The sequence below is a fragment of the Pseudomonas sp. IT-P74 genome, assembly GCF_949768175.1.
Lineage (GTDB): Bacteria > Pseudomonadota > Gammaproteobacteria > Pseudomonadales > Pseudomonadaceae > Aquipseudomonas.
The window spans coordinates 226,498-283,376 of record NZ_CATKQD010000066.1; the positions used below are offsets into that span (position 1 = coordinate 226,498).

The 56,879-nt window shown below is 59.7% G+C and carries 49 protein-coding genes and 1 pseudogene (2 of these 50 only partly in view); 29 read left to right on the plus strand and 21 right to left on the minus strand.

All coding sequences use genetic code 11. The features are described from left to right. From ACM6J5_RS23430 to ACM6J5_RS23445, 4 genes are all read right to left on the minus strand, one after another. Positions 1-1,142, minus strand: the 5' portion of a protein-coding gene (locus ACM6J5_RS23430; protein WP_414929423.1) for an MFS transporter. It extends 178 nt beyond the left edge of the window; only the first 1,142 of its 1,320 coding nucleotides appear in the window; its start codon is at positions 1,140-1,142; the stop codon falls past the left edge of the window. Between the two features lie 291 nt (positions 1,143-1,433). Continuing rightward, positions 1,434-2,768, minus strand: a complete 1,335-nt coding sequence (locus tag ACM6J5_RS23435; RefSeq protein ID WP_414929424.1) for a sigma-54-dependent transcriptional regulator — start codon at positions 2,766-2,768, stop codon at positions 1,434-1,436. Next, positions 2,762-4,528 (minus strand): sensor histidine kinase, encoded by a 1,767-nt coding sequence (locus ACM6J5_RS23440; RefSeq protein WP_150673671.1) that lies wholly within the window; start codon positions 4,526-4,528, stop codon positions 2,762-2,764. Before ACM6J5_RS23440 ends, ACM6J5_RS23435 begins: the two co-directional genes overlap by 7 nt. A 144-nt stretch (positions 4,529-4,672) precedes the next feature. Beyond that, entirely contained in the window at positions 4,673-6,196 is a 1,524-nt protein-coding gene (locus tag ACM6J5_RS23445; protein WP_056726089.1) for a fumarate hydratase, read from the minus strand. Positions 6,197-6,485: 289 nt separating this feature from the next. Between ACM6J5_RS23445 and ACM6J5_RS23450 the strand changes: the two genes are divergently transcribed. The 3 genes from ACM6J5_RS23450 to ACM6J5_RS23460 are packed head-to-tail and all read left to right on the plus strand — an operon-like array spanning position 6,486 to position 9,299. Next, positions 6,486-7,592, plus strand: coding sequence for a GGDEF domain-containing protein (locus tag ACM6J5_RS23450; RefSeq protein WP_095942808.1), 1,107 nt, complete (start codon positions 6,486-6,488; stop codon positions 7,590-7,592). Further along, a complete protein-coding gene (locus ACM6J5_RS23455) occupies positions 7,585-8,520 on the plus strand; it encodes an iron-sulfur-binding ferredoxin reductase (RefSeq protein WP_414929425.1) in 936 nt (311 codons plus the stop codon). Before ACM6J5_RS23450 ends, ACM6J5_RS23455 begins: the two co-directional genes overlap by 8 nt. Positions 8,521-8,549: 29 nt before the next feature. After that, positions 8,550-9,299: an enoyl-CoA hydratase-related protein gene (locus ACM6J5_RS23460; protein WP_095942806.1), complete on the plus strand. Its 750-nt coding sequence runs from the start codon at positions 8,550-8,552 to the stop codon at positions 9,297-9,299. A 137-nt stretch (positions 9,300-9,436) separates the two neighbouring features. Here the strand turns inward: ACM6J5_RS23460 and pyk are convergent, their stop codons facing one another. Further along, positions 9,437-10,888, minus strand: a complete 1,452-nt coding sequence (gene pyk, locus ACM6J5_RS23465; RefSeq protein WP_008052494.1) for a pyruvate kinase — start codon at positions 10,886-10,888, stop codon at positions 9,437-9,439. A gap of 332 nt (positions 10,889-11,220) precedes the next feature. On the opposite strand from pyk, the gene ACM6J5_RS23470 reads away from it, so the two are divergent. Together ACM6J5_RS23470 and ACM6J5_RS23475 are read left to right on the plus strand one after the other, a co-directional pair. Continuing rightward, positions 11,221-11,604 (plus strand): tetratricopeptide repeat protein, encoded by a 384-nt coding sequence (locus tag ACM6J5_RS23470; RefSeq protein ID WP_095942804.1) that lies wholly within the window; start codon positions 11,221-11,223, stop codon positions 11,602-11,604. A gap of 231 nt (positions 11,605-11,835) precedes the next feature. Beyond that, positions 11,836-12,195, plus strand: a complete 360-nt coding sequence (locus tag ACM6J5_RS23475; RefSeq protein WP_095942803.1) for a PilZ domain-containing protein — start codon at positions 11,836-11,838, stop codon at positions 12,193-12,195. A gap of 37 nt (positions 12,196-12,232) precedes the next feature. Here ACM6J5_RS23475 and ACM6J5_RS23480 read toward each other — a convergent pair whose 3' ends face one another. Together ACM6J5_RS23480 and ACM6J5_RS23485 are read right to left on the minus strand one after the other, a co-directional pair. Continuing rightward, positions 12,233-13,561, minus strand: coding sequence for a DUF58 domain-containing protein (locus tag ACM6J5_RS23480; RefSeq protein ID WP_414929426.1), 1,329 nt, complete (start codon positions 13,559-13,561; stop codon positions 12,233-12,235). Next, positions 13,558-14,559 (minus strand): AAA family ATPase, encoded by a 1,002-nt coding sequence (locus ACM6J5_RS23485; RefSeq protein WP_414929427.1) that lies wholly within the window; start codon positions 14,557-14,559, stop codon positions 13,558-13,560. Before ACM6J5_RS23485 ends, ACM6J5_RS23480 begins: the two co-directional genes overlap by 4 nt. Before the next feature lie 583 nt (positions 14,560-15,142). On the opposite strand from ACM6J5_RS23485, the gene ACM6J5_RS23490 reads away from it, so the two are divergent. Then, positions 15,143-17,653, plus strand: coding sequence for a putative bifunctional diguanylate cyclase/phosphodiesterase (locus ACM6J5_RS23490; protein WP_095942800.1), 2,511 nt, complete (start codon positions 15,143-15,145; stop codon positions 17,651-17,653). 44 nt (positions 17,654-17,697) lie between these two features. Here the strand turns inward: ACM6J5_RS23490 and ACM6J5_RS23495 are convergent, their stop codons facing one another. The 4 genes from ACM6J5_RS23495 to ACM6J5_RS23510 are packed head-to-tail and all read right to left on the minus strand — an operon-like array spanning position 17,698 to position 22,088. Next, on the minus strand, positions 17,698-18,861 hold the full coding sequence (locus ACM6J5_RS23495) for a DUF4350 domain-containing protein (protein WP_095942799.1): 1,164 nt from the start codon (positions 18,859-18,861) through the stop codon (positions 17,698-17,700). Continuing rightward, positions 18,858-20,402, minus strand: coding sequence for a DUF4129 domain-containing protein (locus ACM6J5_RS23500; protein WP_414929428.1), 1,545 nt, complete (start codon positions 20,400-20,402; stop codon positions 18,858-18,860). Before ACM6J5_RS23500 ends, ACM6J5_RS23495 begins: the two co-directional genes overlap by 4 nt. After that, complete coding sequence (locus ACM6J5_RS23505; RefSeq protein ID WP_095942827.1) at positions 20,389-21,366, minus strand: stage II sporulation protein M; 978 nt, start codon at positions 21,364-21,366, stop codon at positions 20,389-20,391. Before ACM6J5_RS23505 ends, ACM6J5_RS23500 begins: the two co-directional genes overlap by 14 nt. Beyond that, entirely contained in the window at positions 21,363-22,088 is a 726-nt protein-coding gene (locus ACM6J5_RS23510; RefSeq protein WP_095942797.1) for an RDD family protein, read from the minus strand. The genes ACM6J5_RS23505 and ACM6J5_RS23510 overlap by 4 nt, the downstream gene beginning before the upstream one ends. Positions 22,089-22,275: 187 nt before the next feature. Between ACM6J5_RS23510 and sbcB the strand changes: the two genes are divergently transcribed. Further along, on the plus strand, positions 22,276-23,706 hold the full coding sequence (gene sbcB / locus ACM6J5_RS23515) for an exodeoxyribonuclease I (protein ID WP_414929429.1): 1,431 nt from the start codon (positions 22,276-22,278) through the stop codon (positions 23,704-23,706). A gap of 99 nt (positions 23,707-23,805) precedes the next feature. Here the strand turns inward: sbcB and mvaT are convergent, their stop codons facing one another. Then, positions 23,806-24,183, minus strand: coding sequence for a histone-like nucleoid-structuring protein MvaT (gene mvaT, locus ACM6J5_RS23520; RefSeq protein ID WP_007933316.1), 378 nt, complete (start codon positions 24,181-24,183; stop codon positions 23,806-23,808). A gap of 338 nt (positions 24,184-24,521) precedes the next feature. Between mvaT and purU the strand changes: the two genes are divergently transcribed. After that, positions 24,522-25,370 carry a formyltetrahydrofolate deformylase gene (purU, locus tag ACM6J5_RS23525; RefSeq protein ID WP_007993692.1) on the plus strand — a complete coding sequence of 283 codons (849 nt, stop codon included), beginning with the start codon at positions 24,522-24,524 and terminating at the stop codon, positions 25,368-25,370. A 277-nt stretch (positions 25,371-25,647) separates the two neighbouring features. On the opposite strand, the pseudogene ACM6J5_RS23530 reads toward purU, so the two are convergent. The 3 genes and pseudogenes from ACM6J5_RS23530 to ACM6J5_RS23540 all read right to left on the minus strand — a co-directional run. After that, positions 25,648-26,421, minus strand: a pseudogene (locus tag ACM6J5_RS23530) (DUF2334 domain-containing protein); the annotation flags it as partial. Then, positions 26,414-27,526: a glycosyltransferase family 4 protein gene (locus tag ACM6J5_RS23535; protein WP_095942794.1), complete on the minus strand. Its 1,113-nt coding sequence runs from the start codon at positions 27,524-27,526 to the stop codon at positions 26,414-26,416. The gene ACM6J5_RS23535 and the pseudogene ACM6J5_RS23530, both read right to left, overlap by 8 nt. 213 nt (positions 27,527-27,739) lie before the next feature. Next, positions 27,740-29,629, minus strand: coding sequence for a methyl-accepting chemotaxis protein (locus ACM6J5_RS23540; protein WP_414929430.1), 1,890 nt, complete (start codon positions 29,627-29,629; stop codon positions 27,740-27,742). 188 nt (positions 29,630-29,817) lie between these two features. On the opposite strand from ACM6J5_RS23540, the gene ACM6J5_RS23545 reads away from it, so the two are divergent. Beyond that, positions 29,818-31,296, plus strand: a complete 1,479-nt coding sequence (locus ACM6J5_RS23545) for a helicase HerA-like domain-containing protein (RefSeq protein WP_095942826.1) — start codon at positions 29,818-29,820, stop codon at positions 31,294-31,296. A 102-nt stretch (positions 31,297-31,398) separates the two neighbouring features. On the opposite strand, the gene ACM6J5_RS23550 is transcribed toward ACM6J5_RS23545, so the two are convergent. Next, a complete protein-coding gene (locus tag ACM6J5_RS23550) occupies positions 31,399-31,857 on the minus strand; it encodes a DUF721 domain-containing protein (RefSeq protein ID WP_095942792.1) in 459 nt (152 codons plus the stop codon). A 307-nt stretch (positions 31,858-32,164) separates the two neighbouring features. Here ACM6J5_RS23550 and secA point away from each other — a divergent pair, with 307 nt between their 5' ends. The 4 genes from secA to ACM6J5_RS23570 all read left to right on the plus strand — a co-directional run bounded on the left by secA (position 32,165) and on the right by ACM6J5_RS23570 (position 37,958). Continuing rightward, positions 32,165-34,900 carry a preprotein translocase subunit SecA gene (gene secA, locus ACM6J5_RS23555; protein ID WP_095942791.1) on the plus strand — a complete coding sequence of 912 codons (2,736 nt, stop codon included), beginning with the start codon at positions 32,165-32,167 and terminating at the stop codon, positions 34,898-34,900. A 120-nt stretch (positions 34,901-35,020) separates the two neighbouring features. Next, complete coding sequence (gene argJ / locus ACM6J5_RS23560) at positions 35,021-36,238, plus strand: bifunctional glutamate N-acetyltransferase/amino-acid acetyltransferase ArgJ (protein ID WP_414929431.1); 1,218 nt, start codon at positions 35,021-35,023, stop codon at positions 36,236-36,238. Between the two features lie 146 nt (positions 36,239-36,384). Beyond that, a complete protein-coding gene (locus ACM6J5_RS23565) occupies positions 36,385-37,017 on the plus strand; it encodes a glutathione S-transferase family protein (protein ID WP_414929432.1) in 633 nt (210 codons plus the stop codon). Next, positions 37,014-37,958, plus strand: a complete 945-nt coding sequence (locus ACM6J5_RS23570; protein ID WP_414929433.1) for a Nudix family hydrolase — start codon at positions 37,014-37,016, stop codon at positions 37,956-37,958. Before ACM6J5_RS23565 ends, ACM6J5_RS23570 begins: the two co-directional genes overlap by 4 nt. A 127-nt stretch (positions 37,959-38,085) precedes the next feature. Here ACM6J5_RS23570 and ACM6J5_RS23575 read toward each other — a convergent pair whose 3' ends face one another. The 3 genes from ACM6J5_RS23575 to ACM6J5_RS23585 are packed head-to-tail and all read right to left on the minus strand — an operon-like array spanning position 38,086 to position 41,669. Continuing rightward, entirely contained in the window at positions 38,086-38,667 is a 582-nt protein-coding gene (locus ACM6J5_RS23575; protein WP_414929434.1) for a cob(I)yrinic acid a,c-diamide adenosyltransferase, read from the minus strand. A 2-nt stretch (positions 38,668-38,669) separates the two neighbouring features. Beyond that, entirely contained in the window at positions 38,670-40,706 is a 2,037-nt protein-coding gene (locus tag ACM6J5_RS23580; RefSeq protein WP_414929435.1) for an ATP-binding protein, read from the minus strand. 45 nt (positions 40,707-40,751) lie between these two features. Continuing rightward, complete coding sequence (locus ACM6J5_RS23585; RefSeq protein WP_150673657.1) at positions 40,752-41,669, minus strand: putative 2-dehydropantoate 2-reductase; 918 nt, start codon at positions 41,667-41,669, stop codon at positions 40,752-40,754. Positions 41,670-41,804: 135 nt separating this feature from the next. On the opposite strand from ACM6J5_RS23585, the gene ACM6J5_RS23590 reads away from it, so the two are divergent. Both ACM6J5_RS23590 and ACM6J5_RS23595 read left to right on the plus strand, forming a co-directional pair. Next, positions 41,805-42,290 carry a YajQ family cyclic di-GMP-binding protein gene (locus ACM6J5_RS23590; RefSeq protein ID WP_053155306.1) on the plus strand — a complete coding sequence of 162 codons (486 nt, stop codon included), beginning with the start codon at positions 41,805-41,807 and terminating at the stop codon, positions 42,288-42,290. Positions 42,291-42,426: 136 nt separating this feature from the next. Next, complete coding sequence (locus ACM6J5_RS23595; protein ID WP_414929436.1) at positions 42,427-43,269, plus strand: mechanosensitive ion channel family protein; 843 nt, start codon at positions 42,427-42,429, stop codon at positions 43,267-43,269. Between the two features lie 132 nt (positions 43,270-43,401). Here ACM6J5_RS23595 and ACM6J5_RS23600 read toward each other — a convergent pair whose 3' ends face one another. Next, positions 43,402-44,730, minus strand: a complete 1,329-nt coding sequence (locus ACM6J5_RS23600) for an OprD family porin (RefSeq protein ID WP_414929437.1) — start codon at positions 44,728-44,730, stop codon at positions 43,402-43,404. 910 nt (positions 44,731-45,640) lie between these two features. Here ACM6J5_RS23600 and ACM6J5_RS23605 point away from each other — a divergent pair. Next, on the plus strand, positions 45,641-46,066 hold the full coding sequence (locus tag ACM6J5_RS23605) for an HIT family protein (RefSeq protein WP_095942782.1): 426 nt from the start codon (positions 45,641-45,643) through the stop codon (positions 46,064-46,066). Positions 46,067-46,069: 3 nt separating this feature from the next. Further along, a complete protein-coding gene (locus ACM6J5_RS23610; protein ID WP_008052459.1) occupies positions 46,070-46,276 on the plus strand; it encodes a SlyX family protein in 207 nt (68 codons plus the stop codon). A gap of 65 nt (positions 46,277-46,341) precedes the next feature. Here the strand turns inward: ACM6J5_RS23610 and ACM6J5_RS23615 are convergent, their stop codons facing one another. Further along, positions 46,342-46,944 (minus strand): cold-shock protein, encoded by a 603-nt coding sequence (locus ACM6J5_RS23615; RefSeq protein WP_095942781.1) that lies wholly within the window; start codon positions 46,942-46,944, stop codon positions 46,342-46,344. Positions 46,945-47,357: 413 nt separating this feature from the next. Between ACM6J5_RS23615 and ACM6J5_RS23620 the strand changes: the two genes are divergently transcribed. The 12 genes from ACM6J5_RS23620 to tolB all read left to right on the plus strand — a co-directional run. After that, entirely contained in the window at positions 47,358-47,705 is a 348-nt protein-coding gene (locus ACM6J5_RS23620; RefSeq protein WP_095942780.1) for a ribbon-helix-helix domain-containing protein, read from the plus strand. A gap of 124 nt (positions 47,706-47,829) precedes the next feature. Next, on the plus strand, positions 47,830-48,051 hold the full coding sequence (locus ACM6J5_RS23625; protein ID WP_032829812.1) for an FmdB family zinc ribbon protein: 222 nt from the start codon (positions 47,830-47,832) through the stop codon (positions 48,049-48,051). Between the two features lie 119 nt (positions 48,052-48,170). Further along, positions 48,171-49,946, plus strand: coding sequence for an aspartate--tRNA ligase (gene aspS, locus ACM6J5_RS23630; protein ID WP_007995642.1), 1,776 nt, complete (start codon positions 48,171-48,173; stop codon positions 49,944-49,946). Between the two features lie 128 nt (positions 49,947-50,074). Next, positions 50,075-50,821: a YebC/PmpR family DNA-binding transcriptional regulator gene (locus ACM6J5_RS23635; protein WP_056726044.1), complete on the plus strand. Its 747-nt coding sequence runs from the start codon at positions 50,075-50,077 to the stop codon at positions 50,819-50,821. Positions 50,822-50,978: 157 nt separating this feature from the next. Further along, positions 50,979-51,503 carry a crossover junction endodeoxyribonuclease RuvC gene (gene ruvC, locus ACM6J5_RS23640; protein WP_008015799.1) on the plus strand — a complete coding sequence of 175 codons (525 nt, stop codon included), beginning with the start codon at positions 50,979-50,981 and terminating at the stop codon, positions 51,501-51,503. Positions 51,504-51,616: 113 nt separating this feature from the next. Next, positions 51,617-52,225, plus strand: a complete 609-nt coding sequence (gene ruvA, locus ACM6J5_RS23645; RefSeq protein ID WP_095942777.1) for a Holliday junction branch migration protein RuvA — start codon at positions 51,617-51,619, stop codon at positions 52,223-52,225. Further along, a complete protein-coding gene (gene ruvB / locus ACM6J5_RS23650; RefSeq protein ID WP_008015800.1) occupies positions 52,226-53,287 on the plus strand; it encodes a Holliday junction branch migration DNA helicase RuvB in 1,062 nt (353 codons plus the stop codon). Between the two features lie 127 nt (positions 53,288-53,414). Beyond that, positions 53,415-53,882 (plus strand): tol-pal system-associated acyl-CoA thioesterase, encoded by a 468-nt coding sequence (ybgC, locus tag ACM6J5_RS23655; protein ID WP_008052449.1) that lies wholly within the window; start codon positions 53,415-53,417, stop codon positions 53,880-53,882. After that, complete coding sequence (tolQ, locus tag ACM6J5_RS23660) at positions 53,872-54,567, plus strand: protein TolQ (protein WP_007897030.1); 696 nt, start codon at positions 53,872-53,874, stop codon at positions 54,565-54,567. Before ybgC ends, tolQ begins: the two co-directional genes overlap by 11 nt. Before the next feature lie 23 nt (positions 54,568-54,590). Then, positions 54,591-55,043 carry a protein TolR gene (tolR, locus tag ACM6J5_RS23665; RefSeq protein WP_160389304.1) on the plus strand — a complete coding sequence of 151 codons (453 nt, stop codon included), beginning with the start codon at positions 54,591-54,593 and terminating at the stop codon, positions 55,041-55,043. Beyond that, positions 55,043-56,122 (plus strand): cell envelope integrity protein TolA, encoded by a 1,080-nt coding sequence (gene tolA / locus ACM6J5_RS23670; RefSeq protein WP_095942775.1) that lies wholly within the window; start codon positions 55,043-55,045, stop codon positions 56,120-56,122. Before tolR ends, tolA begins: the two co-directional genes overlap by 1 nt. Before the next feature lie 17 nt (positions 56,123-56,139). Then, positions 56,140-56,879, plus strand: partial view of a Tol-Pal system beta propeller repeat protein TolB gene (tolB, locus tag ACM6J5_RS23675; RefSeq protein WP_167362903.1) — the 5' portion only. Its footprint extends 541 nt past the window's final position; the window shows 740 of its 1,281 coding nt (coding positions 1-740); it begins with the start codon at positions 56,140-56,142; its stop codon lies off the right edge, out of view.

Here is a 56,879-nt window from a genome sequence, read left to right on the forward strand (position 1 = left end):
GGCAGGCCCACGCCCAGGGCGCGGATTTCGGTCGGGAACAGTTCGGCTTTCACCACGGCGTTGATAGAGGTGTAGCCGCTGACGATGATCAGCGCCGCCATGATCAGGAAGAACGCGCCCCACCAGGTCGTAATGGTGTGCAGGGTGGTGAGGATCGGTACGGTGAACAGCGTGCCCAGAATGCCGAAGGCAATCAGGATCGGCCGACGACCGATTTTATCCGACAGCCCGCCGATGATCGGTTGCAGGCACATGAACAGGAACAACGTGGCGGCGGAAATGGTGGTGGAGTCGGAAATGCTCATGCCGACGGTATTCACCAGGTATTTCTGCATGTAGGTGGTGTAGGTGTAGAATGCCAGCGTACCGCCCATGGTCAGGCCGACCACGGTCATCAGTTCCTTGGGGTGGCGCATCAAGGTGCGCATCGCGCTTTCCTTGGCTTTTTCTTTCTTGGTGAACGACTCGGTTTCTTCCATGCCGCGACGCAGGTACAGCGCAACCACGGCACACAGCGCGCCGATGGCGAACGGGATGCGCCAGCCCCAGGCGTACAGCTGCTCGGTGGTCAGGAAGTTCTGCAGGACAATCAGCACCGCCAAAGCGATGAGCTGGCCGGAGATCAGTGTCACGTACTGGAAGCTGGAGTAGAAGCCGCGACGTTCCTTGGTCGCCATCTCGCTGAGGTAAGTGGCGGAGGTGCCGTATTCGCCACCCACCGACAGGCCTTGCAGCAAGCGCGCGAACACCAGCAGGATCGGCGCGCCGATGCCGATGACTTCATAGCTCGGGCTCAGGGCGATCAGCAGCGAGCCGAAGCACATCAGGTACACCGAGGCCATCAGGGCCTTTTTGCGCCCGACCTTGTCGGCATACAGACCCATCAGCCAGCCACCGATCGGACGCATCAGGAAGCCCACGGCGAAGATCGCGGCGGTGTTGAGCAATTGGGCGGTGGTGTCGCCTTTGGGGAAAAAGGTCTTGGCGAAATACAGGGAGAAGGCGGCGTAGACGTACCAGTCATACCACTCGACCATGTTGCCGACAGAACCGCTGAAAATCGATTTGATGCGACTGGCGGTGGTTCTTTCTTTAGCCGGCGTGGCAGCCGACCCAAGGGGCAGGGCGTTGGAGTTATCCATTGAAGGATCCTTCATTTAATTGTTTTTGTGGAGCGCGATTAAACGCAGCCTGCCAGGGCTATAGCAGGAGCTGTGCCAACGGGGAGAGGGCCGGTTTAGAGGGGTGATGACGTTTCGTTGAGCGGAAATCCGCTTATCTGTGGTTGGTGGTGAGCGGAAAATTGCTCAAGTGTTGCTGTGGTTGTACCGGTCTCATCGCGAGCAGGCTCACTCCTACAATGGATCGGCGTACATCAAACCACTGTAGGAGTGAGCCTGCTCGCGATGAGGCCAGAGCAGACGCCACAAAAATCAGGCCTCGGGCAAAAACATCTCCCGACTCAACCCATGCCGCTGCATCTTTTCATTGAAGGTCCGGCGCGGCAGTTGCAGTTCTTCGAGCACCGCTTTCACATCGCCCTTGTGCCGGGTCAATGCCGCACGCAGGCATTGCGCCTCGAACGCTTCCTGCTGAGCCGCCAGTGACTGGCCGGGCTCGATGCCCAAGGGCTCCGGTTCACCGAGCCCCAATACCTGACGCTCGGCGACGTTCGCCAGTTCGCGCACGTTGCCCGGCCAGTCATGGCTCAGCAGGTGGCTCAACTGCGCACCGCTCAACGGTGGAAATTTGCGTCCCAGGCGTTCGGCGGCGTTTTGCGCAAAGGATTCGAACAGCAGGGGTATGTCTTCACGGCGTTCGCGCAACGGCGGCAAGCGCAACTCGGCAACGTTCAAGCGATAGGCCAGGTCTTCGCGAAAACGTCCGGCCCGCGCTTCGTCGAGCAGGTCCGGTTTGGTCGCGGCAATGATGCGCAGATCCACGCGGATACTCTGGTTCGAGCCCAGTCGTTCAAGCTTTTGCTCCTGCAACACCCGCAGCAGTTTCACTTGCTGGGCCAGCGGCATGCTTTCGATTTCATCGAGAAACAGCGTGCCGCCGTCGGCGTACTCGAGTTTGCCGATGCGCTTGCCGGACGCCCCAGTGAACGCGCCGCTCTCGTGGCCGAACAGCTCGGCCTCGAACAATTGCTCGGGGATGGCCGCGCAGTTGAGCGCGACAAAGGGCTTGTCGGCCCGCGGCCCGAAGTCATGCAGGCAACGCGCGACCAGCTCCTTGCCGCTACCGGTTTCGCCGCGAATCAGCACGTTGACCGGCAGTGCTGCCAGGTCCAGAACTTGCCGACGCAGGGTCTGCAAACCCCGGGACACGCCGAGCAGCGTGGCATCCAGTTTGGCGCGGTTGTCCGCCTGCTCGTGCAGCGCACGGTTTTCCAGCACCAGTCGGCGTTTGTCGAGGGCGCGGCGCAGGCTGCCGAGCAGGGTTTCCGGGGTGAAGGGCTTTTCGAGAAAATCGTAGGCACCGTCGCGCATGGCCTCGACGGCCATCGGTACATCGCCGTGGCCGGTCAGCAGGATCACCGGCAAATCGGCATCCCGGCGTTGCACCTCGGCCAGCAGTTCCAGACCGGTCATGCCGGGCATGCGCACATCGCTGAGAATCACCCCGGCAAAATGCCTGGGCAACTGCGCCAGGCATTCATCGGCGCGGCTGAACAGCTGCACCTCGAAACCCGACAGGCTCAACCATTGCTCGACGGCACTGCGGATGCTGCTTTCGTCGTCGACCACGATCACTGAGTTCAGCATGGTTCATGCACCTCCAGGTCGATGGGCAAGGTCAGGGTAAACACCGCCCCTTTGTCATGATTTTCGGCACTCAAGCGCCCGCCGGACTCGTGAACGATGGCGAATGACACCGCCAGCCCGATGCCCAGGCCTTCGCCCACCGGTTTGGTGGTGAAGAACGGATCGAAGACCTTGGGCAGGTTCTCTTCGGCGATACCGCCACCGTTGTCGATCACGCTCAGGCGCCACAATTGTTCGTCGGCTTCGAGGCGGATTTCCAGGCGTTTGCAGGGTTTGTCCTGCATGGCATCAAGGGCGTTGCGCAGCAGATTGATCAGCACTTGTTCCAGGCGAATCGCATCGCCACGCACCCAGGCCGGGCGGGTCAGGTGCAGCACGGTGCTGACCTGTTCGTCGCGCAGCCGGGTGTCGAGCAGTTGCAGCGACTGGTCCACCACCGCCGCCAGGTCCAGGCGTTCGCGTAAACCGCTGGGGCTCTTGCGGGCGAAGGTTTTCAGGTGGCCGGTGAGGGCGGCCATGCGTGTGAGCATTTCATCCACCGGTTTGAGCGCCTTGTAGGCGTCGTCGACCCGGCCATGGTCGAGCAGCAGGCGCAAGGTAGCCAGCTGCATGCGCTGGGCGGTGAGCGGCTGGTTGATCTCATGGGCCAGGGCGGCGGACATCTGCCCCAGCGCCGCGAGTTTGGCCGATTGCACCAAGCCTTCCTGAGCGGTGCGCAAGTCGCGGGTGCGCTCTTCCACCAGTTGTTCGAGCTCTTCACGACTGCGCTGACGCAGTTTGGCCAGGCGCCAGCGCTGATTGAGAAACAGCAGCAGGAACACCAGCGTCAGCCATAGCCCGGCCGCGGCGAGGGCGGCGTTGCGGCTGTCTTCGAAGGCGACCTGCGGGCGCCGCAGCAGGTGAAGGGTCCAGCCCTCGGTAGTCAGCGGCAGGGATTCCCACAGGTAATCCGCCTTGCCGTCCGGGCCATCGACCCGCGCCAGGTCACTGTTGTCGTCGAAGCGCCGCAACGATTGAAACTCAAGCGGTGTCAGCGGCTGCTTGTCGTACTGGCGAGTGCTCTTGAGTTCGGCATGATCGCTGTCGCTCAGCGGCTTGAGCAGGCGATAGCGCCAGCCCGGCTGGTTGGCGATGAAGATGATTCCGCGGGCATCGCTGACCAACAAGGTGTCGCTGCCCTGACGCCACTCGCGTTCCAGTTCGGGGAATTCCAGCTTTACCACCATGGCGCCGAGGAACTGGCCATCGTCATCGCTGACCGCGCTGGAGAGGAAGTAGCCGGGAATCCCGCTGGTCACCCCCACGGCGTAGAAGCGCCCGGTGCCCTGGGTGCGGGTCTGATTGAAATAGGGACGGAAACCGTAGTTGTGGCCGACATAACTGCTGGGCAAACGCCAGTTGCTCGCTGCTACGGCAAGGCCGGTGCGATCGAGCAGTTCCAGGGTCGAGGATTGGGCGGCACCGTTGATCTTTTCCAGTTTTCGGTTCAGGGCATCCTGTTGCTCGGGGCTCACCGCCCCTTTGAGCGCCGAGCGCAGCTCCGGGTCCAGCGCCAGCACGGCGGGCAGGGCGCGGTAACGTTCGATCAGGGTATGCAGGGACGTGGCATACAGCGCCAGTTGCTGATTGGCGCGCGCTGCGTCTTCGACCATTGACTGGCGCACGGTGTGGCGCATGGCCAGAGTCGCGGCGATGGCGGCACCGGCGATGATCAATAGGGTGTAGAGCGCCAGGCGCAGGGGTCGGGAGGTCGTCAACATGCAGTGAACAACAGGCAAAAATGGGGGAAGGCACCATAGCATGCGAAGGACGCTCTTCTCTCGCCGGAGTACAGTTATCCGGCCGAAAAAAAACCGGTCTGTCGTTGCCGACAAACCGGTTTATTCAGCGGAGCTGAGTGCCGTTTACTGCACTTCCACCGCCAGGCTTTCACTGATCTTTTTCTGCCAGATGGCAGGACCGGTGATGTGTACCGACTCGCCCTTGCTGTCGACCGCAACGGTCACAGGCATGTCTTTTACGTCGAACTCGTAGATCGCTTCCATGCCCAGTTCGGCGAAAGCGACAACGCGGGATTTCTTGATCGCTTGCGCCACCAGGTAAGCCGCGCCACCGACAGCCATCAGATAAACGGCTTTGTGGTCCTTGATCGCTTCGATCGCGGTAGGGCCGCGCTCGGATTTGCCGATCATGCCCAGCAGGCCGGTTTGCTCGAGGATCTGACGGGTGAACTTGTCCATCCGCGTCGCGGTGGTCGGGCCAGCCGGGCCAACCACTTCTTCGCGCACCGGATCAACCGGGCCGACGTAGTAAATGAAGCGACCCTTGAGGTCCACCGGCAGGGTTTCACCCTTGTTCAGCATCTCGACCATGCGCTTGTGCGCAGCGTCGCGACCGGTGAGCATCTTGCCGTTGAGCAGGACGGTCTCGCCCGGCTTCCAGCTCTGCACGTCTTCCGGGGTCAGGGTGTCGAGGTTGACGCGACGAGCCGACGGGCCGGCTTCCCAGACGATTTCCGGGTAGGCGTCCAAAGGTGGCGCTTCCTGGGCAACCGGGCCGGAACCGTCGAGCACGAAGTGCGTGTGACGGGTGGCGGCGCAGTTCGGGATCATGCACACCGGCAGCGAAGCGGCGTGGGTCGGGTAATCCATGATCTTCACGTCGAGCACAGTGGTCAGGCCACCGAGGCCCTGGGCGCCGATGCCCAGCTGGTTGACCTTCTCGAACAGCTCCAGGCGCATTTCTTCGATGCGGTTCTGCGGGCCACGGGCTTTGAGCTCGTGAATGTCGATGGATTCCATCAACACTTCCTTGGCCATCACCGCGGCTTTCTCGGCGGTGCCGCCGATGCCGATGCCGAGCATGCCTGGTGGGCACCAGCCGGCGCCCATTTCCGGGACGGTTTTCAGAACCCAGTCGACGATCGAGTCTGACGGGTTGAGCATGGCCATCTTCGACTTGTTCTCGGAACCGCCGCCCTTGGCCGCCACGTCCACTTCCACGGTGTTACCCGGAACGATGGAGTAGTGGATGACTGCCGGGGTGTTGTCCTTGGTGTTCTTGCGAGCGCCCGCCGGGTCGGCGAGGATCGAAGCACGCAGGACGTTTTCCGGCAGGTTGTAGGCGCGACGAACGCCTTCGTTGATCATGTCGTCCAGGCTCATGGTGGCGCCATCCCAGCGCACGTCCATGCCCACGCGGACAAACACGGTCACGATGCCGGTGTCCTGGCAAATCGGGCGGTGGCCGGTGGCGCACATGCGCGAGTTGATCAGGATCTGTGCCATCGAGTCGCGGGCCGCTGGCGATTCTTCGCGCAGGTAGGCCTCGTGCATCGCCTGGATGAAATCCACGGGGTGGTAGTAGGAAATGAACTGCAGGGCGTCGGCAACGCTCTGAATCAGGTCGTCTTGCTTGATCACGGTCATGAGTCGCGCTCCTCTAAAAGACGGGAACATTCAATAAGGTGCTTGCAGCTTGGGTGCATCGGTCGGTTGCAAGCACCTTTCAAGGCACGCCGGGGAAGCTGGCGCGACGCTAAAAAGGCGCGGCAGTATACCGCGCCTCGCGGACAGGCACACCCGCCGGCAGTCAATCGTTGGTCGCATAGGGCGATCCCGAAAATTGAATGGTCATTTATCGGCCACGCCACTAAAGTGACATCCGGTCTGTAGAGTAGGACGCTCTGTCAGTCTCCTTTCATCTGGTGAGTCACGATTGACCCATAACGCCATCCAGCGCCTGTTGCTCAAACGTTTCGCCCTCGCGGCCGGCACCTACGCCCTGGCATTGCTGTTGCTGTGGCTGGCGTTTTTTACCGGTCACTACAATGCACCGCTTTCCAGTGTCGTCATCGGCAGCGCACTGGTGGTGATCAGCCAGGCTATCCTGTTCGCGGTGTTCTACAGCGGCTGTAACCTGCGCTTCGCCGACTCCAGCCTGACCGAGGCACAAGTGCTGCTGGGGCTGGGCTGGCAAACCTGGCTGATCGCCCATCTGGACGAAGCCCGGGGCGCCTTTTTGGTGTTTTACGTGCTGATCCTGTTGTTCGGCCTGTTCCATTTGTCACGCCGGTCTTTAGTGCGATGCGCGCTGCTGGTGTTTTTCAGTTTCAGTGCGATCACGCTGTGGGAGGGCTACCACTTCCAGCTGCCTGACCCGGCCATGGCAGTGTTGCAGGTCTGTGTGCTGTTCATCGTACTGGTGTGGCTGGTGCTGTATGCCCGCTATGTGCAGGCTTCGCGACAGCGTATGCGCCAGCGGCGTTTTGCTTTGCAGGCGCACCAGGACACGTTGCGCGGGATGATGCGCCAACTTGAAGACCTGGTGGCCACCGACGAGCTCACGGGCCTGTTCAATCGGCGGCATTTCCTGCGCCTGGCGTCCCGTGAACTGAACGCCATGGACGCCGGTGTCGTGCATGGCCTGGCGCTGATCGACCTTGACCATTTCAAGCGCATCAACGACCTGCACGGCCATGCCGCCGGCGATCAGGTGCTGCAAGCCTTTGCCGGCATTGCCAGCGCGTGCCTGCGCGACGGTGATGTTCTGGCCCGCTACGGCGGTGAAGAGTTCGTGGTACTGCTGCCCGATTGCGATGCCGACAGTTTGACTTCGTGCTGCGAACGGCTGCGCATCGCGTTCACCGATGTCGAGTTGATTGGTCTGAATGTACGCAGTCTCAGCCTGTCCGCCGGCATGACCCTGCTGGAACTGGGCGACGACCTCGATGATGCCCTGCAACGGGCCGATCAGGCGCTTTATCGCGCCAAGCGTGACGGCCGCAACCGGTGCGCGGCAGCGTGGGAGAACGTCGATGCCTGAGCTGCGGGTCGGCGAGCGTCATTGGTCGGTGGCGGCGGGGAGCAATCTGCTCGACGCGCTGAACCAGAACGGCGTACCAGTGCCTTACAGTTGCCGCGCCGGCAGTTGCCATGCCTGCCTGGTGCAGTGTGTGCGGGGGCTGCCGAGCGACAGCCGCCCGGATGCCCTGAGTGCCCGGCAGCGTGAACAAGGCTGGCGCCTGGCGTGCCAGTGCCAGGTGGTCGAGGACTTGCAGGTGCACGCCTTCGACCCGCAAACCGATGGCCGACCCGCCGAAGTCGCGGCGATCGATTGGCTGAGCACCACGGTGCTGCGCTTGCGGGTAATCCCCCAGCGGCCGTTGCGCTACAGCGCCGGTCAGCATCTGGTGTTGTGGGCAGGTAGCGTGGCGCGGCCGTATTCGCTCGCCAGCCTGCCGCAAGAAGACCGTTTTCTGGAGTTTCATCTCGATTGCCGCAAGCCCGGGGAATTCAGCGATGCCGCCAGGCAATTGCGCATCGGCGATCCGATCCGTCTCGGTGAACTGCGCGGCGGTGCCTTGCACTACGACCCTGACTGGCACGCCCGGCCGCTGTGGTTGATGGCGGCCGGCACCGGGTTGGGACCGTTGTTTGGTGTATTGCGCGAAGCACTGCGCCAGGATCATCAGGGCCCCATCCGCGTCATACACCTGGCCCATGATGCCGATGAGCACTACCTGGCCAAGCCCCTGCAAGCCATGGCCGCCAGCTGTCCGAACCTGAGTGTCGAACTGTGGACCCCGGCCGAGTTACCCGCGGCTTTGGCGCAACTGCGGCTTGTTTCCCGGCAAACCCTGGCCTTACTCTGCGGAGCCCCCGACAGCGTCGACGCCTTTGCCCGGCGCCTGTACCTGGCGGGATTGCCGCGCAATCAACTGCTGGCCGATGTGTTCCTGCCCCGTGGTTGAGCGCTGACTTTTCAGACGCGAGACCTGCCATGACCGATGCCATCCAGATTGAACGCGAACGCGGCCTGTTGACCCTGCGCCTGAATCGCCCGGACAAGAAAAACGCCCTGACCCGCGCCATGTACAGTCACTTGGCCGAGGCGTTGCAAAAAGCCGACAGCGACCCCGAGATCAATGCCGTACTGATCACCGGTTCGGCCGAATGCTTCACTGCCGGCAACGACATCGCTGATTTCATCCAGCAACCGCCAAGCGGCCTCGACAGCCCGGTATTCCGGTTCATGCTCAACCTGCTCGAATGCCGCAAACCGGTGATCGCCGCCGTGGCCGGAGCGGCGGTGGGCATTGGCACAACGATGTTGCTGCATTGCGACCTGGTCTACGTGGCCCGCGATGCCCGCTTGCGCATGCCGTTCGTCAATCTTGGCCTATGCCCGGAGTTCGGCTCCAGCCTGATCCTGCCACGCTTGCTTGGGCAGGCCAAAGCGGCGGAGTTGTTGCTGCTCGGTGAGGGTTTCAATGGTGAGCAGGCCGCAGCGTGGGGCATTGCGTCCGAAGCACTGGGCAGTGGCGAAGAAGCCTTGGTCAAGGCGCGGGAGATGGCGCTGCGCTTCGAGTCGCTGCCGCCGGAAGCGGTGCGCATCAGCAAGCAATTGATGAAGGCGCCGGACCGGGAGTTGGTGCGCAAGGTGATTGAAGAGGAGGGGGCGTTGTTTACCCAGCGGCTGCGTTCGCCGGAGGCGCTGGCGGCGTTGACGGGGTTTATCAAGCGGCATTGAGTCTTTCGCTGACTGGGCTGGCCCCATCGCGAGCTTGCTCGCGATGGGGCCAGCCTGAACCACACAGTGTCAGGCTCAGAAAGCAAAAAGCCCCGCCATTCACATGGCGGGGCTTTTGTTTTTCAGCGACCGGTCACTCAGACCATCGGATCGCCAACGTGCAGGATCTTCATGCCGTTGGTGCCACCGGTGGTGTGGTAGCTGTCGCCCTTGGTGAGGATGACCCAGTCGCCTTTCTGTACTACGCCGCGCTTGACCAGCTCGTCGATCGCCTTCTGGCTGACTTCGTTCGGCGCCAGGGACGCCGGGTCGAACGGGATGGTGTAAACGCCACGGAACATTGCCGCGCGGGCCTGGGCTTCGCGGTGTGGGGTGAACGCGTAGATCGGCACCGAGGAACGGATGCGCGACATGATCAGCGGGGTGTAGCCACTTTCGGTCAGGGCGATGATCGCCTTCACGCCCGGGAAGTGGTTGGCGGTGTACATGGTCGCCAGTGCGATGCTTTCGTCGCAGCGCTCGAACTCTTTGCCGATGCGGTGGCTGGAGGTCTTGCTGGTCGGGTGCTTTTCGGCGCCGACGCAGATACGCGCCATGGCCTGAACGGCTTCCAGCGGGTACAGGCCTGCGGCACTTTCGGCCGAGAGCATCACGGCGTCGGTGTAGTCGAGCACGGCGTTGGCTACGTCGGACACTTCGGCGCGGGTCGGCATCGGGTTCTGGATCATCGACTCCATCATCTGGGTCGCGACGATCACAGCCTTGTTGTGGCGGCGTGCGTGCAGAATGATTTTCTTCTGGATGCCCACCAGCTCGGCGTCGCCGATTTCCACGCCCAGGTCACCACGGGCAACCATCACCGCGTCGGATGCCTTGATCAGGCCGTCGAGGGTTTCGTCGTCGGCCACGGCTTCGGCGCGTTCGATCTTCGCCACCAGCCAGGCAGTGCCGCCGGCTTCGTCGCGCAGTTGACGGGCGTATTCCATGTCGGCGGCGTCACGCGGGAAGGAGACCGCGAGGTAGTCGACTTCCATTTCCGCGGCGAGCTTGATGTCCGCCTTGTCTTTTTCAGTCAGGGCCGGAGCGGTCAGGCCGCCACCGCGACGGTTGATGCCTTTGTGGTCCGACAGCGGGCCGCCGATGGTCACGGTGCAGTTCAGTTCGGTGGCCGTGGCGGTATCGACGCGCATCACCACGCGACCGTCGTCGAGCAGCAACTCGTCGCCCACGCCGCAGTCCTTGACCAGGTCCGGGTAGTCGATGCCGACCACTTGCTGGTTGCCTTCGGTCAGAGGATGGCTGGTGGAGAAGGTGAATTGATCACCGATCTTCAGCTCGATCTTCTTGTTGGCGAATTTGGCGATACGGATTTTCGGGCCTTGCAGGTCACCCAGCAGGGCGACGAAGCGGCCGTGCTTGGCGGCGAGGTCACGGACCAGCTTCGCGCGAGCCTTGTGCTCGTCGGGAGTGCCGTGGGAGAAGTTCAGGCGGGCGACGTCCAGGCCAGCCAGAATCAGCTGTTCGAGAACTTCCGGCGAGTTACTGGCCGGGCCAAGGGTGGCGACGATTTTGGTACGACGGACGGACATGCAAAGACTCCTGAGTTCAAGCGCTGAGTGAGGCTACTATGCTCCGAAGGTGTAGTCATTGTTCGTTTGCACTACTTTTTCGTGAAGAGCTTGGTTTTAAGGAAGAACCAGATATTGCCCTGGCCTCTGTAGGAGCGAGCCTGCTCGCGAAGAGCTCAAGGACGACGCGGTTACTCAGAAAGTACGCATAATCGTTGACGTCCATCGCGAGCAGGCTCGCTCCTACAACAACGGTCCACAGTGCCTTGATTGAACCCTGCAACTTTGCGTCCCGGCAGCCTGAAGATTTCCGACCATGGGTCGATACAGCGTTCAAGACAGGAGATTTCCCCATGCGTTTCGTTCTCATTGCCGCCCTTGCCATCAGCGTCCTCAGCGTCACGGGCTGCACCCGTTGGTCGATGAACCATCATTTGAACAATGCCTACAGCGCCTACGACCGGGGCAATTGCGAGCAGGTGATGCTCGAGCTGTCCAAGGTCGAGCGCGACAGCCGCGCGCGGCCTTACGTGTGGCCGGAAGTGTCGATGATGCGCGGCCTGTGTCTGGAGCGGCAGAAGATGTACATCGATGCGGTCCAGACGTATCAGTTCATCATGGCGTCCTATCCCCAGAGCGAATATGCCTACCGCGCCCGTGCCCGCATCGAAACCCTGCAGAGCCTGGGCCACTACCCGACGCGCAGTGCCGCAGCGGCAAAACCGGCGCAGTTCTGACGGCCGTAATCCTCTGATCGCTGGCTCACCGGAGGTGGTGAGCTATAGTCCAGGGAACCGGTTTTAGAGCCTTGCCTCTGAACCGGGGCAACACCTGCGACCGGCACAAGCAGGACTCAGCGCTGTCAGGACTGGCGCACCGGAAGCGGGGAGAGCGGGCAAGACTTATGCATACCCGTTCCGAAGCAGTAGTGCGGCTCTGCTTAAGAGCCTTGCATAGCGAAATTGCACATGTTCACCGACCGCCGAATCGAGCGGCATCAACTGCCGTACTTCCTGAAAGTGTTCAACGGCATCACCGGCAAACCCATCGGCTACCTGGGCAATGTCTCCGAAGACGGGCTGATGTTGATCAGCCTGCTGCCGATGATGATCGGCGCGGACTTCAACCTGCGCCTGAAAATTCCCGCCAGCGAAGGTGGCCAGCGGATCATCGACCTGCAGGCCTGTTGCCTGTGGTGCCATGAAGACGCGACCCCCCAACATTACGACGCCGGGTTCAGCCTGCAACGGGCACCACCGGAATATGGGCAACTGGTGGAGGCGTTGAAGCAATATTTCAGTTTTCTGCCGTTGCCGGCTTCGGCCTGAGATCACTGGGAAGCCACCTGTGAGGGATTGCTCAGGTTCAGAGTCCGGTTCTTTTCCAGCCCAGGTACCGGGTCACCAGCTCTGCCCCCAACTCGCCGGGCCGTGCATCCATCACCAACACGCCATGAGCGTTCAAGCGCTCATGGAGCTCGGCGCGTGCATTGAGGTAGTCCACGGTCCCGCAATAGGCCAGCGCTTCGGGCAAAGTCTGCACCTGTGACTGACGCAGGGTGTCAAGAACGCCTTCACGCAAGCTCGCGACCAGCACCTGATGCCGCTGGCTCAGGCGGTTGACAGCCGAGAGCAGCCCATCGTCATCCTCTTCGCGCAGGTTGGTCACCAGCACCACCAGTGCCCGGCGTTTTTGCCGTGCCAGCAGTTGCGTGGCCGCGGCCTGATAGTCGGCACTGCGTTGGCTGCTGTTCAAGTCATAGACGGTATTGAGCAGGGTGTTGAGGTGGCTGGTGCCTTTTACCGGCGCGAGGTAGCGCGGCTGTTCGCTGGCAAAGGTGCTCAAGCCGACCGCATCGCCCTGACGTAGCGCCACGTAGCTGAGCAACAGGCAAGCGTTGAGAGCGTGATCGAAGTGCGACAGTTCATCATCCTGGCTGCGCATGTGCCGGCCGCAGTCGAGCATGAAGATGATCTGCTGGTCGCGCTCGTCCTGATACTCCCGGGCAATCGGCGTGCGTTGGCGGGCGGTGGCTTTCCAGTCGATCTGGCGCAGGCTGTCGCCCTCGCGAAACTCGCGCAATTGATGGAATTCCAGGCCCAGGCCCCGTCGTTGTTTACGACGGACGCCAAGCTGGCTGAGCCAGTTGTCCACCGCGAGTAACTGTCCGTCATACAAACGGGCGAAGTCGGGGTAGACGCGGGTGGCGTCGGGCAGGTCGAGCAAACGTCTGTCCGACCAGAGCCCAAAGGGGCTGGGCAGGTCGATTTCACAGCGTTCGATGCTGAAGTGGCCGCGCTTGAGCGGGCGCAGGCGATAACCCGCCAGGCTGTGCTGGTCGGGTTGCAACTCGACCGTCAACGGCAGGTTTTCGAAGTCCAGGCCCGGTGGTACATGGTCGAAGACTTGGACCTTCAGCGGTTGCGCAAAGTCATGTTCGAACGTCAGTTGCACCTCGCTCCATCGACCCAACGCCAGGCTACCGGGTATCTGGCGTATCAGTCGGGGTGAGGACAAGCGCTTCACCCGCACCGCATCCAGCAGTGCCAGGGCCAGCAGCGCCAGGAGCAACCCCCAGTTGATCGTCATGAGATTTGCCGGAACCGCGAACTCCAATGCTCGCAAAGTGCCCGACACAATGGTGCAGGCCAGCAGGATCAACAGCCAGGCGAGCATCAGGCGCGAGGGTTTCACAGGCGCGGCGCCGGCACTTGGTCGAGCATCTGCTGGAGCACCTGATCGACATCCAGGCCCTCGATGTCCAGCTCCGGTGCGATACGCACACGATGGCGCAGCACGGCCAGGGCGCAGCCTTTGATGTCATCCGGAATCACGAACTCACCGCCGCGCAGCAGCGCACGAGCCCGGGCACATCGCACCAGCGCGATGGATGCGCGTGGGCCGGCGCCGAGGATCAAGCCGGGCCAGTTGCGGGTGGAACGGGCCAGGCGCACAGCGTAATCGAGTACCTGATCGTCCAGGGCCAGGTCGCTGGCGATGCGTTGCAGGACCAGTACATCCCGGGCCTGCAACAACGTGCGCATCGGCTGGACATCAAGCATGTCGGCCCGGGTCGAGCGGCTGACCTGTCGCACCATGTCCAGCTCTTGCCCGGCGTCGGGGTAGTCCATGCGCACCTTGAGCATGAAGCGGTCCAGTTCAGCCTCCGGCAATGGGTAAGTGCCTTCCTGTTCGATCGGATTTTGCGTGGCGAGCACCATGAACGGTTGTGCAATCGCCAATGGCCGTCCTTCGAGGGTGACTTGCCGTTCCTGCATGGCTTCGAGCAGCGCGGCCTGGGTTTTCGCCGGGGCACGGTTGATCTCGTCGGCCAGCAGAAGGTTAGTGAACAATGGCCCCTTGCGCAGTTTGAACTGCTCGGTCTGCAAGTCATACACGGCATGCCCGGTGACGTCGCTGGGCATCAGGTCCGGGGTGAACTGGATGCGGGCGAACTCACCACCGAAGCAGCGTGCGAGGGCACGGACCAACAGGGTCTTGCCCAGCCCCGGTACGCCTTCGAGCAACACGTGGCCGCCGGCGATCAGTGCCGTCAGGACGTCGTCGATCACGCTGTCCTGGCCAATCACCGCTTTTTGCAGTTCTTTACGTACGGCCCGGGCCAGATGGCCGGCACGTTGACGCTGTTGAGCGGCATGGCTCGGTGCGCCGGGCTCTATCGGTTGACTCATGGGTTCCGGAGCCTTGTTAACAGTTACATTTGTTTTATCTTCCATAAATCAGTCACTTATCTAATCTAACTTTTTCTCACGTATTTTTTACGCGTGGAACGAGTGAGTGACTGCCAATCTGCCTCATTGCAATTCCATGGCAACCCATCACTTGAGCGTTCGTCAGAAGTGGAGGTTAGTCTACGACGGTCAGAGGGCACGCGATTTCAGAATCGATTACGTAACCGAAGAAAATCCAGTTTAAGAACCCAATAACAGAGCAGCGACCATTAAGGGCTACTACCGACCTGGAGCAGTCGGCGAACAGAATAATGGCAAATTAGCGGCTATGCTTGGTCTGCTGTCGAAACTGATCAGGGAGTCCGGCAGGCTGCGCGGAAATGACCCGCAACGAGCCCTGTGTCACCCGACCATTCTGCGTGAAGCATCCAGTTCAGGGGCGCAAATCCAGAACAGAGAAAAAATTTGGCTAATACTACGTGCGGTGTGTTCTCAGGTTCAGGTGTCGGCATAAAAGGTTAATTGGTTTCCGAATACCGCTTCTATTGGTCAATTTAGAAGGATTATGTTTGGAGATTGTGAAATGGATTTTTTCAGGAATAAAAGCGCCGCAAAGCAAGCCATACCCACCAGTTCAAATAAGCCGCGCTCGACCAAATGGCACCGCATGTACTTTTTTCTTGCGGGATTCGACGTGCTGGTTGTGGTGCTGAGCGTGCTATTGAATCACCTGATCGTCGATACCTATCACCGCTCCATCAAGGCGAACCAGTCGTGGGTCCAACAGCTGTCGAGCTATTCAACGCTGGGCAGCCTGGCTTCCACAGTCAATGCGCCGGGCAATAATGTGTTCGATACACATAATGTTGAAGCCGAATCGCGGAACATGAATGAGGCCTTGCGCGCCTTCAACGAGCATTTGGCAATGGCCAAAAAACAGTTGGAAGTACGGATCGCCAATGAGGCTGAACACAGTGCGGATATACAAGCCTTTTCCCTTGCATTGAAGGATGAGGTGGGTGCAGTTGATGCCGCGATGGTCGAAATGGTGAACGAGGCCTTGCTGATCTTTTCCTACTTCAGGGAGGGGCAGTCGGATAATGCCGGCAAACGCATGGCAACGATGGACAGGAAGTATGCCCTGTTGCTCGCCTCACTCAGTACCGTGCGGGATCGCGTTGGCCTGATTCAAAGCAGGCTCCTGGAGGAGGAGCTTGAGTCGGTCGAAGAACTGCGCCGGGTCGAATACGCGATCATGGTGTTCGTGCTACTGATGGTCAGTGCGGCCGTTATCTACGGGGGCAAGATCAGGCGCGAAATGGAGTCGCAAGCAGCCGAAAGGGAGGGTTATCTGGCAGTGCTGCGCGAAAGCGAGAAGCAGGCCCGCCAGCAAGCATCGCTGCTGGACAAGGCCCAGGACGCCATTGTCGTTCACGGGATGGATAACCGCATCCTGTACTGGAACAAAAGTGCCGAGCGTCTCTACGGTCTGTCAAAGGAAGAGGCACTCGGCAAATCGGCACAGGAGTTGATCTACCAGGGTAGCGCCGCTTTCAATGCGGCCACTAACCGCCCGATAGAAACGGGTGACTGGGCGGACGAAGTTACACTTCGACGCCGGGATGGCTGCACCATCACGCTCGAAAGTCATCGAACCCTGGTGCGAGACGATGATGGCCAGCCTCAATCCGTTCTGTCGATCAATACTGACATCACCCACCGTAAGACCGCTGAGCAAGAGGTCCAGCGTTTGGCCTTCTACGATCAGTTGACCGGGCTGGCCAACAGGCGGCTCATGTTGGACCGGTTACAGCATCTGCTGGCGGGCAGCTCCCGTAGTCTGCATACGAGCGGGATAATTCTCATTGACCTGGATAACTTCAAGGCACTGAACGACACGCTGGGGCATGACAGAGGCGACATGTTGCTGCAGCAAGTTGCTCTGCGCCTTTGCGGCTGCATACGCGAGAGCGACACCGTGGCTCGCCTGGGCGGAGACGAATTCGTCGTCCTGCTGGATGGCCTTAATGAGAATCCTCCAGAAGCAGCTATCCAGGCCAAGGCTATTGGCGAAAAGATTCTCAACGCTCTGAACATTTCCTACCAGTTGGATGGATATGAGCACCACAGCACCCCCAGTCTCGGCATTGCGCTGTTCCAGGGGCAGATGAGCACAGTGGACGATATTATGAAGCGCGCTGACCTGGCGATGTATCGCGCCAAGGCGGCGGGCCGCAATACCATGCGCTTCTTCGATCCGGAAATGCAGGCGGTTGCCACGGCTCGTGCCAGACTGGAAGTAGACTTGCGCCAAGGCTTGCAGGACAACGAATTCCTTCTTCATTACCAGCCGCAGGTGAATAGTGAGGGCCGTATCATTGGCGCAGAGGCACTGATGAGATGGCAGAATCCTGAGCGCGGAGTCGTGTTTCCAGGCGAGTTCATTCCATTGGCAGAGGAAACGGGGTTGATTCTGCCGTTAGGCCGTTGGGCGCTGCAGGCAGCCTGCACTCAGCTGGTTGCCTGGGCAAAGCATTCGGAAACCGCCCGACTGGGTATGGCTGTGAATGTCAGCGCCCGCCAGTTTCACCATCCGGACTTCGTCGAGGAGGTACTGCAAGTACTGAAATACACGGGTGCCGATCCGAAGAAATTGAAACTGGAACTGACCGAAGGCCTGCTGATAGAGGATATGGAAGGTACTGTCGCCAAAATGATCGAGTTGAAAGAGATCGGCATAGGCCTTTCGCTGGATGATTTCGGAACCGGCTATTCGTCACTGTCATACCTGAAGAGCCTTCCGCTGGATCAACTCAAGATCGACCAGTCCTTCATCAGAGATGTGCTGGTTGATCCCAACGACGCCGCCATCGCCTGCGCGATTGTGAGCCTGAGCCAGATATTGGGTCTTTCGGTGATTGCCGAAGGTGTGGAGACAGAAGCTCAGCGCACCTTTCTGGTCAAGCATGGCTGCAAGACCTATCAGGGCTACCTGTTTTCCCCGCCACTGTCTGCCGAACAATTTGAGGAGTATGTTCACGAAAGATTAATGGCGAGCACTGATTTCCCACGGACCAAGACTAAATCGCCATGACTTCGCAGGTGCCCGGGAGCATCTAACGTTTGTCAGGTGCCAGATCATAGGGCGTTCCTCAAGGTTTGCAGGTGAGCGACCTGACGGCTGAATTCAACGCTGGAAAGCCGTTGTTTCGGTCGCGGGCTCATGGCTTGGCTGATGGCGCGTGTGGGTTGGCCGGTCAGGCGCGCGAGCACCAGCCATTGTTCGGCAACGCCGAGCTGTTCAAAACCGGGGTGGCGACGCCGCACGCGCCGCAGGATGTCTTGCTGCAAGGCTTGCAGCAGGCCGGCCTGACCGTTGCGACGCAACAGGAAGTCGGCACTGGCGCGCAGGTGCTCCTGCAATTGCCGGCGCGCTTTCGGCACGGGTTCCAGCAGTGGCCCCTGACGCACGCCAAAGTGCCAGAAACCCAGGCCGATCAAGGCGAACAGCGCGACCAGCGCCTGGGGGAAGTAACGCAGCAGCAAGGTCAGCAGGCTGTCGTGATCGGTGTTGAATATCAGCGTCACGCGGGTGTCGGTGGTCAGGTACCAGAGCAGCCAGGCGTTGTCGTACCGGTCGATGGCCGGGGTTTTCCACAGGTCGGCATCGGTGACCACGATGATCGAACCCTGCCCGTGGTTGAGTTGCATCATGTGGGTGGCCCTGGCGCTGTTGGCCCAGGCCAGGGCGAGGTTTTTCGGGTCTTCGAGATGGAATGCGGTATCGAAACCGGCATAGGCCGGGGCGTCCTCGTCTTCCAGATAGAGCTTGGTCAGTAGCGGGTACGGATCATCACCGATACCTGACGGTGGGTCCTTGAGGTCTTTGCTCAGGGACTGGTGCAGTTGCACCCGGTCGAGCAGCAGGTCATTGCTATGGCCGAGCTTTTCATCCCACAGCGACTCGGCGACAAACAGAAGCCGCCCGCCGGCCCGGGTCCAGTTCATCACCTGGTCGATTTGCCGTGGGGTCATGTTGCCGCGTTCCCCGAGCAACAGCAGGCTGTGTTGATGCGGGTCGAGGCTGGGCAGGATATCGAGGCCGTTGGCGTGGCCGACGCTCAGGCCTTGCTTGCGAAGGAACAACTCGGCCGCCAGATAAGGGTTGGCATTGGCTTCGGGGGAGGGGCCGTGGTCGACTTCTGTCTGGTAGGGGGTTGCCTTGAGGTACAGATAAACGCTCAGCGCAGCCAGCAACACGGCGATCAACACCCCGGCTATCGAGCCCCAACGCCGACTCAACGGACAGCCTCCGTGCCGAACAGGATACGCCAGCCGTTACACAGTTCCTGCTGCACCTGAGCAGGCGGCAGACGATGCCCGTAGGCCATGTTTTGCCAGTGTCCGGTCAGGTTTTGGCTGTAGGCCAGCAAGGCTGGCTGCTGCAGTAGCTCTACACGCCGAAGCACCTGGCCTTCGGTGTCGGCGGACTTGAGCGCGATGTTGAAGTCGTGCAACAGACGGCTGAGCAGGGCGCGATAAAGCAAACCAAGCGCTTCGCGTGGATGACTCTGCCAAAGACTTTCAGCGTGGGCGGCGATGTCGGCGGGCAGGGATTCGGGCTTGAGGTCCATGCCGAATGCCTGCTGAGGTAACGGTCGCGTGGCTTTGCTGTCGGGGATTGGTCGGCGGCTGACGAAGGCCTGCAACCAGTCGCGATAGCGCCAGATCAACAGGCCGACGGCACCCATGACGAGGCCCCACAGTAAGATTTCAATCAGAGTCGCCAATGCCCCGAAGCGTTGCCCCTCGAACAGCTTCAGCAGGTCCTTCAACCATTGCGGTGTCTTGCCATCGTCTGGAGTTTCAGCGCTCGGTCGCTCTTCGCCAAAGCGGTAGCGCGTGACCGACTCCCGGTTCTTGAAGGGCGGCTGTTCGAGGATCGACTTGATGCTGTCCCTGGAGGCCTGGCTGGTCAGGGGCTGGTCCAGCAGGCGCGGGCTGTCGGGTGAAATGGGCAATTCGGCGGCCCACAGGCTGTGAGTGGTCGGCAACAGCACAATCACGGCCATCAACAGGACAGCGCTTGCACTGACCAGACGCTGGCGCATTCGGCGGAACACCAGTTCGATGTCCCAGGCCTCCAGCACGGTGCGCCGGTTCAGGTACAGGCTGAAACCGCAGGCGACATAGGTCGGTTCCCAGACCACCAGCACCAGTGCATAAAAGGCGTTGGTCAAGTGTTCCAGCCAGCGCCAGTCCTGGGCGGCCGCCGAGAGCAGCGACTGCCAGCTCCAGTCGAGCGCGACCTGTTGTGGCAGCAGCAGATAGAACAACACCATCAAGCCGATCCACAATGCGCCTTCCAGGTGCGCGCCGATGATCGTCAGCCAGCGTGCGGCGCCGGCGTCTCGCTGCAACAACACCTGCAGGCGCTGTTGCCGTTGCTGTCCGTTGAGTCCTTCGAGTTGCACCACCGGCATCACGAAACTGCGGGTCAAACTCAGGCGTCGCCAGGTCAGGCTGGCCAGCAATTGCGGTTTGAGCAGGCGTGGCCATTGGTGCAGGGCCTGCTTGAGCGTGGGCGTTTCACCGAACATCGCCTGGGACAGGATGTACAAAGGCAGGCGTTCGAACGCCGGCTTCAGCCACCAGAAAATGAACACGGCGAGAGAGGGCGAGTCCCAGAACCCCCAACTGAGCAGCGCGAAAACCGGCAAGGTGACCAAGGCCCAACTGGTCATCAACAGACGTCGATGGCGCTGGCTCAGGAGCACCCCGAGGTCCATGGCTTCCCAGGTCGAGCGTGGGCGAATCACCACCGTGGCGTCACTCAGGCGCATGGCGGTAACGTCCGGCGAACACGAGATAAACCACCACCAGCAGCCAGAGCGCCGCGCCGACCAGGTACTTGGTCTGGCGCGAAGGACCGGTCATCGACGACCAATAGGCTTCGATAAAGGCCGCGATCAACAGAAACAGCATGACCCCGCAGATCAGCAGCACGCTCTTGCGCGCCGCCAATCGCAAGGCCTCGGCCCGTGGCAGGCGCCCCGGGGCGACCAAGGCCCAGCCCAGTTTCAGACCGGCGGCTCCGGCCAGGGCGATGGCGCTGAGTTCGAAAGCACCGTGGCCGATCACGAATGACCAGAAGGTTTGCCCGTAGCCGACGTAGGTCAGGTGCCCGGCCACCGCCCCGATCATCAGGCCGTTGAAAATCAGGAAAAACACACTGCCCAACCCGAACAGCAAACCGCTGGCGAAGGTCTGAAAGGCAATGCCGATGTTGTGCATGATGTAGTAGCCGAACATCGCCCAGTCCTCACTGGCGGCTCGCTCCGCCGTGCGCCCGAGGTGACCGGCAACGGGGTCGTACATGCTTTGCATCTCGCTGACCTGCGCGGCAGGGATCAGGTTGTAGACCAGCTCCGGGTACAGGTACACCAACAGCGCGAAGCCGGCCAGACTGCCAAAGAACATCAGGCAGGCGGCGAGGACGAAGCGCCACTGTTCGCGAACCAGTCGCGGAAAGTCGGCCAGGATGAACGCCAGCACATTGGCCCCCAAACCGCTGCGATGACGGTAAAGCTGTTGGTGTCCGCGCAGCACCTGTTGCTGCAAGGAGTCGATCAGGAAACTGCTGTAGCCACGCTCCCGTGCCAGTGCCAGGTGTTGGCAGAGGCGTCGGTAGTCCTTCGGGAATGTGCCGGCGTCGGTGGCTTTGCCGTCCCGTTCCAACTGTTCGAGCAGGTGGTTGAAATCCTCCCATTCGGCCTTGTACCGGCGTTCAAAAAGGCTTTGCTTCATGTCGGCCCCAACAAGCCGCGCGCGATGCCGTTGAGCTCGGTCACCGCCTGCGGTGGCTGGACGTTCAAGGGGTGGGCGAGAATCGAAGCCAGTTCAATGACCCGCGCTTCGGAGAGTTCACCCTGGCGCTCGGCAAACCCGAGGATGGCCCGTTGCTCGGTGAGTGTCAGGACAAAGGCCGGGCTGCGAGGCTGGACTTCGGGGAGCTGGGGGCGGGTGTGCGGTCGTTCGCGGTAGATCACCAGGGTCCCGGCGGCGATATCGCCGAGGCGCTTGAAGTGCGGGTGTTGCAGGCAACTGATGGCCCCGAGGAAGTAACCAAACGGCAGCAGGTCGACAACGCGCAGCAGGTTGCGCAGCAGCGACGCGGACCAGCCGACCGGGGTGCCATCGTCGTGCACCACCCGCAAGCCCATCCATTGCTTGCCCGGCGAGCGGCCGTGGTTCAGCACCTCGAACAGCACCATGTACCACCAGCTGACCATGAACAGCAGGATCGAGCCGAGCCCGGCGCCCAGTTTGCCGAGCATTGCCAGTGCAAGGAGCAGCACGCCCAGGACCAGGCCGCGCAAACCAAGATCGATGGAGAATGCCAGCGCACGAACCATCAGCCCGGCCGGCCGCAGTGGCAGGTCGACGCCCTCCGGCGTTTCGACCTGATACCGCGTATCCAGCGGCGGTGACAGCGGCGCAGTCCCTGGCAGTGCTGTGGTCTGGAGCATGGGCAACCTGATGATGTGGCCTGGATCGGGATTGTGTACCCATTCGATGCTAGCAGCCTATACGGGGGGAAACGACATAACTATGTATTGCATGGTGAGTCGTGCAAGGTGCTTGAATGACAAGACTACTGGCCGGGGCGGGAGGTGAACGCCTAGACTTTGCCGATCTTCAGTTCAGGAATCGCCCGTGACCTCCATCTTCTGGTACGACTACGAAACGACTGGCATCAACCCCCGTTGCGACCGTCCGTTGCAAATGGCCGGCCTGCGCACTGACTTCGATCTCAATGAAATCGACGAACCGGTCAATCTTTACTGCCAGCCCAGTGATGACATCCTGCCGCATCCGGCTGCCTGCGCGATCACGGGGATCACTCCCGGGCAACTGCAGGCGCAAGGCTTGAGCGAAGCCGATTTCATGACCCGGGTGCATGCCCAGCTCGCTGCGCCCGGTACTTGTGGCGCGGGGTATAACACCTTGCGTTTCGATGACGAGATGACCCGCTACAGCCTGTACCGAAACTTTTTCGACCCCTATGCGCGGGAGTGGCAAGGCGGCAACAGCCGCTGGGACCTGATCGATGTGGTGCGCGCGGCCTATGCCTTGCGCCCCGATGGCCTGGTCTGGCCGACCGATGACGAGGGGCGGGTCACGCTCAAGCTCGAACGCCTGACCGCTGCCAATGGCATCGATCATGGCAATGCCCACGAAGCACTGTCGGACGTTCGGGCGACGATCGCCCTGGCGCGCCTGATACGGGAAAAACAACCGAAGTTGTACGACTGGCTGTTTCAACTGCGCAGCAAACAGAAAGTCATGGACCAGATACGCCTGCTGCAACCTTTGGTACATGTTTCCGGACGTTTTTCAGCCGCGCGCAACTATGTGGGGGTGGTGTTGCCGCTGGCCTGGCACCCACGCAACAAAAACGCCCTGATTGTCTGTGACTTGCACCTCGATCCCCAGGGCCTGCTCGATCTGGATGCCGAAAGTTTGCGCCAGCGCTTGTATACCCGCCGCGACGAACTGGCCGAAGGCGAGTTGCCGGTGCCGTTGAAGCTGATTCACATCAACAAGTGCCCGGTAGTGGCACCGTTGTCGGTACTTCGCCAGGAAGATCAGCAGCGTCTGGGTCTGGATATGGCGCTGTATCAGCAGAGGGTGTCGCAGCTCAATGACGCCCGGAAAGTTTGGCTGGATAAAGTCCTGACTATTTATGCCCGCGAAGATTTTTCCCAGAGTCAGGATCCGGAGCAACAGTTATACGATGGATTTATCGGTGACCGGGATCGGCGATTGTGTGAACAAGTCAGAACCGTTGACCCGATGCAATTGGCACAAGAGCAGTGGCCTTTCGATGACGAGCGTCTGCCTGAATTGCTGTTTCGATATCGCGCACGCAACTTTCCCGATACGTTGAATTCCGAAGAGCAAGAACGCTGGCGAATATTCTGTCAGAAGCGTTTGTCAGACCCTGAATGGGGTGCGCCAAATACCCTTGATAGTTTTGTGGACGCCGCGGCCCAATTGAGCGTTAGTGCTACTGGGTTTCAGCAGGGGGTGCTCGTTGAATGGCAGGATTATGTCCAGGGACTGCGCCAGCGTTTGAGTCTTTGAAATCGAACATGCCTGGGCTTAAAAGCCGCGCATAAAAAAACGCCAGCATTTGCTGGCGTTATTTTTTGTCACGGATCCATCTGCGACAAGCTCTGGGGCTTAGCCCAGCAGGGTAGCCCAGCCTTCCACCACGTCACCGCCCCACTTGGCTTTCCACTCTTTCAGAGTCTTGTGGTTGCCACCTTTGGTTTCGATGACTTCACCGTTGTGCGGGTTTTTGTATTGTTTAACTTTGCGAGCACGCTTGGTGCCGGTAGTTTTCACTGCGCCGCCGCGTGGTGCCTTGGTTTTGGATTCCGGATCCAGCAGCGCGATGATGTCACGCAGGGACTTGGAGTATTCACCCATCAGGGTGCGCAGTTTGCCTTCGAATTCCAGCTCGGTTTGCAGTTTGTCGTCTTGGGACAGGTTCTTCAAACGGGCTTGCAGCTCTTTGATAGCTTCTTCGGTGGCGCGATATTCGTTGATCAAGGACATGGTGACTACCTTATGTTGTGCGCAGGATGGCAGGTGACAGTGCGGCAATAATAGTCACGGTGTTTCATCAAGTAAACATTTAAGGCAAGTTTATTTAATTTAATTGCCAGGGAAGGGCGCGCGCATTGGTAAATGCAGTTATTAGTGTGGTCCAGGTCTGTCAGATATACATAAACTAACAATTGGCCGGTACCGCTAGAGCATCCGGGCGAACCGGTACCGGTACTGCCCACCCTGCCGCATCGGCCTTCCGGCAGGGAGAAACGTCAACAATACTGCAGTTTTGCTGCGCAATCGCTAGAATGGCGGCCTTTGCGAAGTTCTGGAGTTTCCCCCTCATGCGCACTTTTCGTCTGGTGATTTCTTGCCCGGACCGTGTTGGCATCGTTGCCAAAGTCAGTAACTTTCTGGCATCACACAACGGCTGGATCACTGAAGCGAGCCATCACTCGGACAATCTCAGTGGCTGGTTCTTCATGCGTCACGAAATCCGTGCCGACTCCCTGCCATTTGGTATCGAAGCGTTTCGTGAAGCCTTTGCCCCGATCGCCGAAGAGTTCTCGATGGACTGGCGCATCACCGATACCGAGCAAAAGAAGCGCGTCGTCCTGATGGCCAGCCGCGAGTCGCACTGCCTGGCCGACTTGCTGCACCGCTGGCACAGCGATGAACTGGACTGCGAAATTTCCTGTGTGATTTCCAACCATGATGACTTGCGCAGCATGGTGGAGTGGCACGGTATTCCGTACTACCACGTCCCGGTCAATCCGCAGGACAAGCAGCCGGCTTTCGCCGAGGTTTCGCGCCTGGTCAAACAGCACGACGCCGAAGTGGTGGTGCTTGCCCGCTACATGCAGATCCTGCCGCCCGAGCTGTGCAGCGAATACGCGCACAAGGTCATCAACATTCACCACAGCTTCCTGCCGTCTTTCGTCGGCGCCAAGCCGTACCACCAGGCCTCCCTGCGTGGCGTGAAGCTGATCGGCGCGACTTGCCACTATGTGACCGAAGAGCTGGATGCCGGCCCGATCATCGAACAGGACGTGGTGCGCGTCAGCCACAGCGACAGCATCGAAGACATGGTGCGCTTCGGCCGCGATGTCGAGAAAATGGTGCTGGCTCGTGGCTTGCGTTATCACCTGGAAGACCGCGTGCTGGTGCATGGCAACAAGACCGTCGTCTTCTGACGGACGTACGTCACAGTTGAAATTCGAAGGGCCTGGGCGTTCAATCGCTTCAGGCCCTTCGCCGTTTCCGCACCGAGGACATGACCATGGCCGATCCGCTGGACAAAGCCACCTCCAAGGCCCCGGCCACGCTGGGCGAAGGTTGCCTGAGCCGTTACGACCCGGATGATATGGGGCCTGAAACCGGTACGGAGTTTCCTGACGCCGCGCGGTTGTGGGAACAGTTGCAGCAAGAATCCGAGGACAAGCCCAAGCCTGCCTGAGTTTTATCAACTTCAGCAGCATGGCTCATACGGTCGTTTTGCAGCGCCAGCCAGTGGGCCTTGGTCATTGGCACCCGTCCGTTGTCGAGCAGGCGCTCCAGGGTTTGAAGCCAGTATCCGCGCGAGAACTCATGGCGCATGTCCACCGGGTGCAGGCCCAGGCGAATCACCGGGGCGTGCTGCCAGCGCTGTTCACGCCCGTCGCTGACAAGCTTCGATACACCCCGGCGCAAGGCGCTGCGCGCGCTCCAGACCAGCCCCGGCGCCTCGACCGCGATGAAATCCGGTAGCCGGTATAGGCGTTGCGAGTCACTGGTGTAACTCAACGGCAATTGGCGCAATGCCTGGCGAGTGCCTTGGCTCATCAGCCAGGCCGGGGCGACGAACCCCTCCAGTGGCCAGTCATGGCGGTGGAACATTTCGATGCCCGAACGCAGGCGGGCGAGCGCGGCTTCCTGCGACACACAGTAAAACTCGCCTTCGTGGGTGTAGACCCGACGCATGAACCATTCGCGGGGATGGCGGGTCATCGGCCCGTCGTCACAATGGAAATAGCCATGCAGTGCCAGTTCGTCGCCCCGGGCGAGCCTGGCACTGAGCTGGCGGCAAAACTGCGGATGGGCGTCCAGATTGTTGTGTTTGTGGAAGTCCGGGACCACCAGCCAGGTGATCGGCACATCACCCAAGGCGGCGACGGCTTTGACGAACGGTTGGTAATCGACCCAGGTGGGCGGTGCCACGTCGTGCAGTACCAGCAGTAAAGCGGGACTGTTCATGGGCTCAGCCATTGGCTGTCAGCGGCCATTGGCTGCCGAGCACGGCGTGATAGTGCCGCAGCAAACTGTTGACCACCGTATCCCAGGCGTAATGTCGTTCGACATGTAATCGCGCTTGTTGTCCCAAGGCTACGCTGCCCGAACCGAACAGTTCTCGAACGGCGGTGGCCATTGCGGCGGGATTGTTCGGCGCGCAGAGAAGGCCGCAGTTCTCGGTAACGATTTCCTCGAAGGCCCCTGCCGCCACGGCCACCACCGGTATTCCGCTGGCCATGGCTTCGAGTAACACCAGACCGAAGGTTTCCTGATCGCCGGCGTGGAGCAATGCGTCGGCGCTGGCCATCAGGCGGGCCACCTGTGCTGCCGGGCAGAACTCGTCGATCACCGTCACATTGGACGGCACGGCCGTGGGCATCGACGAGCCAACCAGCAGCAGGTGATAGCGTCGGCCCAGGTGTTTCATGCAGTCGAGCAGTACCGGCAGGTTTTTTTCCTTGGAACCGCGCCCGGCGAAGATCAATAGGCGGGTGTTGTCGTCCAGGCCCAGTTCGGCCCGCAGACCGGTGTCTCTGGCGTCAGGATTGAAGGTTTGCAGGTCAACGCCCAACGGCTGCACGAAGACATTCCTGACCCCAAGCCCGGTGAGCTTGTCGGCCATGACCCGGCTGGGCGCCAGGACCCGGTCGAAGTTGCCGTAGAGCTTGCTGACGTAGGCCTCGACGTTGTTGGTTATCCAGTTGCCCATACGGTTTCTGACCAGCAGGGGCAGGTCCGAGTGATAGAAGCCGATGACCGGCACATCGAGTTGTCGCCGCGCATCCAGCGCCGCCCAGGCGGTGAGATAGGGGTCGCCGACTTCGATCAGATCGGGTTGCAAGACTTGCAGGACATTGCGCCAGGGCGCCAGGCGCAGAGGAAAGCGATAGCCCTTGCCGAAGGGCAAGGCAGGGGCGGGAACCGTGAATATGCCATCCTGCTCGCCCAGGGACGATCCGGGGATCAGCAAACTGTGGCGAATGCCCGGCTTGATGCCCAGGCGACGGTGCTTCGCATCCAGATAAGTGCGCACGCCACCGCTGGCAGGGGCGTAGAACATGGTGATGTCAGCGATATGCACGATGAACGATCCTCCGGTCCCTGTACTCCTTTGGTTGACCTATATGAAGGATAGATGTTCGGTTTGGGTTGTGCGGGTGGGGGCGTCAGCGGGGTTTTGTAGTGTTTGGCAGGCCGCTATCGTCGGAACGCCGCCCGGAGCCGGCTCGCTCCTACACAGTCACCGTTTAACCCTGTGGGAGCGAGCCTGCTCGCGATGGCGCCAGTTCAGACGCTAGATTCGGAAACTGCCTACCAACTGCTTCAACCGCGCCGCCTGCTGCTCAAGGTCCGAGCACGCGCGCAATGTCGATTGCAGGTTTTCCACGCCTTCCTGATTCAGCGTGTTGATCTCGGTGATGTCGACGTTGATCGACTCCACCACGGCGGTCTGTTCTTCGGTCGCGGTAGCCACCGACTGGTTCATGCCGTCGATTTCACCGATACGCAACGTCACACTGTTCAGGCGTTCGCCCGCGAGGTTGGCGATTTCCACGCTGTCCTGGCTGTGGCGCTGACTGTCACTCATGGTGCTGACCGATTCCCGGGCGCCGACCTGCAGCTCTTCGATCATGGTTTGCACCTGTTGCGCCGATTCCTGTGTGCGGTGTGCCAGATTGCGCACTTCGTCCGCAACCACGGCAAATCCACGACCGGCTTCACCGGCGCGGGCGGCTTCGATGGCGGCGTTGAGTGCCAGCAAGTTGGTTTGTTGGGAAATGCTGGTGATCACTTCGAGAATCTGCCCGATGTTCACCGTTTTGCTGTTCAGCGATTCGATGTTGGAGCTCGATGCGCTGAGCATGCTCGACAGTTGATTCATCGCCACGATACTGCGGTCCACCACTTGCTGGCCGTCCTCGGCCAGGTTGCGGGCATCGCTGGCCTGGCTCGAAGCCTGAGCGGCGTTACGGGCAATTTCCTGGGCGGCGGCGCCGAGCTGGTTGATGGCGGCCGCGACGCTGCTGGTGCGCGAGGCTTGCTGGTCGGAGTTGAACATCGACGAGTTGGAAGCGGCCACTACGCGCAATGCCACTTCGTTGACTTGCCCGGTGGCCGAGGACACTTCGCGGATCGAGCCGTGAATGCGCTCGACGAAACGGTTGAACGCGGTGCCGAGGGTGCCGAATTCGTCATTGTTCTGGATGGTCAGACGCTTGGTCAGGTCGCCTTCGCCGTCAGCGATGTCGGCCATGGCGCGGGTCATGACGTGCAACGGCTGGATCAGGATGCGAATCAGCATGCCGAGCAGGGCGATGATGATGGCCACGGCAATGATGGTCGCAACCACAGCCGAGGCGCGGAACTCGCTGAGCATCGAGTAGGCTTTTTCCTTATCGACCGACACACCGATGTACCAGTTGACCGACGACAAGCCTTTGATCGGGGTGAAGGTCACGATGCGGGTTTTGCCGTCGACCTGGACTTCGCTCATTGCGCTGCTGATGGCTGGTGTGTCTTGCGGGTAGACATCCTTGAGCGTCTTCATCGCCAGCGCTTTGTCGGGATGTACCAGGATCATGCCGTCGGAACTGACCAGGAAGGCATAACCCATGCCGTCGAAATCCAGCGAGCCAAGGCTGTCGGCGATCACCTGCAAGCTCAGGTCGCCACCGACCACGCCGATGTTCTGGCCGTCCTTGATAACGCTGTCGACAATGGAAATCACCAGTTGACCGGAGGCAAGATCAATATACGGCTCGGTCAATGCCGAACCGCTGCTGCCTTGCGCGCTCTTGTACCAAGGGCGTGCACGCGGGTCATAGCCGTCGGGCATCTTGCTGTCCGGGCGAATGATGAAAGAGCCATCCTTGCTGCCGAGGTAGGCGCCCATGAAGGTCGAGGTGACGGCTTTTTGTACAAGCAGGCTGGAAACCTTGTCGGCATCGGGGTTGAGCGCGACAGTTTGTGACAGGTTTTCAATCAGCAGGCTGCGCCCGTTCAACCAGGTCTGGATATTGTTGGCGGTTACTCCGCCCATTTCCTGCAGATAATTTTCCAGGTTTTCGCGGATGGCATTGCGCTGCAAATAGTCGTTGTACAGCGTGAATGAGGCGAAGGCGGCAATCACAATGAGGGCGGCGGCAAGCAGGATTTTATGGCTGAAACGCAGATTTTTGTTCATGGCTTGGGGTTCCGCTAAGGTCTTAATGTCCAGCGCGTGCTTTTATAAAGGGACGCACGACGGGCAAGGTTGAAAGCAAGTGAATTTTCCGACTCTCCTTAGGGAAATTTCCGACCAGATCGTGTCTGACTGCTTTGTCGTAATCTCTATCGGCCGTGCAGGACCAAAGATTAATCATGGGTGACCAAATGCCTGACTCATTGCAACTCGTTATCGGCGCCGATCTCAAAGGGCAGCCGATTGCCCAGGCCATGCGCCTGGCGAACCGCCACGGATTGATCGCGGGCGCGACCGGCACCGGCAAGACCGTCACTTTGCAACGAATGGCCGAAGCCTTCAGCGATGCCGGCGTGGCGGTGTTCGCCGCTGACATCAAGGGTGACCTGTGCGGCCTCGGCGCCGCCGGCAACCCCCAGGGCAAGATCGCCGAGCGGATTGCCGGGATGCCCTGGCTCAACCACAAACCTCAGGCTTATCCGGTGACGTTGTGGGACATACACGGTCAGTCCGGTCATCCTTTACGCACAACCTTGAGTGAAATGGGGCCGTTGCTGCTGGGCAGCCTGCTGGAGCTGACCGACAGTCAGCAGTCGGCGCTGTACGCCGCGTTCAAGGTGGCGGACCGCGAAGGCCTGTTGTTGCTCGATCTCAAGGACCTGAAAGCGTTGCTCAATCACCTGCGGGACAACCCCCAGTTGCTGGGCGACGATGCGGCATTGATGACCACCGGTTCCAGCCAGGCGTTGCTGCGACGTCTGGCGACCCTGGAGCAACAGGGCGCCGAAGCCTTGTTCGGCGAGCCAGCGCTGCAACTCGAAGATATCCTCCAGCCGACGGCGGATGGCCGCGGACGCATTCATTTGCTCGATGCCAGCCGCCTGGTGCATGAAGCGCCGAAAGTCTATGCGACATTCCTGCTGTGGCTGCTGGCCGAGCTGTTCGAGCAACTGCCGGAGCGTGGCGATGCCGACAAACCGCTGCTGGCGCTGTTCTTCGACGAGGCTCACCTGTTGTTCAACGGCACGCCCCAGGCATTGCGTGATCGTCTGGAACAGGTCGTGAGGCTGATTCGCTCGAAAGGCGTGGGCGTGTATTTCGTCACCCAGTCGCCGGGTGACCTGCCGGATGATGTGCTGGCGCAGTTGGGTTTGCGCATCCAGCACGGTCTGCGAGCGTTCACCGCCAAGGAGCAGAAGTCCCTGCGCGCGGTGGCCGAAGGTTTTCGGCCAAATCCTGCGTTCGATGCGTTGTCGGTGTTGACCGAACTCGGGATCGGTGAGGCGCTGGTCGGCACCTTGCAGGAAAAGGGCACGCCGGAAATGGTCCAACGGGTGCTGGTCGCACCGCCGCAATCGCGGATCGGGCCTTTGACCGAAACCGAGCGCACGATATTGATCGCAGGCTCGCCGTTCAAAGGGCGTTATGACCAACCGATCGATCGCGAATCAGCCTATGAAGTGCTGATGGGACGCAAGGGACTGGCACCCGAGCCCGAAGCGGAGCAGGACAAACAGGAACCGAGTTTCACCGAACAGGCCGGAGAGTTCCTCGGCACAGCGGCCGGGAAGGCGCTGAAATCGGCGATGCAACAGGCGGCGAACCAGATTGGCCGACAGTTGGTGCGCGGCTTGATGGGCTCGTTGCTGGGCAGCAAAAAACGCCGGTAGCGAGCGGACACAATTTAACTGTGGGAGCGAGCCTGCTCGCGAATCGGTGTGTCAGGCAACATCATTGTTGAATGTCATGCCGCCTTCGCGAGCAAGGGGTGCCTATGAGGATTTGGTTTTGGCGTGCGCCGCCAGTCGCTCCAGCGCTGCCCGCAGATTCGGGTCGCTGATGCCATCGGCCGTGGCCTGAATGGTCGCTGCCGCGTCGTTGGACAAATCCATGGTGTGCCCGGCCGCACCTTGCTGAATGGTCGGCGGTTGAACTTTGAACAGGATCCGGGTCAGATTGGCAAACTCGTCGAACATTTGCAGTTGTCGTTGCAGGCGTTTTTGCTGGTAGCGCAGGCGGGTTGCCCAATGGCCGTCGGTGACAATCAGCAACAAACTGCCCTCGCGCCAGGAAGCCACGTGGCAATGCTCGCGAGCGGCGGGTTGCAATTGGCTTTCGAGCAAACGCTGCAGATGACCCAGACGTTGGGCGTGGCCGAGAATGGCTTTCAGCGGCTTGGCTTCGCGTAGTAGAACGGCAGGTACTTTGGCCGTAAGTGGGCGAAATGCCATGATCAGACACCTGAAGTAACAGAGGCGCCATGGTAGCAGAAAGCGCCGGATGCACCCGCCCATTGCTTTTGTGGGTGCTTTACCCATTAAATCAACAACTAACTTCTGCCTGGAACGGCTTGAAGTTGAGCAAAACGCCCTTATTTTAAGTGAGCCCCGTCAAAGCGCTGTGCCAGCATCGTGGAATATCGCCACTTTCCTCTCCATCGTTTCCGGGTAGAATGCTCGTTCGCATGCGGCCATGAGGGCTGCTCGGGCGACTCACGGGGCCGCCCTCCATCCCTTTAGTGTGGAAGATCCTGCCGATATGTTTGCGCCTTTGTTAAAGAAACTTTTTGGAAGCAAGAACGAGCGTGAAGTCAAACGCATGCTCAAGACGGTGCAACTCGTCAATGCCTTCGAAGAGCAAATGGTGGCCCTTTCGGACGATCAATTGCGTGCCAAGACCAGCGAGTTCAAGGCCCGCATCGCCAAAGGGGAATCCCTCGACAAGCTGCTGCCAGAAGCCTTTGCGGTCGCCCGCGAAGCCGGCAAGCGTGTCATGGGCATGCGCCACTTCGATGTCCAGCTGATCGGCGGCATGACCTTGCATGAAGGCATGATCGCGGAAATGCGTACCGGTGAAGGCAAGACCCTGGTGGCAACACTGGGCGTTTACCTCAACGCGCTGTCCGGCAACGGCGTGCACGTTGTCACGGTGAACGACTACCTGGCCCGCCGTGACGCCAACTGGATGCGCCCGCTGTATGAATTCCTCGGCCTGACGGTCGGCGTTGTCACGCCGTTCCAGCCGCCGGAAGAGAAGCGCGCGGCCTACGCCGCCGATATCACCTACGGCACCAACAACGAATTCGGTTTCGATTACCTGCGCGACAACATGGCGTTCAGCATGGAAGAAAAATTCCAGCGCGAACTCAACTTTGCCGTGATCGACGAAGTCGACTCCATCCTCATCGACGAAGCCCGTACCCCGCTGATCATTTCCGGTCAGGCCGAGGACAGCTCCAAGCTGTACATCGAAGTCAACAAACTGATCCCGACGCTTGAGTTGCACGTCGAAGAAGTGGAAGGCGAAGTCACCAAGGCCGGCCACTACACCGTTGACGAGAAGTCCCGTCAGGTCGAACTCAACGAAGCCGGTCACCAGTACGTCGAAGAAATGCTGACCCGCATCGGCCTGCTGGCTGAAGGCGAGAGCCTGTACTCGGCGCACAACCTGAGCCTGCTGACTCACGTCTACGCCGGTCTGCGCGCGCACAAGCTGTTCCATCGCAACGTCGAATACATCGTGCAGGACGGTCAGGTCGTACTGGTCGACGAACACACCGGTCGCACCATGCCGGGCCGCCGCTTGTCCGAAGGCCTGCACCAGGCCATCGAAGCCAAGGAAAACCTGAACATCCAGGCCGAAAGCCAGACCCTGGCATCGACCACCTTCCAGAACTACTTCCGTCTGTACAACAAACTGTCCGGCATGACCGGTACGGCCGACACCGAAGCGTTCGAGTTCCACCAGATCTATGGCCTGCAGGTCATGGTGATTCCACCGAACAAGCCGCTGGCCCGTAAAGACTACAACGACCTGGTGTTCCTGACCGCCGACGAGAAATACGCGGCAATCGTGGCTGATATCAAGGAAAGCATGGCCGCGGGCCGTCCGGTTCTGGTCGGTACCGCCACCATCGAAACCTCCGAGCACATGTCCAGTCTGCTCGTGAAGGAAGGCATCGAACACAAGGTTCTGAACGCCAAGTTCCACGAAAAGGAAGCCGAGATCATTGCCCAGGCCGGTCGCCCGGGCGCGCTGACCATCGCCACTAACATGGCCGGTCGTGGTACCGATATCCTCTTGGGCGGTAACTGGGAAGTGGAAGTGGCTTCCCTGGAAAACCCGACCCCTGAGCAGATCGCCCAGATCAAGGCCGACTGGCAGAAGCGTCACCAGCAAGTGCTCGAGTCGGGCGGTTTGCAGGTGATTGCCTCCGAGCGTCACGAATCGCGCCGTATCGACAACCAGCTGCGTGGTCGTGCCGGTCGTCAGGGCGACGCCGGTTCCAGTCGTTTCTACCTGTCGCTGGAAGACAGCCTGATGCGCATTTTCGCCTCTGACCGGGTGAAGAACTTCATGAAGGCCCTGGGCATGCAGCCTGGCGAAGCGATCGAGCACCGCATGGTGACCAACGCCATCGAAAAGGCCCAGCGCAAGGTTGAAGGCCGCAACTTCGACATTCGTAAACAACTGCTTGAGTTTGACGACGTCAACAACGAACAGCGTAAAGTGATCTATCACATGCGTAACACGTTGCTGGCCGCCGACAACATTGGCGAGACCATCGCTGACTTCCGTCAGGATGTGCTCGACGCCACCGTCAGCGCACACATTCCTCCGCAATCGCTGCCTGAGCAGTGGGACGTGGCCGGTCTGGAAGCTGCATTGCAGAGTGATTTCGGTGTGACGTTGCCGATCCAGCAATGGCTCGACGAAGACGATCACCTGTACGAAGAAACCCTGCGCGAGAAACTGATGCAGGAACTGATCGCGGCGTACAACGAGAAAGAAGACCAGGCGGGCGCCGAAGCGCTGCGCACCTTCGAGAAGCAAATCGTTCTGCGCGTACTGGACGACCTGTGGAAAGACCACCTGTCGACCATGGATCACCTGCGCCACGGTATCCACTTGCGTGGTTATGCCCAGAAGAACCCGAAGCAGGAATACAAGCGCGAGTCCTTCACCCTGTTCTCCGAATTGCTGGACTCGATCAAGCGCGACTCGATCCGTGTGCTGTCCCACGTTCAGGTTCGCCGCGAAGACCCGATCGAAGAAGAGCAGCGCCTGCGTCAGGAAGCCGAGGCACTGGCCGCTCGCATGCAGTTCCTGCATGAAGAAGCCCCAGGCCTTGAGCAGCCGGAAGTGTTGGGCGAAGAGGTCGATGTTGCCCTTGCTGCCGCGCCGGTTCGCAACGAGCAGAAGCTGGGTCGCAATGAGCTGTGCTACTGCGGTTCGGGCAAGAAGTTCAAGCATTGCCACGGGCAGATTCAGTAAAACCCGTTTCAATCGCTGAAATACCCGCGCCGCGACCGGCTTCTGCCGTCGCGGCGTTTTACCATTCGAACCGCCGTTCTGCTGAAACGGTGCTGACATCATTTATAAAGGAGCGCATTCATGGCTGTTGGTCTTGGTCCTTTGCCAACGTTGCACCCGGTTGCCGGTTTTGAACTCGGTATCGCCTCGGCCGGCATCAAGCGCCCGGGGCGCAAGGATGTTGTGGTCATGCGCTGTGTAGAAGGCTCCACGGTTGCCGGCGTGTTCACCCTGAACGCCTTTTGCGCCGCACCGGTGATCCTGGCCAAACAACGCGTGCAAGGTGCTGTGCGTTACCTGCTGACCAACACCGGCAACGCCAACGCCGGCACCGGCGAGCCTGGCCTGGCCGCCGCCGAGCGCACTTGCGCGAAACTGGCCGAGTTGACCGGTGTCGATGCCAGCCAGGTGCTGCCGTATTCCACCGGTGTGATCGGCGAGCCGCTGCCCGTCGAGAAAATCGAAGGCGCGCTGCAAGCGGCCCTCGACGACCTGTCGATCCATAACTGGGAAGCTGCCGCCACCGGCATCATGACCACCGACACCCTGCCAAAAGGTGCCAGCCGTCAGTTCCAGCACGACGGTGTGACCATCACCGTTACCGGGATCAGCAAAGGCGCCGGCATGATTCGCCCGAACATGGCGACCATGCTCGGCTACATCGCCACTGACGCCAAAGTCTCCCGCGACGTGCTGCAAAACCTGATGCTGGACGGCGCCAACAAATCGTTCAACCGTATCACCATCGATGGCGACACCTCGACCAACGACTGCTGCATGCTGATCGCTACCGGTCAGGCGGCGTTGCCGGAAATCACCCGTGCCGAAGGCGAGCTGTTCGCCAAGCTCAAGCAAGCGGTGTTCGAAGTGTGCATGGACGTGGCCCAGGCCATCGTTCGCGACGGTGAAGGCGCGACCAAATTCGTCACCGTTGAAGTCAACGGCGGCGGCAATCACCAGGAATGTCTGGATGTCGGTTACACCGTGGCCCACTCGCCGCTGATCAAGACCGCGCTGTTCGCCTCGGACCCGAACTGGGGCCGTATCCTGGCGGCCGTAGGCCGTGCCGGTGTACCGAACCTGGACGTGAGCAAGATCGACGTATTCCTCGGTGAAGTGTGCATTGCCAGTCGTGGCGCGCGCGCGGCGACCTATACCGAAGCCCAGGGCGCGGCGGTGATGCAGCAGGAAGAAATTACCATCCGTATCGAGTTGGGTCGTGGCGATTGCAGCGAAACCATCTGGACCACCGACCTGTCCCACGAATACGTGAAGATCAACGCCGAGTACCGTACGTAAGACCGCGTTGCCCCTATCGCTAGCAGGCTAGCTCCCACACTGGTTCCTGGTGTACACAAATCCAATGTGGGAGCTAGCCTTGCTAGCGATTGCGGTCTGTCAGTCGCCAACTAGACTGCTCTGTCCTCCATCCAAAGGTCCCGAACATGAGCCTGCACCTGATCATCGGCGACAAACTGCTTTCTTCCTGGTCCCTGCGAGGCGCCTTGGCCCTCGACCTGACCGGCGCTTCCTACACCGAAGAACTGATCAAGCTGAACCAGCCGGACACCCGTGAGCGTCTGCTCAAGCATTCACCGACCGGCAAGGTCCCGCTGCTGAAAACCGAACACGGCACCATCGCCGACTCCCTGGCGATTGCCGAATATCTGGCGGAACAGTTTCCCGACGCGAACCTGTGGCCCAAAGACACTGCCGCCCGTGCCCAGGCGCGTTCGGCCTGCGCGCAGATGCACAGTGGCTTTTTCGCCATGCGCGGCAACATGCCGTTCGACCTGAGCCATGACGCAGCACTGTCGCCGGTCCCGGCCGATGTCCAGGCGGACATCGAGCGCATGTCGGCGTTGTGGGCCGAGTGTCGTGCCGCTGCGACCGAGGGCGGTCCGTACCTGTTTGGCCGCATCACGTTGGCCGATGCGTTCTTTGCACCCATCGCCGTGCGCCTGCGCACCTATCGGGTGAAACTGTCCGCGGCTGACGAAGCCTATGTTGAAACCCTCTACCAATGGCCAGCGTTCAAGGCCTGGCAGAAGGCTGGACTGGAGGAGTTGCAAAGGTGAAACGAGTCCATGTCGCCGCCGCCGTCATCCGCGATGGCAGTGGCCAAATCCTGATTGCCCGCCGTGCCGATACCCAGCACCAGGGCGGCTTGTGGGAGTTTCCCGGTGGCAAGGTCGAGGCCGACGAATCGGTCGAAACCGCACTGGCCCGTGAACTCCATGAAGAGCTGGGTATCGTGGTCGGCGCGACGCGCCCGCTGATCAAGGTCCGGCACGATTACCCGGACAAGCAGGTGTTGCTGGATGTCTGGGAAGTCTCGGCGTTTACCGGCGAGCCCCACGGCGCCGAAGGCCAACCACTGGCCTGGGTGTCGCCCCGAGATTTATCGGATTACGAGTTTCCGGCAGCCAATCAGCCGATCGTCGCGGCCGCGAAACTACCCGCTCAGTACCTGATCACCCCGGAAGACCTGGAAACCCCGGCGTTGCTGCGGGGAATCCAGAAAGCCATCGCGGGTGGGATCAAGCTGATCCAGTTGCGTGCACCGAACGGTTACGACCCGAAATACCGCGACCTGGCCGTGGATGCGGTAGGGCTGTGTGCCGGCAAGGCGCAATTGATGATCAAGGGGCCGTTCGAATGGCTGGGCGACTTCCCGTCCGCCGGTTGGCACATTACCTCGGCGCAACTGCGCAAGTACGCAGCGGCTGTCCGACCGTTACCGGCATCGCGCTGGCTGGCGGCTTCGTGCCATAACGCTGAAGAACTGGCGCTGGCCGAACAGATGGGGGTGGATTTCGTGACCCTGTCGCCGGTGCAGCCGACCCAGACTCACCCTGGCGCCGAACCGCTGGGTTGGGAACAGGCATCGAGCTTGATCGAGGGCTTCAGCAAGCCGGTGTTCCTGCTGGGTGGGGTTGGCCCGGCTGAGGTCGAGAAAGCCTGGGCTGCGGGGGCACAGGGTGTGGCGGGGATTCGGGCGTTTTGGCCTGAGGCCTGATTCTGTGCTGTAGCTTATGACGCCATCGCGAGCAGGCTCGCTCCCACAGGTGACCGCATTGTTGCTGAAGAAATGCGATCAAATGTGGGAGCGAGCCTGCTCGCGATGAGGGCCTGACAGCCGCCGACTAAACCTCAGGTTTCGCAGCCGGCTGCCAAAGAATCTCGGCAATTCCCTGACGCTTGGCAATCAGCCGCGCTATCACAAACAACAGATCCGACAACCGATTGATATACGCCAGGCCAACCCCGGCCAACGGCTCAATCGCATTGAGCTGCTGACAGCGCCGTTCTGCGCTGCGCGCCAGGCTGCGGCAGACATGGGCCTGGGCAATCAGCGTCGAACCGCCGGGCAAGATGAAGTTTTCCAGCGGCCCCAACTCTTCATTCCACACATCGATCGCCGCTTCCAGACGTTCGATTTCCGCTGCATCCAACGCCTGATACACCGGCATCGCCAGTTCGCCACCCAGATCAAATAACCGATGCTGGCAGGGGGCCAATACCTCGATCACTTCGTTCAAGCCTGGAAACTGAGCAGTTTGCGCCGCCAACCCGGCCAGAAGCACCCCAACCTGGCTGTTCAGCGTATCGACTTCGCCAATGGCCTCGATCCGCGGGTGATCCTTGGGTACGCGACGACCATCGCCCAGCCCGGTCTCGCCTTTGTCGCCAGTGCGGGTGTAAATCTTCGACAAACGAAAGCCCATGGTTACCTCGATAGCAGGTTGAGTTGTTGCGAGACAGGCGGTGTACTCGCCAAGGGCAGGCGCAAGGTGAAGCAGGTGCCCTGGCCCAGGGTCGATTGCACTTCCATCTGTCCCTTGTGGTTATTGGTGATGATGAAGTACGACACCGACAGGCCAAGCCCGGTACCCTGGCCGATTTCCTTGGTGGTGAAAAACGGTTCGAAGGTCCGTTTGCGCACGTTTTCGCTCATGCCGATGCCGTTGTCCTCGACCTGGATTTCCGCCCAGGGCGGATTGAGCCTGGTGCGCAGAATGATCCGCCCCGGCTCGCTGTCGTCTTCGCGCTGGTGGATGGCTTGCGCGGCGTTTTTCAACAGGTTGAGCAGCACTTGCTCCAGTTCGTTGGCGGTGCCGGGAACCGGTCCCAGCGAAGGATCGAACTGACGAATGATGGCCTGGCCCTTGAAGTCGAAACCGATCGCCAGGTCGAAATCGTTACCGGCGATCTCTACCGCCTGGTCGATCAGGGCGGGCAGGTCGCACGGGGCCATCTGGCGGGTGCTGCGACGGCTGAAGCTGAGCATGTGGGTAACGATTTTCGCCGCCCGGGCACCGGCCTGCTGGATGCCGTCGAGCAACTGTGGCACTTCGCGGATTTGCAGGTACTGGTTGACCGTCGCCAGTTCGATGCCGGCCTGTTCGGCCACTTCGAGGTTTTTCGGCAGATCGGGCGACAGGCGTCGGCGAATGTTTTGCACGTTGTGCAGGATCGCGCCCAGCGGGTTGTTGATCTCGTGGGCCATGCCGGCGGCCAGGCCTCCCACTGAAAGCATTTTTTCCGACTGCACCATCATCTCTTCAAGGGACAGGCGCTGGGTAATGTCGTCGATCCGGATCACCACGCCGCGCCCGGCACCGCCCATCAACGGATAGAAGGTCAGGGCATAGTGGCGGGGTTCGTCGTCCTTGAGCCAGGTAACACGTTCGATCTTGGCCACCGTATGCTGCTCGACCGTTTCCTTGAGTTGCGGCAAGAACGGCTTGAGCGGTTCGAAGGCGAGGAAGATGGGCTGGTTGAGAGCTTCATCAAGGCGCGTGCCGGACAGGGCGCTGGCCTCCTGGTTCCATTGCGTCACGTAGAGCTGTTCGTCGAGGGCGATCAGCGCCGATGGCATGGAGTCGATGATGCTGTTGAGGTAGTTCTGGAAACCGGTGAGCTTTTTCTCGATCTTGCTGCGCACCTGGACTTCGAGCTCCAGTTTGCGGTTGGTATGGCGGGTTTCTTCCGCCAGCCCCTGGGCCTGGTCGTAGGCCGCCTGGGAGTCGTCCCTGGCCCGCTTGAGTTGCTGCTCCCTGGCCTCGATCCGCGAGAGCATGGTATTGAACGCCTCGGCGAGGCTGCCGATTTCATCGTGGTTTCCGCGTGAAGCACGCAGTGCGTAGTTTTCTTCACGGGTGACCTGCCGGGACAACTCTTCGAGCTGGTGGATCGGCCGGGTAATCAGGCGCTTGATCTGGCGGGCAATGATCAGCCACAGCAGTACGCTGAAGATCAGAATCCCCAGGCTCGCCGTCAGGGTCCCGGTGTAGAACGCCACTGGCAGTTCGCTTGAGGCCACCAGCAGCAGGTGCCCTGGTGCCGCACCGGTGCGGGGCAGGGGGATGACTTGGTTGGTACGAAACTCGGTGGCCTGCCAGTCTTCGATATGCCGGAAGCGCTTCGGCAGCTCCAGGTTATCGCCATGCTGCAATTGCGCCAATCGCTCACCCTTTCCGTCATACAGGGCCGCCGCGCGCAATGGCGAATAGCTGTTGAGTTCATTCAGCAGGCGCTCGGCGCTTTGCGGTGACGCCAGGGCCTCGGAGGCCAGGCTCGGGTTGGATACCAGCCGGCCGATGGTCTGCAGGGCCTGGGGCGCCATGCTTTCCTGGGAGATGTAGTAGGCGGCGCTGATAAAGGTCAGGTTGGCAACCAGCAGGACGGTGACCATCAGTACCAGCAGGGCGGCCAGCAGTTTTTGGCCGACGGGCAGGTTTTCAAGGCGCTGACGCAATGGCATCGGATTCATCGCAGACAAGGAACAAGTGGCCAGCGTAGCCGCTGCTCAGTCGCTGGGCAATCCAAGGCTTTGCAGGCGAGCGATCAACCTTGCCTCAAGTTGATTGAGGTGAGGCAGGTTCAGTTGATGGCGCCCGGCCACTTTGCAGGCGTAACCGAGCAGGTAGCTGATTTCCGTGCGACGCTGGCTCGTGACGTCCTGATGCATCGAGGAGTAGTTGGCTGCGGTAGCGTGAATCACCCGTTCGACTTCCTGCTGCAGGTTTTCGGCCGCTGCCGGCTGACCACAACGCTCAAGCAACTCCACCAGTTCACCGCACAGGGTGGCGACTTCACAGTGATGTTGCTGCAAACCGCCGTTGCGGCAATCGTGCAGCACCGTCAGCGGATTGATCGCACAGTTGAGGGCGAGTTTGCGCCACAGCCGGGTCAGGATTTCGGTGCTCCACTCGTGAGGGATACCGGCAGCGCTCAGGTCGTCGAGCCAGATCGGCGCCACCGGATGGCTGGCATCCCCCAGCCAGGTGAAGCCATGCCCGGCAAACACCACGCGCCAATCGCCATCGCGGAAGGCACCTTCGGTACTCGAGGCATAGATGCAGCGAGCCTGAGGAACCTGTGCGGCCACCGCGTCCTGACTGCCCAGGCCATTTTGCAGCAGGATCAATTCGGCGCCTGGGGCCAGGCGTGGCGTCAATTGGGCCACCGCGCTTTCGGTATCGTAGGCTTTGCAGGCCACCAGCAGGCGGTGGATCGGTTGGGGATTGTCGGCTGTCTCGGCGGGTACGGCATAGTGTTGCGCCTCGCCGTGCTCCACCAGGGTCAATCCACCGGCCGCCTCATAGGCCTGCAGTCTCGCGGTGTCCCGCAGTATCAGCCTGACCGGCACGCCAGCCCGTGCCAGACGTGTCGCCCATAAGGTGCCGAGGCTGCCGGCGCCCAGTACATGCCAGGTGGTGGACATCAACTTTTTGCTCTGTTTAAGGCGTGCATCGGCAGCTCGCAGTGAATGATGGGAAAGACCCGTTATAATCAGCGCGGATTTTAACCGCAAGCCAGGCGTGCTCCATCAGTGCGCCTTTAAATTTGGAGAGATTACATGCCGTCGTTCGACGTGGTATCCGAACTGGACAAACACGAAGTCACCAACGCGGTCGAGAACGCCGTCAAGGAACTCGATCGTCGTTATGACCTGAAAGGCAAAGGCAGCTTCGAGTTCAAGGAAAAAGACCTGACCGTCAACCTGACCGCCGAAGCGGATTTCCAGCTCGAAGCGATGATTGAGATCCTCAAGCTGGCGCTGGTCAAGCGCAAAATCGACGTGCAGTGCCTTGAAGTCAAGGACGCGTTCGCATCGGGCAAGCTGATGAAACAGGAAGCCGTCCTCAAGGAAGGCATCGACAAGGAGCTGGCGAAGAAAATCGTCGCCCATGTCAAAGACGCCAAGCTCAAGGTTCAGGCGGCCATTCAGGGCGAGCAGGTTCGTATCACCGGCAAAAAGCGTGATGACCTGCAAGAAGCCATTGCAGCGCTGCGGGCCAAGGAATTCGGTATGCCGCTGCAGTTCAACAACTTCCGCGACTGAGTCTCGAATCGGGAACCTCTTGGCGTTTGCAGCGTCGGAGGCCAAGCAGCGGCAGAAACGATTGAGCCCGTCGCGGTTCGGTCTTTCTGCCGCTTTTTTTACGCATGCCGGGTAGCCGGAAAACAGGAGAGTGTAGATGGACTTAAATGCCGAGGTAGACAATCTGGTCAAGGTATCCCAAACCTGGATCCCGATGATCATGGAATACGGCAGCCGTGTACTGCTGGCGGTCATCACCCTGGCCATCGGCTGGTGGCTGATCAACAAGGTCACGAAAAAGCTCGGCGGCCTGATTGCATTGCGTAATGCCGACCTGGCGCTGCAAGGCTTCATCAGCAGCCTGGCGAACATCATCCTCAAGATCCTGCTGGTCGTCAGCGTGGCCTCGATGATCGGTGTGGAAACCACTTCGTTTGTGGCGGCGATCGGTGCGGCAGGCCTGGCCATTGGCCTGGCCTTGCAGGGCAGCCTGGCGAACTTCGCCGGTGGCGTGCTGATTTTGCTGTTCCGTCCGTTTCGCATTGGTGACTGGATCGAGGCTCAGGGTATCGCCGGTACTGTCGACAGCATCCAGATTTTCCATACCGTGCTGCGTACCGGTGACAACAAGACCATCATCGTGCCTAACGGCAATCTGTCGAATGGCATCATCACCAACACCAATCGTCAGCCGACCCGCAAAGTCGTGTTTGATGTCGGTGTTGATTACGAAGCGGACCTGCAGAAAGCCCGTGAAGTTTTGCTGGAATTGGCCAAGGATCCGCGTGTATTGGCAGATCCGGAGCCGCTGGCCGTTGTTTCCACCCTGGGTGACAGTGCGATCACGCTTTCGCTTCGTGTCTGGGTAAAGACTGCCGATTACTGGGACGTGATGTTCATGTTCAACGAACTGTCCCGTGACCGTCTGCGAGAGGCCGGCATCGATATTCCATTTCCACAGCGGGTTATTCGAGTGGTTCAGGAATCTGCGGTGCAGTGACGGGGCCTTTGAGCAATGTCTGACTCTTTGGTCAGGCATGTTCTGTAAGGAAGCAGTCAGGCAACAGCCAACAAAAAAGGCCCATCCGAAGATGGGCCTTTTGTTTTGTTACCGCAAACTAACTGGATGCGATTACAAAACCGACAGCGGGTAGTCGACGATGAAACGGAACTCTTTCACGTCGCCTTCACCTTCGTCAGCGTTAGCGAAGTGCCATGCTTGACGAATACGGAAGGAAAGATCTTTTGCCGGGCCAGTCTGAACAACGTACTTGGCTTCGAAGTTGGTCTCGTTGTGCTTGCCGTCTGCACCATACAGGCCTTCGTAAGCGCTGCCTGCTGGAGTTTTGGTGCCGTCGATGTCCCAACCTTTAACGTAACGGGTCATGAAGCTCAGACCTGGAACGCCGTACTCAGCCATTTTCAGGTCGTAACGAACCTGGGCAGACTTCTCGCCAGGGGCGTTGAAGTCAGAGTACTGGATGGAGTTGGCGAGGAAGATCGAGTCGCCGCCGCGGTTGTTTTTGCCCACGCCGATGTAGTCGAACGGAGTGTCACCGTTAACCTTCTGGAAGGCCAGGGTGATGGTGTGTGCTTTCATGAACGAGAAAGCGGCTGCCAGGGAGTAAGCGGTGTTGCTGATATCGCCCGCTTTGGCGTCACCGGTATCTTTGGTGTTGTAGATGTTACCGTCCAGGTTCAGCGACTCATCGCCACCCAGCGGGATGGTGTAGTTCAGGTTGGCGTAGTACTGGTTCCAGATGTCTTCCAGCTTGGCGCCATACAGCGATGCCGACAGGTTGTCGGTGATGCCGTATTTACCACCGAAGTAGTCGATGCTGTTGGCTTCTACGCCAGCGTAGGTTGCAAACAGGCCGCCGTCACGGGCGTTGCGGTCCTGGCTGGTCGCCGAGTAGAAGTGACCGGCTTCGAGGTCAAGGTCTTTGACTTCGCTGCTCTGCAGCTGGATGCCGCTGGCAGTTTGAGGAAGGATACGGGAGCCGCCAACTGCAAACACTGGGGCAGTGCTTGGCTGCATGTCGCCGACTTTCAGCTCGGTTTTGGATACGCGGAACTTAACTGCGCCGCCTGCTTTGCCCTGGCTGTCGTTGACTTCGCCATCAGCGTCGCGGCTCATGTTGCCGGTGCCGCCGGTGCCATCACCGCCGTCCAGTTTGATTGCCAGGTAGCCGAATGCATCAACACCAACACCGATCAGGCCTTGGGTGTAACCGGAGCTGAAATTGCCCCAGATGCCTTGGGTCCAGTCTTTCTGGTCGTTGGCGCCATCTTTGTTATCACGGTTGAAGTAGTAGTTGCGAACCAGCAAGTTCAGCGTGCTGTCTTCAACAATACCTTTGGCTTCAGCCTGGTCACTTACGAAAGGGGCGGCCGTAGCCAATTGGGTACTGGCTGCTGCTGCAACTGCCAGTGCGATCATGCTCCACTTCATCACGCGCATCGTGATTTGCTCCTTTGGTTTTAGAAGAGTACTGCCGTCCCACCTGTTTTATTATCTGGGCGGCTCTTTCTTTTTGTGTCGGCGCAAACTTATATCACGCCGACAATGTTGGCGATACTTGCGCATCTAACCTTTCGCCTTCTTTACGACCCTGTCGCAAACAGCATGGTAGATGTCGCAAATTTCCAGCTCCGACGCAACAGGGCGGACAACTTTAATGCTGTTTTCTGCGCCTTGTCGTCGGTAAAAAGAGTCCTGGTGAAACGTTTGAATCTCCATCGGGCTACCTTGCCACTATTTTTTTTACCTGAGGGCCTCCGCTTCCAGCGGGTGCCACTCGGGCGATACTGGGTATCAATGCAACAAGCGTGCACAAACTCGTGTTTTGTTACGCTTTTTTTCCAATTGACTGCCAGATGCTGTAAATACCTCATAAAACCGGGGGGCTCAAGCGCTTTTGGTTTGGGCTTGACGCCTTGCCTGACATCATGTTGCGCCCTTCTGATCGACAGTCTGGCAACCAGAAATGTTACCGGTTCACCCCACAATTGAGTAAATGGCGGATGTCGAAGCGTTCAGCGTAGACCCACTGTGCGGTTTTGGTGCAAAAATTTTTTGCCCTGTACTGAATTCATCTCTGTCGGCCGCTTGCCTGAAGCGAACTTTTCCTTGTTGATCAGTCATTTCGGCGTTTTTTCGCTGCTATCCGGTTCTGCAATGGTGCGCGGTAGTGAAAATTGTCCCATCCGGGGGCGTCTGTCAGTTTTTTGCTGACGCTCGTGGCCTCGATGCAAGGTTCGCCGTGAAGCCTGCGCCGTTCGCAGGTATGCTGCCGTCCGGTCGCTTGGTGCGCTGTCCTTCTGGATAGAGCGCTAAGCTGAAAAATGATGACCCGGCGGGAGTGCGCGCAGTGTTCGCTTTAGATCCACGACTTCAACAAGACACGTTACTGATCGGGGACTTTCCGCTCTGCCGGTTGCTGCTGTCCAACGATTCGAACTATCCCTGGTTCATCCTGGTACCTCGTCGCGAGGCTATCAGCGAGATATTTCAGTTGGATGTCGCAGAGCAGCAACAGCTTTGGCAGGAAACCACTGCGCTGTCGCAAGTGCTCAAGGATGCGTTCGATGCGGACAAGTTGAATGTGGCGGCGCTGGGCAATGTCGTCAGTCAGTTGCACATGCATGTGATTGTGCGCAAGCGCGAAGATGCCGCCTGGCCAGCGCCGGTTTGGGGTAAACATCCGGCAAAACCCTACGGTTCGGAGCAGATCGCCGCGATTCGCGAACGTTTGCGCTTGATTTTGACCGATGACTTTACGTTTCTGGAGGGCTGAACCATGAGCCTGGAAGAACGCGTTACCGAGCTGGAAAGCCGTCTGGCGTTTCAGGATGACACCATTCAGGCATTGAACGATGTGCTGGTGGCGCAGCAACGGGTGGTCGAGCGCCTGCAGCTGCAAATGGCCGCGCTGCTCAAGCGGCAGGAGGAAATGGTCGGGCAGTTCGAGTCATTCGAAGAAGAAGCGCCGCCGCCGCACTATTAGGCAAATCACAGGCATGAAAAAACCGCGGACAGCTGGGCTGTGCGCGGTTTTTTTTTGGCCTTGAATCAGCGGCGCGGCAGTGCGGCGATCACATCTTCGGCTTGCAGGCCCTTGTCACGATTCATGACGGAGAACTCCACGCGCTGGCCTTCGACCAGGACACGATGGCCTTCACCGCGAATGGCCCGGAAGTGGACGAAGATGTCGTCGCCGGAGTCGCGGGAGATGAAGCCAAAGCCTTTGGATGTGTTGAACCACTTGACGGTGCCGGTATCGCGGTTGCTCATGTCGTAGCTTGGCGAGGCGGCGGCTGGTGACGACTTGTAGAAGCTGATGCCCAGGTGCAGGGCAACGGCAACCAGGGCTGCGACCAGGCTGAACAGTACGGCGGGTTGACCGGCGATGACGGGCATCGGTGCGATCAGCGTCAGGGTTTGCAGGACGACGCTCAGAACCAGCAGGGCGCTGACCAGGTTTTGCAGTTGGTGACGCGGGCCTTTGTTCCAGTAAGGGATGACTGGTGCAAGCGTAAGGTTGAGCAGGCCGAAAAAGGCCAGGTACAGTGCGTCGGGTTGTTGCAGGTAAGGCAAGGCTTCGGATTGCAGGCTAGGGATGAAGGACAGCAGCAAGGCCGCTGCGCCTATCAACAGATGGACGATTTTCAACATTTTGATTAACTCACGTTAAGACAGCTCACAAGGAAGAGCTGATGGCGCACGGTTCGCTTCAAGATAATAAAGAGGCGTTGGACACGTACCCGGTATCAGCCTATGCGCCATGCCCGGAAAAATAGGCATTGGCGACACGCTGTCTATTTAACAGCAAAGCCGCAGGCTACTCAAATCAGGGCGTCCGGCGGCTCTTTTCGGGGCGAATTGCCGCAGGTTCTGAAGGGGATATCGCTTCGCTGCGTGGGAAAATGTCCGGAGTAGGACGTTCTCCAGGGTCTGCCAAAAGTTGTTGGCTTATCCTACGTCGAGGGTCATAAAGTCGGCTGGAAAATACCTTTGTATCTGCGTTTTTATAAGGCGACAGACAGTTGCGCTTAAAGAAACCAGGATGGCAAAGGAGTGTCAGCGTTATGGTTTATGAAAGGCAGGAAGAGCGGCGATACGGTTCGCGCAAGGATGTAAGGGTTGATCCGTTTGTTCGCGAGTTCGATATGGGGCTGGCCCAGCCCTTGTCCCGCTCCGTGCGATTGAATGGCTTCGCCACCTGTTTGCGGCTTGAGCAGGTTTATTGGGACATTTTGGCGGAGATGGCCCGGGTCAATGGTTGCTCGATCAATAACCTGTTGTCTCATGTGGATCGCGAAGTTCACTTGCGCCATGGCGGGGTAAGGAACTTCAGTGGATTGGTTCGGGTTGTCTGCGTCGTGCACAGTCTCAAGGACGGGGGTTGCATTGCCACGGCCTGGTCGGGGCGGTGAAAACAGCAGAGTGTCGGCCTGTGCAGTCTTACGGCTGCACAGGCCGCATTTAATGGATATAATCCCGCTCTTTGCCGCAAAACCCTGCGTAAGCGGTAGCAATCTGATCGCCGAGACAACCTCCATGCCGATGTACGATTATCAATGTGCTTCCTGTGGTCATCAGTTGGAAGCCATTCAAAAGATCAGCGATGCACCGCTGGTCGACTGCCCTGCCTGTCAGGCACCAGAGCTTAAGAAGTTGCTGTCCATGCCGGGCTTCCGCCTCAGCGGCACGGGTTGGTACGAAACCGATTTCAAGACCGGTTCCAAGAAGAACCTGGCCGGCGGCGACAAAGCTGACTAAGGTCTGGAACCTGAGTTGAACGACACGCGAGCTCTTGCATCACCCGGCGACTTTTTAAAGGCGGGGCTGCTGTAGGATCTCCAACCGAATTTCGAATTACGAGAAGTGAAACCACGACCATGATGCGCAGCCATTATTGCGGCCAACTGAACGAAAGCCTGGACGGCCAGGAAATTACCCTTTGCGGATGGGTCCACCGTCGCCGTGACCACGGTGGGGTGATTTTCCTCGATATCCGTGATCGTGATGGTCTGGCCCAGGTCGTGTTCGATCCGGACCGCGCTGAAACCTTCGCCGCTGCCGACCGCGTGCGCAGCGAGTACGTCGTGAAGATCACCGGCAAGGTTCGCCTGCGTCCGGCCGGTGCGACCAACGCCAACATGGCGTCGGGCATGATCGAAGTCCTGGGCTACGAGCTGGAAGTGCTGAACGAATCGGAAACTCCGCCGTTCCCGTTGAACGAGTTCTCCGACGTCGGCGAAGAAACCCGCCTGCGCTATCGCTTCCTCGACCTGCGTCGCCCGGAAATGGCCGAGAAGCTGCGTCTGCGTTCGCGCATGACCACCAGCATCCGTCGCTTCCTGGACGAGAACGGCTTCCTCGATGTCGAGACGCCGATCCTGACCCGTGCCACCCCGGAAGGCGCACGCGACTACCTGGTGCCGAGCCGTACTCATGCCGGATCGTTCTTCGCCTTGCCGCAATCGCCGCAGCTGTTCAAGCAACTGCTGATGGTGGCTGGCTTCGACCGTTACTACCAGATCGCCAAGTGCTTCCGTGACGAAGACCTGCGGGCCGACCGTCAGCCGGAATTCACCCAGATCGACATCGAGACCAGCTTCCTCGATGAAAAAGAGATCATGGGCCTGACCGAGCAAATGATCCGCAACCTGTTCAAGGAAGTGCTGGGCCTGGAATTCGGTGAGTTCCCGCACATGACCTTCGAAGAAGCCATGCGCCGCTACGGTTCCGACAAGCCAGACCTGCGTAACCCGCTGGAGCTGGTGGACGTGGCCGATCAGCTCAAGGAAGTCGACTTCAAGGTGTTCAGCGGTCCGGCCAACGACCCGAAATGCCGTATCGCCGCCTTGCGCGTACCTGGCGGGGCGAGCATGCCGCGCAAGCAGATCGACGACTACACCAAGTTCGTCGGCATCTACGGTGCCAAGGGCCTGGCGTACATCAAGGTCAACGAGCGCGCCAAGGGTGTTGAAGGCCTGCAGTCGCCAATCGTGAAGAACATCCCTGAAGACAACCTCAACGTGATCCTCGATCGCGTGGGTGCGGTCGACGGCGATATCGTGTTCTTCGGTGCCGACAAGGCGAAGATCGTCAGCGAAGCCCTGGGCGCGCTGCGGATCAAGCTCGGCCACGACCTGGATCTGCTGACCTGCAAGTGGGCACCAATGTGGGTCGTCGACTTCCCGATGTTCGAAGAAAACGACGACGGCAGCTTCACCGCCTTGCACCACCCGTTCACCGCACCGAAGTGCACCCCGCAAGAGCTGGAAGCCAACCCGGCTGGCGCTCTGTCCCGTGCCTACGACATGGTGTTGAACGGCACCGAACTGGGTGGCGGTTCGATCCGTATCCACCGTAAAGAGATGCAGCAGTCGGTGTTCCGTCTGTTGGGCATCAACGAAGCGGAACAGGAAGAGAAATTCGGCTTCCTGCTCGACGCCCTGAAATACGGCGCGCCGCCGCACGGTGGCCTGGCCTTCGGTCTGGACCGCCTGGTGATGCTGATGACCGGCGCCCAGTCGATCCGTGAAGTGATCGCCTTCCCGAAAACCCAGAGCGCGGCAGATGTCATGACTCAGGCACCGGGCCAGGTGGATGCCAAGGCATTGCGCGAGCTGCACATTCGTCTGCGCGAAACGCCTAAGGCCGAGTAAGGCTGACCTGAAGGGCGCATCTGTGGATGCGCCCTTTCTTTATAGATAGAGCAGTTCAAGATTTTTGTTTGCCGGCCGGCGCAATACAGCGCAGCGGGCAATGTTTCAAAGAGAATTCGGAGCGAGTTATGGCAGGTCATTCCAAGTGGGCGAACATCAAGCACCGCAAAGAACGTCAGGATGCCAAGAAGGGCAAGATTTTCACCAAGTGGATCCGCGAGTTGACCGTCGCTGCCCGTCAGGGCGGTGGTGATCCGGGCTCCAACCCGCGTCTGCGCCTGGCGCTGGACAAGGCCCTTGGTGCAAACATGAGCCGCGACATCATCGATCGCGCGGTTGCCCGTGGTGCCGGCGCAGCCGACACCGATGACATGGTCGAGCTGACCTACGAAGGGTACGGCCCGGGCGGCGTGGCGGTGATGGTCGAATGCATGACCGACAACCGTAATCGCACCGCAGCCGCTGTTCGTCACGCGTTCAGCAAATGCGGCGGCAACCTGGGGACTGACGGTTCGGTGGCCTATCTGTTCGAACGCAAGGGGCAGATCTCCTTCGCTGCCGGCGTTGACGAAGATGCGCTGATGGAAGCCGCCATGGAAGCCGACGCCGATGACGTGGTGACCAACGAAGACGGTTCGATCGACGTGTTCACCTCGTTTGCCGGGTTCTATTCGGTGCGTAACGCACTGGAAGCGGCGGGTTTCAAGGGTGACGACGCGGAAATCGTCATGTTGCCGACCACCAGCGCCGAGCTCGATCTGGAAGGCGCCGAGAAAGTCCTCAAGCTGATCGACATGCTTGAAGACCTGGATGACGTGCAGAACGTCTATTCCAATGCGGAAATCCCGGAGTCGGTGGCTGCACAGCTCGGTTAAGGGCGACCAGGATACATTGTGGGAGCGAGCCTGCTCGCGATTGCGGATTTTCAGGCAGCATCGTTGCTGGATGTGAAATCGCTATCGCGAGCAGGCTCGCTCCCACATTTGTTTTTCGTTGTATTGAATTTCGTGCTTTTAATGAGTCGCAGGCGTTATGACTTTAATTCTTGGTATCGACCCCGGTTCGCGTATCACCGGTTACGGTGTGGTTCGTGATACCGGCCGTGGCTGTGAGTACGTCGCCTCCGGTTGTATCCGCACCGGTGCCGGCGAGCTGCATGAGCGACTGCAGATTGTCTATCGCGGGGTACGGGAGATCATTCAGACTTACCATCCGGTGACCATGGGGATCGAAAAGGTTTTCATGGCCCGTAACGCCGATTCCGCCCTGAAACTGGGGCAGGCCCGTGGCGCAGCGATCGTCGCGGGTGCCGAGGAAAGCCTGGAAATAGCCGAATACACCGCAACCCAGGTCAAGCAGGCGGTCGTCGGCACCGGTGCGGCCAACAAGGAGCAGGTGCAAATGATGGTCATGCACATGCTCAAGCTCACCAGTAAACCGCAGATCGATGCCTCGGACGCCCTGGCCATTGCCATTTGCCATGCTCACACTCGCTCCAGCCTGCTGCCCCATGGGCTGGGAGCTGCACGCAGTCGTGGCGGGCGCCTGCGTCTCTGATAGCATCAGCAATCATTTTCATGGAGTGAGTGCGTTCCGCCTGTGTCGTCGGCGGTATTGCTCGCTCTATCAGTCGCTGGCCAAGAGCTGGCCAACGCTCAAGGATTTGTAACGTGATTGGACGTTTGCGCGGCACCCTGGCTGAGAAGCAGCCTCCCCATCTGATTCTGGATGTAAATGGCCTGGGCTATGAGCTTGAAGTGCCCATGACGACCCTTTATCGCTTGCCGTCGGTCGGTGAGCCGCTAACCTTGCATACCCATTTGGTCGTGCGCGAAGACGCACAGTTACTCTATGGTTTTATCGGCAGGCGTGAGCGCGATTTTTTTCGCGAATTGATCCGCCTCAATGGCGTCGGGCCGAAACTGGCCTTGGCCTTGATGTCGAGCCTGGAAGTCGACGAGCTGGTTCGCTGCGTACAGTCCCAGGACACTTCGGCGCTGACCAAGGTCCCGGGCGTCGGCAAGAAGACCGCCGAACGCTTGCTGGTGGAACTCAAGGATCGCTTCAAGGCCTGGGAAACCGTACCGGCCATGTTCGCCCTGGTGCCGAACCAGCCGGATGGACCGGCTCCGGTGAACACTGCCGAGACTGATGCCGTCAGCGCCTTGATTTCCCTGGGCTACAAGCCCCAGGAAGCGAGCAAGGCGGTGTCTGCGATCAAGGAGAAAGATTTGAGCAGTGAAGACATGATCCGCCGCGCCTTGAAGGGAATGATCTAAGTGATTGAAGCTGATCGTCTGATCGCTGCCACGCACAGTCCGCGTGAGCGCGAAGAAGTCCAGGACCGCGCCATTCGCCCTGTCAGCCTGGCCGAATACATTGGCCAGCCGACCGTTCGCGAGCAGATGGAGTTGTTCATTCAGGCTGCGCGCGGTCGTAACGAATCCCTGGATCACACGCTGATCTTCGGGCCGCCCGGCCTGGGCAAGACCACGCTCGCCAACATCATCGCCCAGGAAATGGGCGTGTCGATCAAGAGCACCTCGGGGCCGGTGCTGGAGCGCCCCGGTGACCTGGCGGCGCTGTTGACCAACCTTGAGCCCCACGATGTGCTGTTTATCGACGAAATCCATCGCCTGTCGCCCATCGTTGAAGAAGTGCTGTACCCGGCCATGGAGGATTTTCAGCTCGACATCATGATCGGTGAAGGCCCGGCCGCGCGTTCGATCAAGCTGGATCTGCCGCCGTTCACCCTGGTCGGGGCAACGACGCGTGCGGGGATGCTTACCAACCCGTTGCGTGACCGTTTCGGCATCGTCCAGCGCCTGGAGTTCTACAACAACGCCGATCTGTCGACAATTGTCAGTCGCTCGGCAAGCATCCTTGGTTTGCCGCTGGACCCGGAAGGTGCTTTCGAAATCGCCCGACGTGCCCGTGGCACCCCACGGATCGCCAACCGTTTGCTGCGCCGGGTGCGCGACTTCGCTGAAGTTCGCGCCAAGGGCCACATCACCAAGCCGATTGCCGACCTGGCGCTGAACCTGCTGGACGTCGACGAGCGTGGCTTCGATCACCAGGACCGACGTCTGTTGCTGACCATGATCGAGAAATTCGATGGCGGGCCGGTCGGGGTCGACAGCCTGGCCGCCGCCATCAGCGAAGAGCGTCACACCATCGAAGACGTGCTCGAGCCATACCTGATCCAGCAGGGTTACATCATGCGCACGCCTCGGGGGCGGGTGGTGACGCGGCATGCCTACCTGCATTTTGGTTTAAACATTCCGTCACGATTGGGCGAAATGCCCGTGGTAGACGAGTTTCTCGATGCCGCTGACGATTAATTAACATTGCGTGCTGATTTTTTCGGGCAATGTAGGGTCCCAGGACCGTACTTTCACGTGAAAGCCGCAGAACAATGAAAAACAGTTGCCATGCCGGATTGGCAACCTGAGGAGTAAGCACTAGAGTATGCGCGCGCAAAACGGGCTTGAGCCTTTCGCACATCGCTGTCGCGTTTATTACGAGGACACCGATGCGGGGGGCATCGTGTATTACGTTAATTACCTCAAGTTTATGGAGCGGGCTCGAACCGAGCGGCTACGAGATCTGGGCTTTGCCCAATCCACGCTTGCCGGTGAGGACCTGTTGTTCGTCGTGCATTCCAGCGAAGCGCGCTACCACGCGCCGGCGCGACTGGACGACGAACTGCTGGTAAGCGCCGAGGTAATCGAATTGAACCGTGCCAGCCTGCGCTTCAAGCAGCAGGTCAGGCGGGCAACGGATAATGTGCTGCTCTGCGAAGGGCAGTTTCTGGTGGCCTGTGTGCGCACTGAAAGTTTGAAACCCCGGGCCATTCCCGAAGCTCTACGGGCGGCCTTTGCCGACGTGAGCGGCGCGGGTACACACTCAAAGCAGGAGATAAAGCGTGGAAGCTAACGTCGTCGACCATTCCTCCATGTGGAGCCTGGTCAGCAATGCCAGTATCGTGGTGCAACTGGTAATGCTGATCCTGGTAGCCGCATCGGTGACCTCGTGGATCATGATTTTTCAGCGCAGCAACCTGCTGCGTGCCGGTCGACGCGCCCTGGAGAGCTTTGAAGAGCGCTTCTGGTCGGGTATCGACCTGTCCAAACTGTACCGTCAGGCCGGCAGCAATCCGGACCCTGATTCGGGCGTCGAGCAAATCTTCCGTGCCGGTTTCAAGGAATTCTCCCGTCTGCGTCAGCAGTCGGGCGTTGATCCGGAAGCGGTCATGGAAGGCGTGGCCCGTGCCATGCGCGTCGCCATTTCCCGCGAAGAAGAAAAGCTCGAGCAGAGCCTGCCTTTCCTGGCCACCGTTGGTTCCGTGAGCCCGTACATCGGTCTGTTCGGTACCGTCTGGGGGATCATGAACTCCTTCCGTGGCCTGGCCACCGCCCAGCAAGCGACGCTGGCCACTGTGGCGCCAGGTATCGCCGAAGCACTGATTGCCACCGCGATCGGTCTGTTCGCTGCCATTCCAGCCGTTATCGCTTACAACCGTTTTGCTGCTCGCAGCGAAACCCTGCTGGGCCGCTACTACACCTTCGCCGACGAGTTCCAGGCGATCCTGCACCGTAAAGTGCACACCAGCGAAGAATAAGCAGGTAATTTCCAATGGCTTTAATCGCTCGAGCTCGCAAAAAGCGCAAGCCGGTCGCCGAGATGAACGTGGTGCCTTACATCGACGTGATGTTGGTGCTGCTGGTCATCTTCATGGTGACCGCGCCGATGCTCAATCAGGGCGTGAAAGTTGATCTGCCCAAGGTTTCCAGCGAAGCCTTGCCGCAGGACAACAACACCCAGGTCCTGACCATTTCCATCAAATCCGACAAGACCTACTACTGGAATCTTGGTAGCGAAGTCGACACCGAAAAGCAGCAGGATCGGGCCATGACCCTGCCGCAGATGACTGACGCGGTGACCAAGATCATTCGCGTCGGCAACGAAGGCGGCAAGCGTACCCAGGTCTTCATTCGCGGCGACAAAACCGTCGATTACGGCTCCGTCATGGGGGCCATGGGCGGGTTGCAGAAAGCCGGGGTCGGTAATGTTGGCTTGATTACCGAGGCGCCCTGATGCAGCAACAGCGAGAGCCGTCCGCCTCGGAAAGCTACTTCTGGCCTAGTGTCTGGGCGATTGGCTTGCACGTGCTGGTGTTCGGCATGCTGTTCGTCAGCTTTGCCTTTACCCCGGAACTGCCGCCGGCCAAGCCGATTGTCCAGGCGACCCTGTACCAACTGAAGTCGAAAAGTCGGGCCACCACCCAGACCAATCAGAAGATTGCCGGTGAAGCGCAGAAATCCGCTGCGCGCCAGACCGAAGTCGAACAGATGGAACAGAAAAAGATCGAGCAGGAAGCGATCAAGGCCGCGGAACAAAAGAAGGAAGATGCGGCTCAAAAAGCCGAAGAATCCAAGAAGGCCGACGAGACGAAGAAAGCGGAAGAGGCAAAAAAGGCTGATGAAGCCAAGAAAGCCGATGAAGCGAAGAAGACCGCCGAAGCCAAAAAGGTCGAAGAGAAACAATTGGCTGATATAGCCAAGAAGAAGGCCGAAGAAGAAGCCAAGAAAGCGGCTGAAGAAGAGGCCAAGAAAGCGGCCGCCGAAGAAGCGAAGAAAAAGATCGTCGAAGACGCCAAGAAGAAAGCCGCGGAAGACGCCAAGAAGAAATCTGAAGCTGAAGAGGCGAAGAAGAAAGTCGCTGAAGACGCGAAGAAGAAAGCGGCTGCCGATGCTGCGAAGAAAAAATCGCAGGAAGCGGCGCGTAAATCCGCCGAAGACAAAAAGGCCCAGGCCTTGGCCGATTTGCTTTCCGACACGCCGCAGCGTCAGCAGGCCTTGGCCGATGAGCAGGGCGATGAAGTCGCCGGCAGTTTCGATGATCTGATTCGTGCGCGTGCAGCGGAAGGCTGGGCTCGTCCGCCTTCGGCCCGCAAAGGCATGACGGTCGTGTTGCAAATCGGCATGTTGCCGGACGGGACGGTGACTTCGGTCAGCGTGTCCAAGTCCAGTGGCGACGGTCCGTTTGACGCGTCGGCTGTTGCAGCGGTGAAGAATATTGGACGTTTGACAGAAATGCAGGGAATGAAGCCGAGTGATTTCGCTCCGTATCGTTCATTCAAGATGACATTCACACCTGAGGATCTAGCTTTGTGAGAAACCTTCTTCGAGGAATGCTGGTCGTTATCTGCTGCATGGCAGGGATGGCGATGGCAGATGAGAAAAACATTCTGGTTACAAGCGGCAGCGATCGGGCGACCCCGATCGCCGTCGTACCGTTCGGCTTCCAGGGCGGTAGCGTGCTGCCGGACGACATGGCGGAAATCATCGGTAACGACCTGCGTAACTCGGGTTACTACTCGCCGCTTCCAAAGCAGAACATGATCAGCCAGCCGAGCCAGGCCAGCGAAATCATCTTCCGTGACTTCAAGGCGCTGGGTGCCCAGTACGTCATGGTCGGCAGCATCGTTCCGGCGGGCGGTCGCCTGCAGGTGCAATACGCACTGTTCAACGTGGCCACCGAACAGCAAGTGCTGACCGGCAGCGTGTCCGGCGGCGTCGATCAGTTACGCGACATGGCGCACTATATCTCCGACCAGTCGTTCGAAAAGCTCACGGGTATCAAGGGTGCTTTCTCGACTCGCCTGCTGTACGTAACGGCCGAGCGTTTCTCCGAGAACAACACTCGCTACACCCTGCAACGTTCGGACTACGACGGTGCTCGCGCCGTGACCCTGCTGCAGTCGCGCGAGCCGATCCTGTCGCCGCGTTTCGCACCGGATGGCAAGCGCATCGCTTATGTCTCTTTCGAGCAGAAGCGTCCACGCATCTTCATGCAGAACATCGACACCGGTCGCCGTGAGCAGATCACCAACTTCGAAGGCCTGAACGGTGCGCCAGCCTGGTCGCCGGA

What these genes read in the sequence shown, in the direction of transcription:
- ACM6J5_RS23435 (WP_414929424.1), bottom strand. Translation starts at nt 2,768, where the DNA reads ATGCTGAACTCAGTGATCGTGGTCGACGACGAAAGCAGCATCCGCAGT.
- ACM6J5_RS23440 (WP_150673671.1), bottom strand. Translation starts at nt 4,528, where the DNA reads ATGTTGACGACCTCCCGACCCCTGCGCCTGGCGCTCTACACCCTATTG.
- ACM6J5_RS23445 (WP_056726089.1), bottom strand. Translation starts at nt 6,196, where the DNA reads ATGACCGTGATCAAGCAAGACGACCTGATTCAGAGCGTTGCCGACGCC.
- ACM6J5_RS23455 (WP_414929425.1), top strand. Translation starts at nt 7,585, where the DNA reads ATGCCTGAGCTGCGGGTCGGCGAGCGTCATTGGTCGGTGGCGGCGGGG.
- ACM6J5_RS23460 (WP_095942806.1), top strand. Translation starts at nt 8,550, where the DNA reads ATGACCGATGCCATCCAGATTGAACGCGAACGCGGCCTGTTGACCCTG.
- pyk (WP_008052494.1), bottom strand. Translation starts at nt 10,888, where the DNA reads ATGTCCGTCCGTCGTACCAAAATCGTCGCCACCCTTGGCCCGGCCAGT.
- ACM6J5_RS23470 (WP_095942804.1), top strand. Translation starts at nt 11,221, where the DNA reads ATGCGTTTCGTTCTCATTGCCGCCCTTGCCATCAGCGTCCTCAGCGTC.
- ACM6J5_RS23475 (WP_095942803.1), top strand. Translation starts at nt 11,836, where the DNA reads ATGTTCACCGACCGCCGAATCGAGCGGCATCAACTGCCGTACTTCCTG.
- ACM6J5_RS23485 (WP_414929427.1), bottom strand. Translation starts at nt 14,559, where the DNA reads ATGAGTCAACCGATAGAGCCCGGCGCACCGAGCCATGCCGCTCAACAG.
- ACM6J5_RS23490 (WP_095942800.1), top strand. Translation starts at nt 15,143, where the DNA reads ATGGATTTTTTCAGGAATAAAAGCGCCGCAAAGCAAGCCATACCCACC.
- ACM6J5_RS23500 (WP_414929428.1), bottom strand. Translation starts at nt 20,402, where the DNA reads ATGCGCCTGAGTGACGCCACGGTGGTGATTCGCCCACGCTCGACCTGG.
- ACM6J5_RS23505 (WP_095942827.1), bottom strand. Translation starts at nt 21,366, where the DNA reads ATGAAGCAAAGCCTTTTTGAACGCCGGTACAAGGCCGAATGGGAGGAT.
- ACM6J5_RS23510 (WP_095942797.1), bottom strand. Translation starts at nt 22,088, where the DNA reads ATGCTCCAGACCACAGCACTGCCAGGGACTGCGCCGCTGTCACCGCCG.
- mvaT (WP_007933316.1), bottom strand. Translation starts at nt 24,183, where the DNA reads ATGTCCTTGATCAACGAATATCGCGCCACCGAAGAAGCTATCAAAGAG.
- purU (WP_007993692.1), top strand. Translation starts at nt 24,522, where the DNA reads ATGCGCACTTTTCGTCTGGTGATTTCTTGCCCGGACCGTGTTGGCATC.
- ACM6J5_RS23540 (WP_414929430.1), bottom strand. Translation starts at nt 29,629, where the DNA reads ATGAACAAAAATCTGCGTTTCAGCCATAAAATCCTGCTTGCCGCCGCC.
- ACM6J5_RS23545 (WP_095942826.1), top strand. Translation starts at nt 29,818, where the DNA reads ATGCCTGACTCATTGCAACTCGTTATCGGCGCCGATCTCAAAGGGCAG.
- ACM6J5_RS23550 (WP_095942792.1), bottom strand. Translation starts at nt 31,857, where the DNA reads ATGGCATTTCGCCCACTTACGGCCAAAGTACCTGCCGTTCTACTACGC.
- secA (WP_095942791.1), top strand. Translation starts at nt 32,165, where the DNA reads ATGTTTGCGCCTTTGTTAAAGAAACTTTTTGGAAGCAAGAACGAGCGT.
- argJ (WP_414929431.1), top strand. Translation starts at nt 35,021, where the DNA reads ATGGCTGTTGGTCTTGGTCCTTTGCCAACGTTGCACCCGGTTGCCGGT.
- ACM6J5_RS23565 (WP_414929432.1), top strand. Translation starts at nt 36,385, where the DNA reads ATGAGCCTGCACCTGATCATCGGCGACAAACTGCTTTCTTCCTGGTCC.
- ACM6J5_RS23575 (WP_414929434.1), bottom strand. Translation starts at nt 38,667, where the DNA reads ATGGGCTTTCGTTTGTCGAAGATTTACACCCGCACTGGCGACAAAGGC.
- ACM6J5_RS23580 (WP_414929435.1), bottom strand. Translation starts at nt 40,706, where the DNA reads ATGCCATTGCGTCAGCGCCTTGAAAACCTGCCCGTCGGCCAAAAACTG.
- ACM6J5_RS23585 (WP_150673657.1), bottom strand. Translation starts at nt 41,669, where the DNA reads ATGTCCACCACCTGGCATGTACTGGGCGCCGGCAGCCTCGGCACCTTA.
- ACM6J5_RS23590 (WP_053155306.1), top strand. Translation starts at nt 41,805, where the DNA reads ATGCCGTCGTTCGACGTGGTATCCGAACTGGACAAACACGAAGTCACC.
- ACM6J5_RS23595 (WP_414929436.1), top strand. Translation starts at nt 42,427, where the DNA reads ATGGACTTAAATGCCGAGGTAGACAATCTGGTCAAGGTATCCCAAACC.
- ACM6J5_RS23600 (WP_414929437.1), bottom strand. Translation starts at nt 44,730, where the DNA reads ATGCGCGTGATGAAGTGGAGCATGATCGCACTGGCAGTTGCAGCAGCA.
- ACM6J5_RS23610 (WP_008052459.1), top strand. Translation starts at nt 46,070, where the DNA reads ATGAGCCTGGAAGAACGCGTTACCGAGCTGGAAAGCCGTCTGGCGTTT.
- ACM6J5_RS23615 (WP_095942781.1), bottom strand. Translation starts at nt 46,944, where the DNA reads ATGTTGAAAATCGTCCATCTGTTGATAGGCGCAGCGGCCTTGCTGCTG.
- ACM6J5_RS23620 (WP_095942780.1), top strand. Translation starts at nt 47,358, where the DNA reads ATGGTTTATGAAAGGCAGGAAGAGCGGCGATACGGTTCGCGCAAGGAT.
- ACM6J5_RS23625 (WP_032829812.1), top strand. Translation starts at nt 47,830, where the DNA reads ATGCCGATGTACGATTATCAATGTGCTTCCTGTGGTCATCAGTTGGAA.
- aspS (WP_007995642.1), top strand. Translation starts at nt 48,171, where the DNA reads ATGATGCGCAGCCATTATTGCGGCCAACTGAACGAAAGCCTGGACGGC.
- ACM6J5_RS23635 (WP_056726044.1), top strand. Translation starts at nt 50,075, where the DNA reads ATGGCAGGTCATTCCAAGTGGGCGAACATCAAGCACCGCAAAGAACGT.
- ruvC (WP_008015799.1), top strand. Translation starts at nt 50,979, where the DNA reads ATGACTTTAATTCTTGGTATCGACCCCGGTTCGCGTATCACCGGTTAC.
- ybgC (WP_008052449.1), top strand. Translation starts at nt 53,415, where the DNA reads ATGCGCGCGCAAAACGGGCTTGAGCCTTTCGCACATCGCTGTCGCGTT.
- tolA (WP_095942775.1), top strand. Translation starts at nt 55,043, where the DNA reads ATGCAGCAACAGCGAGAGCCGTCCGCCTCGGAAAGCTACTTCTGGCCT.